The 57,671-nt window shown below is 43.5% G+C and carries 48 protein-coding genes and 1 tRNA gene (1 of these 49 running past the window's edge); 20 read left to right on the top strand and 29 right to left on the bottom strand.

Going from position 1 to position 57,671, the window contains the following annotated elements:
• The 3 genes in view from CXF65_RS06870 to CXF65_RS06860 are tightly spaced (at most 10 nt apart) and all read right to left on the bottom strand, a layout consistent with a single transcriptional unit that may run on beyond the window.
• A protein-coding gene (locus CXF65_RS06870) for a TRAP transporter permease (protein WP_413772497.1) crosses the window boundary here: on the bottom strand, nucleotides 1-496 show its 5' portion. The gene continues 1,562 nt to the left of window position 1, outside the view; 496 of the gene's 2,058 nt are visible here — the first part of the coding sequence; the start codon lies at nucleotides 494-496; its stop codon lies off the left edge, out of view.
• Nucleotides 497-506: 10 nt separating this feature from the next.
• Complete coding sequence (locus tag CXF65_RS06865; protein WP_101211506.1) at nucleotides 507-1,064, bottom strand: DUF1850 domain-containing protein; 558 nt, start codon at nucleotides 1,062-1,064, stop codon at nucleotides 507-509.
• Nucleotides 1,065-1,070: 6 nt separating this feature from the next.
• Nucleotides 1,071-2,090 (bottom strand): TAXI family TRAP transporter solute-binding subunit, encoded by a 1,020-nt coding sequence (locus tag CXF65_RS06860; protein ID WP_025650975.1) that lies wholly within the window; start codon nucleotides 2,088-2,090, stop codon nucleotides 1,071-1,073.
• A gap of 826 nt (nucleotides 2,091-2,916) precedes the next feature.
• Between CXF65_RS06860 and CXF65_RS06855 the strand changes: the two genes are divergently transcribed.
• Together CXF65_RS06855 and mtnP are read left to right on the top strand one after the other, a co-directional pair.
• Entirely contained in the window at nucleotides 2,917-3,390 is a 474-nt protein-coding gene (locus tag CXF65_RS06855; RefSeq protein WP_101211505.1) for a GFA family protein, read from the top strand.
• 83 nt (nucleotides 3,391-3,473) lie between these two features.
• Entirely contained in the window at nucleotides 3,474-4,367 is an 894-nt protein-coding gene (gene mtnP, locus CXF65_RS06850) for an S-methyl-5'-thioadenosine phosphorylase (protein ID WP_101211504.1), read from the top strand.
• Between the two features lie 114 nt (nucleotides 4,368-4,481).
• Here the strand turns inward: mtnP and CXF65_RS06845 are convergent, their stop codons facing one another.
• The 5 genes from CXF65_RS06845 to CXF65_RS06825 all read right to left on the bottom strand — a co-directional run bounded on the left by CXF65_RS06845 (nucleotide 4,482) and on the right by CXF65_RS06825 (nucleotide 9,270).
• Nucleotides 4,482-5,120, bottom strand: a complete 639-nt coding sequence (locus CXF65_RS06845) for a TIGR04282 family arsenosugar biosynthesis glycosyltransferase (RefSeq protein ID WP_101211503.1) — start codon at nucleotides 5,118-5,120, stop codon at nucleotides 4,482-4,484.
• 66 nt (nucleotides 5,121-5,186) lie between these two features.
• Nucleotides 5,187-5,906 carry a TIGR04283 family arsenosugar biosynthesis glycosyltransferase gene (locus tag CXF65_RS06840; RefSeq protein ID WP_101211502.1) on the bottom strand — a complete coding sequence of 240 codons (720 nt, stop codon included), beginning with the start codon at nucleotides 5,904-5,906 and terminating at the stop codon, nucleotides 5,187-5,189.
• Nucleotides 5,907-5,940: 34 nt separating this feature from the next.
• Nucleotides 5,941-6,786, bottom strand: a complete 846-nt coding sequence (locus tag CXF65_RS06835) for a DUF547 domain-containing protein (RefSeq protein ID WP_101211501.1) — start codon at nucleotides 6,784-6,786, stop codon at nucleotides 5,941-5,943.
• Nucleotides 6,787-6,798: 12 nt separating this feature from the next.
• Nucleotides 6,799-7,797 (bottom strand): arsenosugar biosynthesis radical SAM (seleno)protein ArsS, encoded by a 999-nt coding sequence (gene arsS, locus CXF65_RS06830; protein ID WP_101211500.1) that lies wholly within the window; start codon nucleotides 7,795-7,797, stop codon nucleotides 6,799-6,801.
• A 324-nt stretch (nucleotides 7,798-8,121) separates the two neighbouring features.
• A complete protein-coding gene (locus CXF65_RS06825) occupies nucleotides 8,122-9,270 on the bottom strand; it encodes an FAD-dependent oxidoreductase (protein WP_101211499.1) in 1,149 nt (382 codons plus the stop codon).
• A 352-nt stretch (nucleotides 9,271-9,622) separates the two neighbouring features.
• Between CXF65_RS06825 and CXF65_RS06820 the strand changes: the two genes are divergently transcribed.
• The 6 genes from CXF65_RS06820 (at nucleotide 9,623) to CXF65_RS06795 (ending at nucleotide 15,452) form a co-directional block, all read left to right on the top strand.
• Nucleotides 9,623-10,564, top strand: a complete 942-nt coding sequence (locus tag CXF65_RS06820) for an alpha/beta fold hydrolase (protein WP_101211498.1) — start codon at nucleotides 9,623-9,625, stop codon at nucleotides 10,562-10,564.
• A gap of 165 nt (nucleotides 10,565-10,729) precedes the next feature.
• The gene (gene dapD / locus CXF65_RS06815) at nucleotides 10,730-11,551 is read left to right on the top strand and encodes a 2,3,4,5-tetrahydropyridine-2,6-dicarboxylate N-succinyltransferase (RefSeq protein ID WP_101211497.1); all 822 of its coding nucleotides are present in this window, start codon (nucleotides 10,730-10,732) and stop codon (nucleotides 11,549-11,551) included.
• Nucleotides 11,552-11,780: 229 nt separating this feature from the next.
• Nucleotides 11,781-12,512, top strand: coding sequence for a 7-carboxy-7-deazaguanine synthase QueE (gene queE, locus CXF65_RS06810; protein ID WP_101211496.1), 732 nt, complete (start codon nucleotides 11,781-11,783; stop codon nucleotides 12,510-12,512).
• Nucleotides 12,513-12,582: 70 nt separating this feature from the next.
• Complete coding sequence (locus CXF65_RS06805) at nucleotides 12,583-13,767, top strand: multidrug resistance efflux transporter family protein (RefSeq protein WP_101211495.1); 1,185 nt, start codon at nucleotides 12,583-12,585, stop codon at nucleotides 13,765-13,767.
• Nucleotides 13,768-13,782: 15 nt separating this feature from the next.
• A complete protein-coding gene (locus CXF65_RS06800; protein WP_101211494.1) occupies nucleotides 13,783-14,418 on the top strand; it encodes a trimeric intracellular cation channel family protein in 636 nt (211 codons plus the stop codon).
• A gap of 368 nt (nucleotides 14,419-14,786) precedes the next feature.
• Nucleotides 14,787-15,452 (top strand): trimeric intracellular cation channel family protein, encoded by a 666-nt coding sequence (locus CXF65_RS06795; RefSeq protein WP_025650963.1) that lies wholly within the window; start codon nucleotides 14,787-14,789, stop codon nucleotides 15,450-15,452.
• A gap of 255 nt (nucleotides 15,453-15,707) precedes the next feature.
• Here the strand turns inward: CXF65_RS06795 and recJ are convergent, their stop codons facing one another.
• Nucleotides 15,708-17,531 (bottom strand): single-stranded-DNA-specific exonuclease RecJ, encoded by a 1,824-nt coding sequence (recJ, locus tag CXF65_RS06790; protein ID WP_101211493.1) that lies wholly within the window; start codon nucleotides 17,529-17,531, stop codon nucleotides 15,708-15,710.
• Between the two features lie 320 nt (nucleotides 17,532-17,851).
• On the opposite strand from recJ, the gene CXF65_RS06785 reads away from it, so the two are divergent.
• Nucleotides 17,852-18,367, top strand: coding sequence for a hypothetical protein (locus CXF65_RS06785; protein ID WP_101211492.1), 516 nt, complete (start codon nucleotides 17,852-17,854; stop codon nucleotides 18,365-18,367).
• Between the two features lie 130 nt (nucleotides 18,368-18,497).
• On the opposite strand, the gene CXF65_RS06780 is transcribed toward CXF65_RS06785, so the two are convergent.
• Nucleotides 18,498-19,502, bottom strand: coding sequence for a hypothetical protein (locus CXF65_RS06780; protein ID WP_157824058.1), 1,005 nt, complete (start codon nucleotides 19,500-19,502; stop codon nucleotides 18,498-18,500).
• 334 nt (nucleotides 19,503-19,836) lie between these two features.
• Here CXF65_RS06780 and CXF65_RS06775 point away from each other — a divergent pair, with 334 nt between their 5' ends.
• Together CXF65_RS06775 and CXF65_RS06770 are read left to right on the top strand one after the other, a co-directional pair.
• On the top strand, nucleotides 19,837-20,226 hold the full coding sequence (locus CXF65_RS06775; RefSeq protein WP_025652103.1) for a hypothetical protein: 390 nt from the start codon (nucleotides 19,837-19,839) through the stop codon (nucleotides 20,224-20,226).
• 224 nt (nucleotides 20,227-20,450) lie between these two features.
• The gene (locus tag CXF65_RS06770) at nucleotides 20,451-22,109 is read left to right on the top strand and encodes an alkaline phosphatase D family protein (RefSeq protein ID WP_101211490.1); all 1,659 of its coding nucleotides are present in this window, start codon (nucleotides 20,451-20,453) and stop codon (nucleotides 22,107-22,109) included.
• 146 nt (nucleotides 22,110-22,255) lie between these two features.
• Here the strand turns inward: CXF65_RS06770 and CXF65_RS06765 are convergent, their stop codons facing one another.
• The 4 genes from CXF65_RS06765 to uvrB form a co-directional block, all read right to left on the bottom strand.
• Nucleotides 22,256-22,633 carry a hypothetical protein gene (locus CXF65_RS06765; RefSeq protein WP_025652101.1) on the bottom strand — a complete coding sequence of 126 codons (378 nt, stop codon included), beginning with the start codon at nucleotides 22,631-22,633 and terminating at the stop codon, nucleotides 22,256-22,258.
• Nucleotides 22,634-22,910: 277 nt separating this feature from the next.
• On the bottom strand, nucleotides 22,911-23,963 hold the full coding sequence (locus CXF65_RS06760) for a pyridoxal phosphate-dependent aminotransferase (protein ID WP_025652100.1): 1,053 nt from the start codon (nucleotides 23,961-23,963) through the stop codon (nucleotides 22,911-22,913).
• Between the two features lie 182 nt (nucleotides 23,964-24,145).
• A complete protein-coding gene (locus CXF65_RS06755; RefSeq protein WP_025652099.1) occupies nucleotides 24,146-25,198 on the bottom strand; it encodes a pyridoxal phosphate-dependent aminotransferase in 1,053 nt (350 codons plus the stop codon).
• Nucleotides 25,199-25,437: 239 nt separating this feature from the next.
• Nucleotides 25,438-27,549: an excinuclease ABC subunit UvrB gene (gene uvrB, locus CXF65_RS06750; protein WP_101211489.1), complete on the bottom strand. Its 2,112-nt coding sequence runs from the start codon at nucleotides 27,547-27,549 to the stop codon at nucleotides 25,438-25,440.
• A 513-nt stretch (nucleotides 27,550-28,062) separates the two neighbouring features.
• Between uvrB and dps the strand changes: the two genes are divergently transcribed.
• Complete coding sequence (dps, locus tag CXF65_RS06745; RefSeq protein WP_025652096.1) at nucleotides 28,063-28,545, top strand: DNA starvation/stationary phase protection protein Dps; 483 nt, start codon at nucleotides 28,063-28,065, stop codon at nucleotides 28,543-28,545.
• A 142-nt stretch (nucleotides 28,546-28,687) separates the two neighbouring features.
• On the opposite strand, the gene CXF65_RS06740 is transcribed toward dps, so the two are convergent.
• The 11 genes from CXF65_RS06740 to CXF65_RS06690 all read right to left on the bottom strand — a co-directional run bounded on the left by CXF65_RS06740 (nucleotide 28,688) and on the right by CXF65_RS06690 (nucleotide 39,288).
• Nucleotides 28,688-29,377 (bottom strand): DUF2059 domain-containing protein, encoded by a 690-nt coding sequence (locus CXF65_RS06740; protein WP_157824056.1) that lies wholly within the window; start codon nucleotides 29,375-29,377, stop codon nucleotides 28,688-28,690.
• 11 nt (nucleotides 29,378-29,388) lie between these two features.
• On the bottom strand, nucleotides 29,389-30,513 hold the full coding sequence (locus CXF65_RS06735) for a cation diffusion facilitator family transporter (protein ID WP_101211488.1): 1,125 nt from the start codon (nucleotides 30,511-30,513) through the stop codon (nucleotides 29,389-29,391).
• A 231-nt stretch (nucleotides 30,514-30,744) separates the two neighbouring features.
• The gene (locus tag CXF65_RS06730) at nucleotides 30,745-31,290 is read right to left on the bottom strand and encodes an acyl-CoA thioesterase (RefSeq protein ID WP_101211487.1); all 546 of its coding nucleotides are present in this window, start codon (nucleotides 31,288-31,290) and stop codon (nucleotides 30,745-30,747) included.
• A gap of 203 nt (nucleotides 31,291-31,493) precedes the next feature.
• On the bottom strand, nucleotides 31,494-31,928 hold the full coding sequence (locus CXF65_RS06725; protein WP_101211486.1) for a hypothetical protein: 435 nt from the start codon (nucleotides 31,926-31,928) through the stop codon (nucleotides 31,494-31,496).
• Nucleotides 31,929-31,992: 64 nt separating this feature from the next.
• Nucleotides 31,993-32,421 carry a hypothetical protein gene (locus CXF65_RS06720; protein ID WP_157824054.1) on the bottom strand — a complete coding sequence of 143 codons (429 nt, stop codon included), beginning with the start codon at nucleotides 32,419-32,421 and terminating at the stop codon, nucleotides 31,993-31,995.
• A gap of 171 nt (nucleotides 32,422-32,592) precedes the next feature.
• Complete coding sequence (gene truC, locus CXF65_RS06715; protein ID WP_101211484.1) at nucleotides 32,593-33,387, bottom strand: tRNA pseudouridine(65) synthase TruC; 795 nt, start codon at nucleotides 33,385-33,387, stop codon at nucleotides 32,593-32,595.
• A gap of 135 nt (nucleotides 33,388-33,522) precedes the next feature.
• Nucleotides 33,523-33,933, bottom strand: a complete 411-nt coding sequence (locus tag CXF65_RS06710; protein WP_101211483.1) for a DUF2177 family protein — start codon at nucleotides 33,931-33,933, stop codon at nucleotides 33,523-33,525.
• A 76-nt stretch (nucleotides 33,934-34,009) separates the two neighbouring features.
• Entirely contained in the window at nucleotides 34,010-35,404 is a 1,395-nt protein-coding gene (locus CXF65_RS06705) for an SAM-dependent methyltransferase (protein ID WP_101211482.1), read from the bottom strand.
• Nucleotides 35,405-35,536: 132 nt separating this feature from the next.
• On the bottom strand, nucleotides 35,537-36,595 hold the full coding sequence (locus CXF65_RS06700; RefSeq protein ID WP_025652088.1) for a DUF1365 domain-containing protein: 1,059 nt from the start codon (nucleotides 36,593-36,595) through the stop codon (nucleotides 35,537-35,539).
• 16 nt (nucleotides 36,596-36,611) lie between these two features.
• The gene (locus CXF65_RS06695) at nucleotides 36,612-38,393 is read right to left on the bottom strand and encodes an NAD(P)/FAD-dependent oxidoreductase (RefSeq protein ID WP_101211481.1); all 1,782 of its coding nucleotides are present in this window, start codon (nucleotides 38,391-38,393) and stop codon (nucleotides 36,612-36,614) included.
• A gap of 157 nt (nucleotides 38,394-38,550) precedes the next feature.
• Nucleotides 38,551-39,288 (bottom strand): SDR family NAD(P)-dependent oxidoreductase, encoded by a 738-nt coding sequence (locus CXF65_RS06690; RefSeq protein WP_025652086.1) that lies wholly within the window; start codon nucleotides 39,286-39,288, stop codon nucleotides 38,551-38,553.
• A gap of 520 nt (nucleotides 39,289-39,808) precedes the next feature.
• On the opposite strand from CXF65_RS06690, the gene CXF65_RS06685 reads away from it, so the two are divergent.
• Together CXF65_RS06685 and CXF65_RS06680 are read left to right on the top strand one after the other, a co-directional pair.
• Nucleotides 39,809-41,011 carry a pyridoxal phosphate-dependent aminotransferase gene (locus CXF65_RS06685; RefSeq protein WP_025652085.1) on the top strand — a complete coding sequence of 401 codons (1,203 nt, stop codon included), beginning with the start codon at nucleotides 39,809-39,811 and terminating at the stop codon, nucleotides 41,009-41,011.
• Nucleotides 41,012-41,297: 286 nt separating this feature from the next.
• Nucleotides 41,298-41,373 (top strand) — tRNA-Asn (locus CXF65_RS06680).
• A gap of 249 nt (nucleotides 41,374-41,622) precedes the next feature.
• Here CXF65_RS06680 and icmH read toward each other — a convergent pair.
• The 4 genes from icmH to CXF65_RS06660 form a co-directional block, all read right to left on the bottom strand.
• A complete protein-coding gene (icmH, locus tag CXF65_RS06675; protein WP_025652084.1) occupies nucleotides 41,623-42,435 on the bottom strand; it encodes a type IVB secretion system protein IcmH/DotU in 813 nt (270 codons plus the stop codon).
• Between the two features lie 145 nt (nucleotides 42,436-42,580).
• A complete protein-coding gene (gene tssK, locus CXF65_RS06670; RefSeq protein ID WP_025652083.1) occupies nucleotides 42,581-43,927 on the bottom strand; it encodes a type VI secretion system baseplate subunit TssK in 1,347 nt (448 codons plus the stop codon).
• Nucleotides 43,928-43,936: 9 nt separating this feature from the next.
• Complete coding sequence (locus CXF65_RS06665) at nucleotides 43,937-44,635, bottom strand: hypothetical protein (RefSeq protein ID WP_101211480.1); 699 nt, start codon at nucleotides 44,633-44,635, stop codon at nucleotides 43,937-43,939.
• 43 nt (nucleotides 44,636-44,678) lie between these two features.
• Nucleotides 44,679-45,635, bottom strand: a complete 957-nt coding sequence (locus tag CXF65_RS06660; RefSeq protein ID WP_227523212.1) for a M15 family metallopeptidase — start codon at nucleotides 45,633-45,635, stop codon at nucleotides 44,679-44,681.
• A 451-nt stretch (nucleotides 45,636-46,086) separates the two neighbouring features.
• Between CXF65_RS06660 and CXF65_RS06655 the strand changes: the two genes are divergently transcribed.
• The 6 genes from CXF65_RS06655 (at nucleotide 46,087) to CXF65_RS06630 (ending at nucleotide 57,572) form a co-directional block, all read left to right on the top strand.
• The gene (locus tag CXF65_RS06655) at nucleotides 46,087-47,685 is read left to right on the top strand and encodes a hypothetical protein (protein WP_157824052.1); all 1,599 of its coding nucleotides are present in this window, start codon (nucleotides 46,087-46,089) and stop codon (nucleotides 47,683-47,685) included.
• Nucleotides 47,686-47,800: 115 nt separating this feature from the next.
• A complete protein-coding gene (tssM, locus tag CXF65_RS06650) occupies nucleotides 47,801-51,871 on the top strand; it encodes a type VI secretion system membrane subunit TssM (RefSeq protein ID WP_101211478.1) in 4,071 nt (1,356 codons plus the stop codon).
• The gene (gene tagF, locus CXF65_RS06645) at nucleotides 51,868-52,857 is read left to right on the top strand and encodes a type VI secretion system-associated protein TagF (RefSeq protein ID WP_025652078.1); all 990 of its coding nucleotides are present in this window, start codon (nucleotides 51,868-51,870) and stop codon (nucleotides 52,855-52,857) included. The genes tssM and tagF overlap by 4 nt, the downstream gene beginning before the upstream one ends.
• A 65-nt stretch (nucleotides 52,858-52,922) precedes the next feature.
• Nucleotides 52,923-53,756 carry an OmpA family protein gene (locus CXF65_RS06640; protein ID WP_101211477.1) on the top strand — a complete coding sequence of 278 codons (834 nt, stop codon included), beginning with the start codon at nucleotides 52,923-52,925 and terminating at the stop codon, nucleotides 53,754-53,756.
• A 78-nt stretch (nucleotides 53,757-53,834) separates the two neighbouring features.
• Nucleotides 53,835-56,504, top strand: a complete 2,670-nt coding sequence (locus CXF65_RS06635; protein WP_101211476.1) for a DUF2345 domain-containing protein — start codon at nucleotides 53,835-53,837, stop codon at nucleotides 56,502-56,504.
• 9 nt (nucleotides 56,505-56,513) lie between these two features.
• Nucleotides 56,514-57,572, top strand: a complete 1,059-nt coding sequence (locus CXF65_RS06630; protein WP_101211475.1) for a DUF2515 family protein — start codon at nucleotides 56,514-56,516, stop codon at nucleotides 57,570-57,572.
• Nucleotides 57,573-57,671 lie beyond the last annotated feature (99 nt).

Below are 57,671 nucleotides of genomic sequence, written 5' to 3'. Positions count from 1 at the left end.
TGATACGGCGACTACCTTCTAATACGCAGACCACGGTAATCAACGAGAAAATCACATCCGTCTGATTGGCCATGCCACCACGCGAGGTCACAATGTCTTGGTACTCGTATATGAGATAGGCCATCCCAGATAAGGACAGCGCAAACCAAATCCAGTCATACCAAGCCACCCGCTGGCGGCTGCTTTTTTTACTGGCTGGAAAAATCAGAAATATTAAAGCAAATCCAACACCAACATGCACAGAGCGTTGTAACAGCGCAGGCATGGGATTAAAAGTGATATACAAATGAAATAAAGAATATAAAATGCAAATCCCAGCGATAAAATACTTGACTGGTCCTTGAGTGATATGGCGCGTGATGGACTCTCGGTCGTACTTTTCTAATATGGCTTTATTATGGGCTTGCGCTTCAAGCTCAGCGTCGACATTAGTCTCAACGTCAGGATGAGAATGTATAGGCGAGTCGCTATCGTTATTGATATGGTTATCTGACATCGTTGTCAAATTATCGTGATCCGTCACTTGGGAGTTCATGACACAAGTCCTTGTTAAATCTATCAATGAAACCATACGCTGTCGGCATGATCGTTACTTCAGAATAGTCTGGCACCCAGCGATGAATGCGTATCCCATAGTTACCATAGTCAATCTCACCTTTGGTAAGCCGTGAGACCACCCAATTAAGCTTGGGCAGTTTCTCATTGATTTGATAACCCAGATAGCCAGGTTTTTGTATGGGAGCAAGCGCCTCAGTAGAGGGTGTACCTGCGCCAAAAGCTTCAAAATAAGTGGTGGTCAGCAGCAGTTCAGCGTCTTCTGTACTGCTGCCGTCTATACGCTGATACTGTTCTTCCCACCATTGTTTTTCTACAGAATGTATCCAGCGCAATTGAAAGTCAGGCTCAACGAAATAGCAAACCTTGTCATTAGCACCGTCAACACCTGCGACGCGAACTTCCACCACAGGCTGACGGACAAAGAGATGCCACAGCATAAAAAAAACCAGCGCAGCAATGAGCACTGCGCCAGCTATTAACCATAATGTCTTATTTTTAGTAACCATAACTGCTTATTTAGCGGCTTGTTCATCATAGTATTTTTTGGCGCCAGGATGGATAGGTGCAACCATGCCTTCACGAGCCGTCTCTAAGCTAATATCATTGGCCGCTTGGTGTGCTGTTTTTAGGCCGTCTAAATTATCAAACAACGCTTTGGTCAACTTGTAACCATCTGCTTCAGACAACTCAGAGCTTACCAATAGAGCATTCATAATCGCTGCGGTTGGAATCGCGGCGTCATTGCCATAAGTGCCAGCAGGAATCTCAAAGGTTTTAAAGTAAGGCTTACTTGCAATGATTTCTTTTAGCTTGTCTTGATTAATGGTGATTAACTGTAAGTCCAAGCCCTGCTCTAGCTCCATCAATGAAGAGTTCGGTAGACCACTACTAAAGAAAGCTGCTTCAATTTTACCCGCTTTCATGCCATCCGCCGCTTCAGAAAAACCCAAATAATCGACAGTGATATCATCGTACGTGATACCGAAACCTTCTAATAACGTTCGAGCATTGACTTCTGTGCCAGAGCCTTGATCGCCCACAGCGATACGCTTACCACGTAAGTCTTCAATATTTTTGATGCCAGATTTTTTGGTGGTGACGATTTGCACCACATTAGGGTACAAGACCGCAATTTGTTGGATGTTGGTAATTGGCTTATCAAAGTTGTTTTTGCCTTCGACCGCGTCGGTGACCACATCACTGAGCGCCAATACCATGTCGACTTTACCTTGGGTCAATAGATTGACGTTTTCGACTGAAGCGCCGGTGGTTTGCGTCTTTGAGTTCACCCCAAAGGTTTTGACATAGACTTCTGATAATGAAGTACCAATGATGTTGTAAGGGCCAGATGCTCCGCCAGTAGCGATGGTAAGAAACTTGGTATCCAGCTTGTCGGCGGCAGTGTCAGTAGCAGCGCTATCTGTTGCCGTACTGTCAGTATTTTCTGAACTTGGTGATGAGCATGCGGTTAGGCCTAAAGTGGCGCTTAGCATCGCTGATAAAAATAACGGAGATTTTAGAGAGTTGAACATTGCATTCATCCTTGAAATAATCGATTTAATACCTCTAACGGCATCACTATATAAATATTAATGCGTTACAGACCTGTAATAGTATAGCAATTCCCACCATAAATAAACCAAAGCCTTTTATGTCTCAAAACCTTGTAGATAAAGCAACTTGAGTTAAAAATAGCGATTCGGAGTATTGATATTTGTTTAGTAAAGTTCTGCTATGCGAAACAAAGTTTCATTATTCAAGCTATTTAAACAAAAATTAAGCACAGTGTAAACCTTTATCATCGTCTTAATAGCATCAAGGTTATTTATTACGGAGTCAAAAAATGCTTACCAAGAATGAATAGGGCGTGTCTTCAGTTCACTCGATAGTCATCTAAATGGGTTAAAAATGGCTAAATCTTGCCAAACATCGTCAAATAGCTAGTTAGTATCCCGATATTGTCTGCATTATTTTGCTTGTTTGACGGCAATTTATCTCATTTTTACTACCATTTTTGAAATGAAGACACGCTTTAAACTATATTTCTGCATTTATTTTGTGTCTGTAATAGATAGTCTCTTAGGATTAACTGTACCTTAGAAAAACATTCTAAATAACTGAAAATCAACGAATAATAATTACTACCCTTATCGAAAGCGGCTACACTAGCAAGCTAGGATATGGTCAATACCATATAAGTTATATAAGCTGTCAGGCTCGATTAATCTACTATTGCGAGTACTTTCACTCGTCTTAATAGTCTCCAAGTTATATAGAACTGACTATCGTGCTATATTTTGAAACCATAGTTTAGAATCGAAAATAATGATATCTCTCTTATAAAAAAAGGATTGACCGATGAGCACCGAATTTACGCCGCAAGAAGGCTCTTGCTCTTGTTATAGCAACACTTATACGATTAACCATACTCCGATAGCTCGCTTTATTTGTCACTGCACTATCTGTCAGGACTATACGGGTAAGGCTTATAACGATGTCACGGTTTTGTTTAAGTCAGATCTCAGCGAAATGGACATCAATAAAACGCGTTTTCGTCGTTGGAAAATGCCACCGAATATCAGCCGTGGACTGTGTAAGCGCTGTCATAAGCCCAGTATAGAGATGGCTGTGGGCGGTGCTCTGGTCTTCATTCCTACCGATAACTATCCTAATGCAGCCGCTCTACCTGAACCGACGATGCATCTGTTTTACAATCGCCGTGTTAAAGATGTGGATGATAATCTGCCTAAATATAACGGTGTTGTGCAAAGTCAGACAATGGCGGTTAAGGAGCTGGCTCAAGGAATGTATAAGAGAGTCACTAAGCGCTAGCAGTATCCGTTCAAAAGACTAGTTATCTTCCTTATTAAGTTTTTTTAGTTAAATACCTATTGTCAAACATCTGGAAACGTCCTATGACTTTAAAAGAAGAAGACACTGTAAAACACTCTGCTGACATCGCTATCATTGGCGGTAGCGGTCTGTATCAAATGGCAGACTTGACTAACCAGCGTAGCGTCAGCATCTCAACACCTTATGGCAAGCCGTCCGATGATATTATCTTAGGGGAATTGAATGGTGTGACCGTTGCTTTTTTGACCCGTCATGGTCAAGGGCATAAATTTACACCTTCTAAAGTACCTTATCGCGCCAATATTTATGCGCTAAAAACTCTAGGCGTGCGCTATATCATTTCAGTATCAGCGGTGGGTTCATTGCAAGAAGAGCTTAAACCGTTAGACATGGTCGTCCCTGATCAAATGATCGACATGACTAAACATCGTGCCAGCACATTTTTTGGTAAAGGTGCAGTTGCGCATGTCTCGATGGCGGATCCTTTATGCCCGAAAGTCGCTGATATTCTGAATCGCGCTTACACTCAAGCGAATATCAATGAAGGGCAATGTCATGCACAAGCGACTTATGTGTGTATCGAAGGCCCGCAATTCTCGACTCGTGCAGAGTCACACTGGTATCGCCAAATGAACGCTGACATCATCGGCATGACAAATATGCCAGAAGCCAAGCTGGCGCGGGAAGCTAGCATCGCTTACGCGACTTTAGCTTTGGTCACAGATTTTGATAGCTGGCATCCTACTGAAGAAGACGTCAGCGCCGATTATGCGATTCAAAACCTCATGAAAAATGCCGATAATGCTCAATCAGTCATTAAAGAAGCGGTTGCTTTGTTAGCCGTTGAACAACCTAAATCAATTGCTCATCATGCGCTTGCTCAAGCGTTAGTGACGCCTGTTGAATCCATGAGTATTGAGGTTAAAACTAAACTTGCAGCGCTGTTGCCCGAGTAAAATTAAAGGTAATATCAAAAATAATATAAAAAGTAGTATTAATTCTATTCGCATAAAAAAGCCATCAAACTGTTTGATGGCTTTTTTGGTTTAAGTAAGAGAAGGAAAAATAAGTCAAAAATTAGCAATTTCGTCACCATCAAGCCAGCCTTTAGGCAAATACTGCAAATCTTCAGGCTCATCAATATCAGGCAAAGAGTCTAAAAAGGCCAATGACCAGTTTAATTCTGCCAAGCGCTGTTGAGTAATCTTTGCTACGCTCGGCGTGCTCCATTGGATATCATTAAATAAACGAGCAGCAACTTGTTTAAAGCCAAACAGCACATAACCGCCATCAAAGGCTGGTATCATCACGCTATCCTTTGTAATTAACTGCTGTGCGGCCTGTTGGATTTTAATAGAGATGAGACTAGGGCAATCTGTTCCTATCAAAATCACTTGCTTAAAACGTGCTAATGCTTGTTGACTAGCCTTAAACATACGTGTGCCCAAATCGCCATCTATTTGCTTTGACCATGTCAATGAATTAGGCAGATTTAGTGTTTGCCAACACGGATCACTTGGCGCTGGACTGACACACAGCTCAACGTTAAGGCCAGTAGCCACAGCTTGCTCGATACTGTGTAGAAGTAATTGCCGTGCCATTTTTGCTGCACCGTCAATGCCAAGCGCAGGCTGCAAACGAGTTTTTGCCATACCTTGTGCAGGGAATTTGGCGAAAAGAATAATACAAGTTTGTGATTTTTGAGTCATAGAGTATCTATGTTCTTTTTTAAAATTAAAGTTTATCTATGAGATAACGTAGGTGGCAAACCACGGTCATTTATAATAACGCTGCCTAATATTGTCCGCAGAAACCCCACGCCAATAATCAAAACGTAGCTGCCACATTAAGACAATCGTCCGCCATGTGCCATACTGCTGCCAACGCCTTGCTGATGTGATGACTTTACTTTTTAAGCAAGCAGGTTTAGTAATACCTTTTATTTGCTTGCATAATTCAACATCTTCCATCAACGCTTGATTAGGATAGCCGCCCATTTGCGCAAATAAAGATTGACTGATAAAAATAGCTTGGTCGCCTGTAGCGATATGAGTTAAACGTGAGCGCCAATTAATCAGGGCACTGACCACCCAAAGCATCGGCTGACGACTATTTAGCTGCACATCAAAACGTCCCCAGTTTGCTAGTGTCATCGCCCTAGAAATACTATCGATAGCGTCAATTGGCAACCGCGTATCGGCATGTAAAAATAGCAAAACATCGCCAGTGGCTAATGCTGCACCCGCATTCATTTGCCGCGCACGCCCTGCTTTGGACGTAATAACTTGCCAATCAATTTTACACTCACTGCCAAGCACTAACTCATTAATAAAACTTCGAACGATGCCAATAGAATCATCGTTTGAGCCCCCATCGACCAAGATAACTTGCTGTGGCATTGGCTTTAGACTGTTAATATTGGCAAACAAATGAGGCAAATTATTCGCCTCATTTATTACTGGAATAATAATAGAAACCGTAGCTATAGCGGTCATAATTGGCAGTGCTCGCTGTTATGTTTTATCAGTATTATTTCTTATTCAGATTCCAATTATAGCTAGTATAGTCGATCTTAGTTTTGCCACTTTTTAAATCAGCGCTTTGCGATTTATTAAGCCCTAAAGATGAGCTATAACGAGCTAAGAATCCTTCCAAATCTTTGGTACCGCGCCAATTCGACTCAAAGTCTTCTTTATACCATTTAAAAATGGGAGAAACCTCAAGCGTGCCGCCTTTAAGACGGTTACGACTACTATCTGCGAGGAATTTACTTGTGACTTGCTCTAATTGCTTATCCAGTTTGCTACCGGTAAAAGCATCATTTAATAGCGCAGGACAGCCGATGCTAGCACAATTCACCGCAAAGTGAATGCGCGGTTCATTATAGCGTTTAGAGCCACGGATTAGATTGTGCTCGATGTCATCAAGTGAACGCTTTTTGCCTAATAGCGTGACAAAATCTTGTTTCCATGGCGAGCCAAATATCCCACCGATATCTTTGATCGATTTGAGATTCGGATACTTAGTCAGTATCAACTCTACCGTGCCAGCATTGTAGACGTTAATCAAAAATGCCAACTGCTCATCTTTGCTCCAACCATTGAACTCTGATTGACTGACTTTGCTAGTTGCTGCCATGTAGCTATCAAGCTTGCTTTGATCCGCTTTCATACCGTTATAATTAACGACTGAGGCTTTGCCACCATTGGTCATAGTGACGTTTTTACTCAGCAAGCTATCCCAAGTACTATGATTGAAATCAGCATAACTTGCCATACTAGCCAGTAGTACAGAAGTGGCTACTGCTGTCTTAATAAATAAACAATGGCTTGAAAAACTACCTGTGCTCTTACTTATGTTATCAAAGATGTTCATCATTAACTCCGTTTAGATCGAGGATGTTTTTTCCATTGTCTGTTCTGCTGTCTCTTCTTCTAACGCACCACCGCAGCTACTTCCCTGTCCTGCTGTACAGCCGTAGCAGTGATCTGCAATGGCAATGTCATCGCCACTAGGATTTTGCGTTAATAAATCGCTTAGATGCCGACGGGACTTGTTGGGTACTGGAATCTCTAACTGCTGGTTAAAGTCACAATCAAACAACTCTCCTAGCCAATTGACGCTAATAGTCGAACGGCACATGACTTCGGCTAAATTGGCAGCCACATAATTGGCCTTGAGCAAGTCCATATAGGGATGGAATTGATTTTTAGCTAATAGCACCGCACCAAAGCGCTGAATCGGCATATTGGTCAAGGCAAATAGCTGATGAAATTCGATATCGAAATGTTCTTTTAACTCGCGTTTATAGTCCGCCTCTAGCTGTTGCTGATTGGGCGGTAACGTAGCGCCTTGCGGGTTATAAACGAGGTTCAGCGTTAAGTTTGAGCCAGCTTTGCCATAACCTAAGGCATTGAGCTTATGCAGTCCCAGTATACTGTCATCAAACGCACCCTTGCCGCGCTGCTTATCGACGTTTTCTAATGAATAACAAGGCATTGATGCCACTACATCGACTTCATTGTCTGCCAAAAACTGCGCCATATCCTCATAGCCTTCTGCCATCAGAATGGTTAAATTACAGCGATCAATCACTTTGACACCCAAAGCGCGCGCGGCTGTAACCAGATACTTAAAGTCTTCATGCATCTCAGGCGCACCGCCAGTCAAATCCAGCGTATCGATATCTTGTACTTTTAATACGTCCAGTATCAGCTCGACCAGCTCACGCGACATCATCTCCGTACGATAAGGACTGGCTGCCACGTGGCAATGTACGCAGGACATATTGCACAAATAGCCCATGTTCACTTGTAGCGTAGTTAACTCACGACGTTTGATGGCTGGAAAGTCAGTAAATTCGAGTAGTTCAATGGTAGATTTCATAAAATTATAGAATCCGTGTTGTGATATTTACTCAACTGCTTAGGGTCTGTTTACTATTCTTCTAATCGATTTGCAGTTAAGATCAAGTTTATCTAATCAATGATACCCTATTATGTCACTAGCATTTTTAATCATTGTGTATTCAATAAATATATTCAATCTTTATAAGCTATCGAAAATATGTTGAGAGAATAGCTCGCAGTATTAGTGCCAGTCATAGTTGAATTCAAATTATTACGATACAAGAAAGCTGGGTGTAAGCGATACATGAGCACGCTTAGCGAGGATAACGGTGTGGCGGATTTATATGGATTTGACTATAGCTTAATTTGCATTGACGAAACGCTTATCAATATAGCGTTTAAGATACCAAACCCAGCGACCTTGCAAACTCACACTGCCCCAACTGGCAATGGCATACTTATCGCCACAAGATAATAAATACAAAGTGCGATTTTTGGGCTGATAGCTTTGTAAGGGTTTATTTTGATCTACCATAAAAGTTAATAAATTATCTGCTGCGACTGCACCGCCATGTACGGCATGAACCCCTGAGTGCGCGACATCTTTATCCACGCGCGTTGCCACATCACCGACGGCGAATACATTATTATGAGAGACACTTTGCTGCAGCGCATTTACTGCGATAAAGCCGTTGTCAACTGTGGCAATATCCGTACTGGCTGTCCACGCTGCACCAGTCACGCCAGTGGCAGCGATAACCGCATCCATTAAAAAGGATTGCTGCAATGACGCTCTCTCAGTAATCAATGTCCCATTCTGATAGGCGATGGCGCGCTCGTAGATAACTTCAATACTCAGACGATTAAGCTGCTTAATAACACGATGTCTAAACTTTTGATTAAAACCAGCCAATAGCACATCACCGCAGATTAAAAACACTTGATGATTCGGGTGAATACGCTGCAAGGCGACTTGGGCAGCCATAACCAGCTCGATTGCCGCTGCGCCAGCCCCGATAATAGCCAATTGATAATGTGCTGAGCGCTGAGCGGTAGCAAGCACTTGCGACCACTGATTCACAAAGCTATGTAACGGACGAATCGCAATGACACTATTAGTGTCAGCATTATTTAACCAGTGCATATCCGTATCCGCGCCAGTGTTTAACGACACTACCTCATAGCTATGATCATAGTCGTCAGCGGTCATGACTCGCTGTGATTTGGCGTCTATCTTTACGATTGGCTGCTGAATGAAATGCACGCCAGCCTGCTTGCATTGTGCCGCAATATCTATACGGATATCATCTAGTATATAGTGCCCCGCCATCCAGCCAGGCAACATACCTGAATAGATCGACTGCGGTTGCTCGCTGATTAATGTGATATCCGCATTTATTAGAGGCGTCCCACGGATTCGACGCAACAGACCAATATGCGCATGACCAGCACCTACCAAGAGCAACTTTTTTAAGGGCATTATTTTTATAGGTATATTTTTTATGGGCATTTTATCGCTCAATGTTTTTGATACTTTTAAATAGTTTTGACTGGTTTACTAGGGTGTACCAACGCTGGAAACTTAGGAAAGATAAAAACGCTATCGAAATTAAAACATAAGTTAAAAGCATTTAAAGCAAGACTATTGTACGATAACGACGCCGCAGTAAATAATATTGACCTGATAAGGCTTTATGATTAAATTGATGGTAGCAATCATTCATCCCAATTATAAAACCTGACTGGCTGCTTAATTTGTAAATAAGTCATATTGACCATGCATTTAGCACCCATCGCTCAATGCTTAAAAAATTTAGAAACAGTCTGTTTTCATTCTCTAACCATGCAAGGATTCTACGCTTATGAGTACCTCTGACCAGATCACCTCTTCTGACAATACCCACTATCTGAATCATACATTTTTTGAGCCGCGTGATAGTGATAAAAAAATTAAGGCCACCTTACTAATCGTCCACGGCATGTCAGAACACAGCGGTCGCTATGCGGACTTTGCTCAGTTTTTGGCTGATAATGGTATTGCAGTAGCAACCTACGATCAGCTCGGTCATGGTCAAACGGTAAAAACAAAGGCTGATTTGGGATTTTTTGGCAGTGAGCATCCAGTGCAGTCTTTATTACAAGACGTCATCGTTATGGCTGATAGCCTAAAATCGCGTCATCCTCATGTGCCGCACTTTGTTATGGGTCACTCTATGGGCTCGTTTATCGTCCGTAATGTACTTAAACATCACGCCCAAGACTTTGCTGGGGCCATCTTAATGGGCACTGCAGACGCCAACCCATTGACCAAAGTACTATTACCTATTAATAAACTATTGGCCAAAGCGGCACCAAAAAAACCAAATACTGTATTTGCTAAAGTAATGAACAAAGTACTGAATAGCAAACTTGATAACCGTATTTCTGACTCGCAGTTTGCGTGGATAAGTGAAAATCCCGCCAATATCGCCGCTTATGAAGCCGATCCACTCACCGGTTTTGACTTTACTAACAATGGTTTTATGACGCTATTCACCTTGATGACAACAGGTCTCCATAAAGGCTGGGCTGCAACGATTGCAAGAGACTTTCCCCTGTTCTTTGTCAGTGGCAAAAGTGATCCCATCGGTGATATGGGCAGCGGCATTCGCAACATTGTCAGTCGCCTAAAGAAACAAAACTTCAATAATGTGGAAGTAAAGCTCTACCCAAACATGCGCCATGAGCCCCTTCACGAGCAGGCGAACAAGGTGGTGTATCACGATATCTTAGAATGGATAGAACGCAATAGCTCATCGTTCTAAATGGCATTACTTATTATCAATACAGACCTTTGCGCCCAACTTATTTGCTAAAAGTCGTCAAATTAGCGACAATGTAGCAGGCAATATTTTTAGTCGATTTTTGACGCTATCTTTAACTATAAGATTCATTTATTTACTTTTCATTTATCTTAGGAATTTTTATCCATGTCATTACAACAAACCATCGAACAAGCCTTTGAAAACCGCAACGAATACAGCCCATCTACTATGCCACAAGATGTGCGTGATGCTATCGAGCAAGTGCTTGAGCAGTTAGATAACGGTACACTGCGAGTTGCAGAAAAAAAGGATGGCGAGTGGATCGTCAATCAGTGGGCAAAAAAAGCCGTCTTACTATCGTTCCGCTTAAACGATAATTACGTGCAAGCCGCTGGTGAGCACATACAGTTTTATGACAAGGTGCCAACTAAGTTTGCCAACTGGACCGAAGCACAGTTCAAAGAAGCTGGCGTACGCGTAGTGCCACCAGCCGTGGCACGTAAAGGCTCATACATCGCAGCCGGTGCGGTATTGATGCCGTCGTATGTTAATATTGGCGCGTATGTCGATCAAGGCGCGATGGTAGATACGTGGGCGACCGTAGGTTCATGTGCTCAAATCGGCAAAAACGTGCATCTGTCAGGTGGTGTTGGTATCGGTGGTGTATTAGAGCCATTACAAGCCAATCCAACGATTATTGAGGACAACTGCTTTATCGGTGCGCGTTCTGAAATCGTTGAAGGCGTTATCGTTGAAGAAGGCTCAGTCATCTCGATGGGTGTATTTATCGGTCAGTCAACGCGTATTTATGATCGCGAAACGGGCGAGATTCATCGTGGCCGTGTACCAGCAGGCTCAGTTGTCGTACCAGGTAGCCTACCATCAGAAGATGGCACACACAGCTTATATGCTGCTATCATCGTCAAAAAAGTCGATGCACAAACCCGTGCTAAAACATCAGTAAATGAGTTATTACGTTTAGCCTAAATATGTACAGCGTATAATCATTTAGCACGTACAATCATTGTTTTACATAAAGATGCTGGAGTCATCCTCCAGCATCTTTTTTGCAGCTTAATATAGGCTGTTGCGTTATAATCCATTTTTTTGGTTTGGCTTTATCCAAACGCAAAACTCCCATACCAGAACCTGCCTTTTTATTACGATTGATAAATGCTTAATCTCATTATCAATCTTTAACTGTATTTGACATATTATGAGTGAATCACTATTACGCACCGCCGCCATTCCTGTCACTGATCCTGAAGCAGGTCTACGTTTGACAGAAATCTTTTATTCTTTGCAAGGTGAAGCACTGACCTCAGGCTTGCCGACGATATTCGTACGCTTGACCGGCTGCCCGCTGCGCTGTGTTTATTGTGATACCGAATATGCCTTTACGGGCGGCGAACGTCAGTCGCTAGAAGCCATTATAGAGACCATCAAAAGCTATCCTTGCAAGCGTATTTGTCTGACGGGTGGCGAACCATTAGCACAGCCGAATGCCATTGAACTGATGAAGCGCTTACTGAGTGATGATTATGAAATCTCGCTTGAAACCGCAGGCGCACTCACGGTAGAAAACGTACCGCCAGCAGTCAGTAAAGTGATGGATCTCAAAACGCCAAGCTCAGGCGAAGTCGATAAAAACCTATGGTCAAATCTGGACTATCTGACTCAGCATGATCAGCTTAAGTTCGTCATCATGAACCATGCCGATTATGAGTGGGCAAAAGCCATGTTGATCGAGCATAAGCTAAATGAATTGGTCAGCACCGTTTGGTTTTCTCCAATGTTTAATGTCGCAGACGATATTGACGAAGAGGCCATCCCCGATGTGCCAGTATTGGCGCGCGAGTTGGCTGAATGGATATTGGCCGATGCCCTGCCCGTGCGCTTTCAATTACAACTGCACAAAATTATCTGGGCAGATGCCAAAGGCAAATAGAAAAGCACATAAAAAAGCAGGTAAAAACCGCTAAACGAACCGACATATAGCCGACGGTAAGGATTCAGGGATGGTCAAACTCATTTTACTCGGCTTGTTGGCGGGTGCGTTCTTTAGTTCCACTTTTATTTTAAACGAGCTGATGAGTGATGCAGGTGGTCACTGGTTTTGGTCAGCCAGTCTCCGCTATGTCTTTATGTGGCTGATTATCACCGCTATTATCGTTATGCAGCATGGTTTTAGTCGTATCAAAGAATTGGCGATTATCTTTCGTCAGCATTGGCGTTTTTGGTGTATCACTGGCAGTATTGGTTTTGGTATCTTTTACACGGGCATCTGTTATGCCGGTGATCATGTCGCCGGTTGGGTGGTGGCGGCGACATTTATGTTTACCGTGGTGACTAGCCTCCTCGTCCTACTGGCATTTGGGCAACGCTTTGACAAAAAATTCATTTTTTACGCCATGCTGGTATTCATCGGAGTGATACTGGTCAATGTCAGCGAAGGTCTGCGCGCTGCTGCGCTCGGAGGTATAAATGCCACCCCAATGGCAGAGATGCTACTGTATGGTGCGCTGCCTGCACTGATAGCCGCTTTTAGCTATCCAATCGGCAATCAGTTGGTCTGGCAGGTGTCTCACAACGCTCGCAAGCATAGCGCTGCGCAGCGCAAGGTCAGAGAAAACAGCCTTCTGCAAAGTACTATTGACACTCATAACCAACCACTCGTCACAGAAGCCTACGCTTTACCTGTCGATAGCACTCACTCAGCGGATGCTGATAGTTCTAGTATCAAAACCGACACTGATATTGACCCTGAAAAGCTAAAAGCCAAAACGGCGGCTGAAACGCACTCACCCTTACAAACCTTGATTGCTCGTATCCCCGCTATCGAAACGGTGCTGCTGCAAAATGCCTTTAATAAAGTATGGCTAATGACTCTAGGTAGTTTGCCATTTTGGCTGGTTTTAGGCATTATAGTGCGTCCTGAGTTACCCGAAAGCACACAGCTGTTCAATACTTTGCTCGTGGCTCTGTTAGCAGGGGTAGCAGCAACCAGTATTTTTTTATATGCGCGCGAACAAGCCGTCACCTCCAGTGAAGTGGCGGGCGTTGATTCTACCCAAGCCAGCGAGGTGATATTTGCCTTGATTGGCGGTATATTATTACTCAATAACGAGATACCTTCGGCACTGGGGTTGGTAGGTATTGGATTGATTATGTTGGGATTGGTACTATTTGCCAAAGATGGGTGAGACCGAAATAACGCTATGATGAATAATTTTATTTTTCCTGATATTCTGCTGTATTTGCTCGATATGGTTGGCGTGATTGCTTGTGCTATCGCCGGTACTTTGCTCGCTCAGCATAAAGGCTTTGATATTGCTGGCTGTATCTTAGTTTCAATGGTCAATGCCATTGGCGGTGGTACGCTACGTGATATGGCGCTAGATCGCCATCCGCTATTTTGGATGTCCGATCTCAACTATGTGATTGTCATCACTATCACCTCCCTTGTCCTGCAAATCTTTTTTCATCTCTATCATAAGATTGATAACGCCCTCAAACTCTTCGATGCCATTGGGCTAGCAGCCTTTAGCGTCATTGGTTTTAAGATAGCATTGACCCAAGGTATGTCACCAGTGATTGCCATTATGATGGGCGTTTGGACAGCCATTATTGGCGGTATGCTGCGTGATATTATTTGTAATGAGATACCGTTGGTGCTGCAGCGCGAGATTTATATCTCTGCCAGTATCGCAGGCTCGGTCACTTATCTGCTGCTTGACAGTTTGGGCATGGATGCTGGATTAAATGAATTCGTGATGCTAGGCGTTATCTTTGCGGTGCGTATGTTAGCGCTGCGCTTTGATTGGCATCTTCCTTCTATTCGCTTGGTTAAATAAGACCAGTTTATAGGGTTTAAAAAGTAAGCGCTGTTGTATTGGGGTCTGTTGAACATTCAAATGTGGCACTGGCAGTGGCTATTTTTTAGACAATACGCAGTGAAATTTTTGACGCCTAGTCATTCTAGGTTAGATAATTTCGCCATGTATTGGCAAAAAATAGCCCTGCCCTGAAAGGCTGATACTAAAATCACCCCAAACGTTGTTGTAAACCTAGCTAAGGTCTCGACATTATCGTCGGTTTACGCCTGATTTGATAAAAGGTTTGGGACGATTTTAGCAATCAGCAGTCCTAATATTTGAATGTTCAACAGACCCTGATTTACAATGATTATATAATTATCATAAAAACTTACTGAGACTGGCTCATGTTGACTATCGCATTGGATCCTACGGAACTGATCACGACGTTCGACCCGCGTTCTTTGCTCTACTTGTTTGACATGATTGGCATTGTGGCCTGTAGTATTTCAGGGACGATACTGGCAAAACATAAAAAGTTCGACGTCTTTGGCTGTTTATTGGTGTCGATCGTCACTGCTATCGGCGGCGGCACCGTCCGTGATGTGATTTTGGATCGTCATCCGCTGTTTTGGATGGTAGATATGAGCTATCTGACCGTCATTACCTTCTGCTCATTAGCAACGCAAATATTTTTTCATCCCAACTCAAGGCGCGTTGATAAGTTCCTCAAGCTCTCCGATACCATCGGTCTGTCTGCCTTTACCCTAATTGGTATCAAGGTTGCTGATAGCATGGGCACCAATGTACCCGTGGCATTATTACTTGGGGTGATTACGATTATTGTCGGCGGTATCATCCGCGATATGATCTGCAACGAGATTCCGCTGGTATTGCAGCAAGAGATTTATATCACGGCGGCTTTGACGGGCGGCATTCTCTACTTTGCCCTGCACAACCTAGGCGTGACTGATTGGGTTGCTGACATCTCTGCCATGATGACGATTTTTACGATAAGAATGCTCGCCATTCGCTACGATTGGCAATTTCCTGCTCTTGAATGGAAATACTAAACCCTAGGGTGTGTCTTCAATTCATTCGATAGTCATCTAAATGGGCTAAAAATGGCCAAATATCGTCGAATAGCTTGTTAATATCCCGATATTATCTACGCTATTTTTCTTGTTTGACGGCAATTTATCTCATTTTTATCGCCATTTCTGAAATGAAGACACGCCCTAGAATGCAAATATTAAAAAAGCGTCAACTTTAAACTCAGTTGACGCCTTATTATTGTCTGTTCGTGGTCTTATAATAAAGCAATATGCTTATTCACTGACCACAGCTAAATCCCTTACCATCAGCTGTAAGCTTTGTTTGCCGTTCCACTCGTTGATGTCTAGCTGAAACAATACGTGCACTTTTTCGGCACGATAATCCCATACCTCGCTATCGAAGTTAAAATAAATCGCTTCAATCGGATACTGCACATCAGGATAACGCAGTGATAATTTAAGGTGCTTGTCCTTTAGTATCTTAAAGCTCAATACTTCGAACACCCCATCAAATATCGGCGGTGCAAAGCCATGACCCCAAATACTGGCATTGGCCAAATGCTCAGCAAACCATAAGCTAAAGTCGCCTGCTTGCAAGGGGCCATCGGTGAATTTTTGCTCGGCAAAAACCTCATCCTCCATCTCTGCCATAACAGCATCGAAAGCCGTCACGAAGGCGTCAAAGTTGCGACGCTTCAAGGTTAGCCCAGCAGCCATCGCATGACCACCGAAATGGCTGATTAGATCAGGATAGCGTTCAGCAACTTGCTCAATCGCATCACGAATATGCACGCCAGCGATAGACCGCGCCGAACCTTTAATGGCATCGTCGTCACCTGTACGCTCTGTATCTGCTGGCGCAAAAACGATACTGGGCAAATAATGACTTTCTTTCAAACGACCAGCGACGATACCGATAACGCCTTGATGCCAGTCATCTCGATATAAAATAATGCTGCGATTTCGATTATTCACAGTCTCTTTATCAGTTTTAGACTGAATAAGGATTTCATCGCTCTCGTCAGTAGCAGTATTCTCATCGTTTTCATTTGCAACAGTAGCTAATGCTTGCACAATATTATCTGCTTGCGCGCGCATCTCGCCTTCTACGTGACGACGGGTACGGTTTAGCTGCTCAAGCTCTTGCGCCAAGCGCTGCGCCGTACTCCAGTCTTCGGTCAATAAACACTCGATACCAATGCGCATATTGTCCATACGTCCGGCAGCATTGATACGAGGTCCTAACACAAAACCAAAATCTTGCGCCTGCATTTTTTTGGGATCACGGCCCGCTTGCTCAAGCAGTGCCAAGATACCCAGACAACAGCGCCCTTGCCGAATAGCTGCCAGTCCGTGATGCACCAAGATGCGATTGTTCTTATCAAGTACACCAACGTCCGCAATCGTCCCTAGCGCTACCAAATCCAAATATTGACTGACTTGCACGGTAGACTTATTGGCTTCACGGCGCAGCTTGGCTAAACGTCCGAGCACATAAAAAGCCACGCCGACCCCTACGAGCGCTTTACTAGTAAAATTGCAATCGAGTTGATTGGGATTGACCACCGCTTCTGCAGGTGGTGTCTCTTTGGTCGTCAGATGATGATCCGTAATGATGACAGTGATGCCGTCGGCCTGCGCACGCGCCACGCCTTCATGACTTGAGATACCATTATCTACCGTGACGATCAACTCTGGCTGATACGTCTTAATGCCTAATTCGACAATTTCTGGCGTCAAACCATAGCCGTACTTAAAGCGATCAGGTACTAAAAAATCGACGACTGCACCCATTTTCGTGAGTGCACGCATCATCAGCGCGGTACTGGTCGCGCCATCACAATCAAAATCACCAACGATTAGGATACGCTGACCCCTATCAATAGCGACATCTAATAGCCGCACCGCCTCAGTGACGCCGTGTAGCATCTCAGCGGGCAAAAGACCAGATAGTCCAGTCTCAAGCTCGTCGGGCTGAGTAATACCGCGAGCTGCATACAAGCGAGCGAGCGTTAATGATTGGGCGGCAAGTGGTTGCAACGCGGTGGGCAGCTCGTCAGTGCGAGTGCTGGTATAACGGGGGGTTAAATTTAGCATGAGGCTATTCTACTGGCTTTGGCAGAGGGTCACAATGATAAACTTTAGCGACTTGGTTTATCATTCTTTATTGCATTACATTGCAATAAATCATACTTTACTGCCTGCATAAATCAAGTTATCCATGCTTACCTGTCTAGCGCACATAACTGCGCATTTACAAAAACGATGCATAGTGACCGTATTTTTCTGCATTTTGCTACAAAGCAATGATTGTATGCCGCTTATAAATCCATAAAATAGTAACCAACTGAGAGACTTGCTATCTATTGAGACTTTTAATCTGATTTTTTTATTTTAACTATTTATAAGGATGCGTTATGAAAACCACACCACTGGCTGAAAAACTACCAAATACCATCGATCCTAGCTTAGACTTGGAAAAAGTAAAGAAAGACTGCCAAAAGCTGGTCAAAAAACGTGCCAAATATTCTGCTGGTGTCGCCATCGTTCCTGTACCCTTCTTTGATGTCGCTGTGGATGCAGGCATGCTTACTCAGCTATTGCCAGAAATCAGTGAACGCTTTGGTTTGATTGAAGGCCGTCAATCAGCAGTTGATCTAGAGTCGCGCGCGATTCACTGGGGCACGCTGAAAGATCGTACTGTCGATTTTGCAGGCTTAATGGCGACACGCGGTATCGTCAAAAAGACGGTACAAGGTTTCGGTGGTCGTATCGCTGCCAAGCAAGTGACGAAGTTCATCCCGCTGGGTGGTCAAATGGTTGCAGCCACCATGGGCTATATGATTTTCAAAAAAATCGCCAATGACCATATCAATGAGTGCTACAAGCTTGCAAAAGACATTCAGCAAAAGCAACACGGTAAGAATGTCTAACGCTATTAAACAATAGAAAATAGCTTTATAAAATAAACCCGCTAAGACTTATTGCCTTAGCGGGTTTTTTGTATTTGTTGATACTGTTATAAATGCATTCGGTATTTTTTCACTTTAAACGACGATATCCCTAATCTTGTTCCGCTATGTTGATTATCACACTGGCATTCTCAAAACCGCGCTCGATATGTACCTGCCCCGACCAATTGTCTGACAAGCTCATTACCTCGCCAAATACAATTTGCGATTGTTGATCCATTTTTAATAATTCTCTAAGTGGCTTATGCTGAGACGTCACTGGAATCAAGGTTTGCAAAATATCTGCTAAAACTGGCAAGTTGTGTCCTGCACTCGGCTGAATGCTAAAGCGCACACTTTTGGTATCGCAGCCACCCAGTTCGGCGGACACTTGCATATTATTTATATGCAGTTTTTCTTCGACCAGCTGTGTATAGTCATGAATATCAATGGTAGCAATGCGCTTCACACTAGGTGCATTGGCAAATATCCGCTTATCCGTTTCTTCTGACAATTGGCAGTTGTCCCGATAATACGTGCTTATTGGAACGCCTTTTATCCAATTAATATCGAAACTTATCGTTGGCTCTATCAGCTCACCATTGTCATAAGCCTCAGGATGTGAGCGATAGTTAGGCGCGGCGGTATAATGTATGCGATTGCCCTTCACCTCGTACTCGACGATATGTTCACTAAACGGCGCGTACAGTAGCACTTCATGTTCGTTAATAACGCGATTACTCTTATCTAAGAGCAGATAATGCACCGCACTATTGGTCGTCACACTGCCACCCAAAGGCCCAGAAGATTCAATCTCTAATACGATGTCCTTAATTCCATCACGATTAAAATCTTGCGTCATCAAAGGCAATAAACGCAGACTATAATCCATACTTTGCTCAGTGCCATCAGCATCGTCATACTTATCGGAGCAATCATACTCAAGGTCAAGACTTGCCTTAGTTGCCTTATTTACCTCAGAATTTGGTTGTGGGGACGAGCAATGCTGCTCTACTAAGTCCACAATCAATGAATCCGGCAATACCACATCAGCGGCATGAGTAAACGAAACCGCACTTATAGAGAGCATATATAATACAGATAGGCGTAATAACATAGGATTACCCGTAGCAGCCAATTATTGTTAATCATACCCAAAACTTCAGGACAAGATATAGTAATGAACGGTTATTTAAAAATAAAACCTATCCAGATTAGCTATTTAAACCATTTATTATTTTAAAGAATTGGTGAATATTTATAAAAACCACGCAAGTCAGAGGTAAGGTGAGGTTTAAGATAATGGTTGATGGTGTCATTGATAAGTTTTGCTGATAATATACGACCTGCTTGGACAAAACACGTTTCGCCTAGCGATTATTCCTTGCTACCAATGTCAGTTTTATCAAACAGACACTTTAAAATCAATCAAGACCTTAAAGGACTAACCCATGAAAAAAATCTTAATTTCAACGGCTATGCTTGCTACCTTCGCTCTAGCGGGTTGCACGGCGACTGACGGCATGAATACCAATACCGGTAATGCGATTGGTACAGCAAATAATATCGGTATGAACGTATTTAAAGCAGCAGTTGATAATCAGTGCCGTAGTCAGATCGAAAAACAAAGTGCCTGGCGCATTGCCAGTGTAGCCATGACTGAAACACAAGAAGAAGCGATAAAAAGCAATGTCTGTGGCTGTGTCAGTGAGCAAGCACCGCAGCAAGTGACCCTTGTTGAATTGGGTAATGCAGCGATAGACACCCAATACCGCACACAGTTGGTGACCAGAGTCGTCGCCAAATCTCTACAAACCTGTTATGCAAATTTCACCAAATAAATTAAAACGCTTTGTATTTTTGGAGCTAACATAAGCTGGGTTATCGATTGCTTAACTCAGCTTATCTATATAGATTATTAAAATATAGCCAGCCTTATATAAATCGGATAAATTGTCAAAATCAGTCGACTATTAGCAGTACTTTTAGCTGAATTGCTGTTATCCTAGTTATTTTAAGCTGACTTTAAATGGTCATTACTTTTAACAGATATCAAGGATGATAGATGAAAAGACGTGCGTTTATAAAACTAGGTAGTCAAGTAACGGTGGCGGGTACTTTGTTGACCCAGCTAAGTGCTTGCTCATCAGACCATGACTCCACCAACTCGAATACCTTAGATAAGGTAGACGACTTGGGCTATCAAGGCGCATCACCCTTTGTACATGGCATCGCCAGCGGTGACCCTTTACAAGATAGAGTAATACTCTGGACGCGCATCACCAATGACGGTAGCATCAATGCTACCAGTATTCCTGTCAGCTATACGGTGGCTACCGATCCTGAGCTAAAAAACATCGTCACTCAAGGCCGAGCGTTGGCTACTTCAGAGTCTGATTTTACCGTCAAAGTCGATGCCAAGTCCCTAAAATCCGACACCACCTACTATTATATTTTTGAAGCCTTAGGCTACCTCTCTCCTACTGGTCGCACACGCACTATTCCACAGCCAGACTTGCCTGCGAGCGCAATAGACCGCGTGCGCTTGGCAGTGGTATCCTGCTCCAATTATGGCTTTGGCTACTTTAATGGCTATGCAGATATCGCTAAGCAAGCAGATATATCAGCTGTCCTGCATTTGGGTGATTATATTTACGAGTATCCAGAGGGCTTTTATCGTGACCAGTCACTGATCGAAGAGCGTCCGATAGAGCCCAAAAACGAAATTATTAGCTTAGAAGATTATCGTCGTCGCTATGCCTGCTATCGTACTGATATTGACTTGCAAGAATGCCACCGTCAACACCCCTTTATCGCCGTTTGGGACGATCATGAGATTGCAGACAACTCATGGAAAGGTGGTGCTGGATTCCATACTGAAAGCAAAGGCAGCTATATAGAACGTAAAATGTCAGCGGTTCGCGCCTATCACGAGTGGATGCCCATTCGTGACGATAGCAGCAATGAACTGGATAGCCAGCTGAGGATTTATCGACGCTTTGAGTTTGGTAAGTTGTTTGATCTAAATATGCTAGACACGCGTATATTTGGTCGAGAAAAGCTCGATGCGAAAGCCAGCAATGAGCCTGAACGTCAACTGTTGGGACTTGAGCAAGAAAACTGGCTCTATCTAAATATGAAAGAAGGCAAACGCCGCAAAGCGACATGGCAGATACTGGGACAACAAGTCATTCTAGCGCCCTTTAGAGGCACTTTTGCGACCAACTCTGGCGATATCTGGAATGGCTATGCGAGCGCACGTACTCGCTTGCTCGACTTTATCGAAGACAATCGTATCGACAATACCGTCGTATTAACTGGCGATTATCACGCCTCTTTTGCCTTTGATATATGCAAAGATCCGTTTGATGCAAGCCGTTATAATCCAACGACAGGCGAGGGCTCAATAGCGGTAGAGTTCGTCTGTCCGGCGCTGACCTCGTTACCTTTCCCTGAGACAGCAGGCATTGAGCTAAATCCACATCAGAAGTTCAACAATCAGACCGATCGTGGCTATATGCTACTCGATATCACTGAAGAGGCTTGTCAGTGTGAATGGTACTATACCGACACGCTGACTGAGCGTGATGACGGTACGCGCTTTGCCAAAGGGCTGTATACCCAGACGAAGACCAATCATTTGGTTGAGGGCAGTCAATCTCGTCCTATCGCCAATGTCGCGGCTTTAGCTGCTGTAAATAAAGCCTTCGGAGTGAAAATATAAGTATCGTTAAGTACTACAGATATTTAAAGCGTTAAAGTAATGTTCGTTGAGAATACAAAATAATAAAAAGGGTGCGTTATAAATAACGCACCCTTTTTGTTGCTGAGTCTTTGTATCGTTCACTCCTCTCAGCGTATTAGCTTGGCTTAGAACTTGTTTTTATCAACTGGACTCTGTGACAGCGCTGCTGTAAAGGGCAGTATTTTGCTGCGACTAAAATACTTAGAAGAGCCATCGATAATCTTGTCTACTTCTTTGATCAAATCATTAATAACGTCATCATAAACACCATGATATAGCTCAGTTTCGAATGCCGTAAAGGGGTGCTTACGTGATGCCGAGCTAACCTCTGTCACTCCTTGCTTACTATAAAAAATATCGACTCGACCATCACTGTTGAGTACACAATTTAATAATCCGCCCTCTAGCTCCATCTCTACTCGCTCAGGCATAAAAATATAATCGTCTACATTGATGAGTTTTTTTTCTACTTCTCTTTTAAAAAATGATTTGATATCAAACATGGATATATCCCTGACCTTAAAATTATAATATACGTTAGCACGCCTGATTTTATTGCCACTGTCCAGCATGTAATCTGCTGCTTGTTCGTTCGTGCTTTATGAGTCAATACTATAAGATGACGTGATATTTTTTAAGACAGGATATGTAAAACTGCGTTTGATGTTGGTAAAAATGAAATATTAGCTCTGGCTCCTCTATCCTATTGCAATAAAAAAGGGAGGCTGTACGTTAGGCAACTCCCCTTTTCTAATTATGAAACTATTCTATCTGGCTTAATCACACCCAACCCTTTTGACGAAACGACTTTAGTACTTTAATGAAGACAGCCATCTCATCAGGCGTGCCAAGCGTTAGCCGACTGAAACCCTCAATCGGTGGGAACTTGCGACCGACCACAATGCCATACTCGCGCATTCTGTCCATATAAATCTTCACCTCACCGTTGACCTCATGAAAAATAAAGTTAGCTTGTGAGGGCAGATAGCTCAGCCCCAACTCATCTAAAGTCGCTTCAACCATCTGCCGTGATTGATTGGTATTGTGCAAACTGCGGGCTAAAAAACCCTCATCGTCGAGGGTTGCTAGCACGGCAACGGCACCTGAAAGGTTGGTATTATCGATAGAAGTAAAGGCCTCGATAGCCGCAATCATAGATGGATTGGCAATGGCATAACCGACGCGCATGCCAGCCAGAGCACATAACTTCGAAAAGGTACGAACGACAATTAGATTGGCTGTTAGCTGCTGCTTTACCCACTCGACGCCACTCTCAAAGCTTTGGTCGTTGACGTACTCTGAGTAGGCTTCGTCTAATAAGAAATAGTGGTTTGCAGGAGCGTTTGCTACCCAATGTTTAAAAGGCGCGGTTGAGGTAATGGTGGCAGTTGGATTGTTAGGGTTGCAAAGATAAAACAGGCTGATGCCATCAAAATCGTCGGCAGCTTTTTGCAAACCTTGAAAGTCAAAATCGTAGCTTTCGGGCTTCAACGGTACTTTGATGACGGGCACGTCAAGCGAGCTGGCATACAACTCAGCGTAAGCAAAAGTAGGATCAGGCACAATCACTTGGAAGCGCTTGCCGGTCTTAAATGCAAGATTTAATAGCATCTGCACCACGGTTCGGATGTTTTCGCTAGAGCCGTTGCCAAGTGACACTTCGCTTTCGATCACGCCATTTATCTTGGCAATTCGACTAATAAGCGCAGCGCGTTGATCATCTGGATAACGAAAACCGATGCGCAAAGAGTCGAGGATAGCTTGTTTGGCAGAGTCTGCCATGCCCAGTGAGTTTTCGTTAGAGTTCAGCTCTAATAATTGCTTGGTAAGCACTATAGTAATACGCCTAATTTATATCAACACCAAAATTACGATGTGCAGTATCAAACTTACTGCTCTACTATTTTGCATTGGTATGTCAGATGAATGGTAAGCTTTATACCGATAAGTATTAATATGGTAAGGCGCATTCAAGGTGAATACAAGTGCCCTACGCGCATCTTGCACGCCATGCATTAGACCCAGCCTTTTTCACGGAACAGCTTTAATACTTTAATAAATGCTGCCATCTCATCAGGCGTGCCAAGCGTTAGGCGGTTGAATCCGGTAACAGGGGGAAATTCACGCCCAACCTTTATGCCATTGTCTCGCATTCTATCGATGTATGTTTTTAAGTCACCCTTTATTTCATGAAAAATAAAATTGGTCTGTGAGGGTAAATAACGCAATCCCAGATCGTCTAACACGGTCTCAATCATCCGGCGCGATTGATTGGTATTGCGCAAGCTGAGTGCTAAAAATTCTGCATCATTTAACGTCGTAATGGCGGCGACCGCACCCGACAAGTTGGTATTGTCCATAGACATAAAGGCTTCGACAGTCTCAATAGCTTGCGGGTTAGAAACCGCGTAGCCCACTCGCATACCAGCTAAAGCACATAACTTTGAAAAAGTATGGATAACAATAAGATTGTCTGATAGCCCTTGTTTCACCCACTCAATCCCACTCTCAAAGCTTGGGTCTGACACATACTCCAAGTAAGCTTGATCTAATAAAAAGTAATGGTTATCTGGTGCATTACTTACCCAGGTTTTAAGCCTTGAAGTTGATGTAATGATGCCAGTTGGATTATTTGGATTGCAAATATAGAGCAGACTAATACCATCAAAATCGTCAGCTACTTTTTGTAATTCATCAAAATCATAATCATAGTTTTCAGTGGTTAACGGTATCTTGACCACAGGCACGCCAATGGAATTTGCATACATCTCTGCACAATCAAACGTTGGCACAGGAATCACCATTTGAAACTGCTTGCCCTCTTTTAGTGCTTTGTTTTGCAGCATCTGTAAGGTCGCTCGAATATTTTCAGTCGAGCCATTGCCTAAGGAGATTTGGTCTTTTGCCACACCATGGATGGTGGAAATTTTGCTAATGAGCGCCGCGCGTGGATTATCTGGATAACGAAAGCCCTCACCTAAAGACTCTATAATGGCTTGTTTGGCAGAATCTGCCATACCTAGTGAGTTTTCATTCGCATTTAATTCTAAGAATTTATTATTTTTCATGATGGATTATGTGCCTTAACGTCCGTTGTTATAAGTTCATATTGCTCATTGATATCATATTAAGTGGCATTTGGTATAAACACAAGTTTTGATATAACCAATTATTAGTTATAATTATATCGAAAAAAAATCGAGTTTGTTTTGCTGATAAGAAAACCATAAAAAAGGTGAGCTGCACCGTTGGCAACTCACCTTTTTGTTAGATACAAACTGATATTAAAGACAGTTCAAATAACCTATTAGATCAAATGCGCTTTTAACTCTAGCACTTTATCACGCGTTTTCGCGGCATCCTCAAATTTCAAGTCACGTGACATCTGCTTCATAAGCTTTTCAAGACGGTTGATTTCTTTCGCCAGCAAATCAGGACTGCGTAAAATGCTGATATCGACATCAGGCAGATTGCTCTTGATAGGAATCACTTGATTGTCATTGGCATTCTGATCGTCACCCGTATCGATTTTATCGGTGATACTACGGCGCGCACCTTTCGGTGTGATGTTATGCTCAAGGTTAAAGGCCACTTGTTTTTCACGGCGACGGTCGGTCTCGTCTATCGCCTTTTGCATACTGTTGGTAATGCGATCAGCATAAAGGATAGCCTTACCATTGATATGACGCGCAGCACGACCAATGGTCTGAATCAAGGCACGCTCAGAACGCAAGAAGCCTTCTTTGTCCGCATCAAATATTGCGACCAATGACACTTCTGGCATATCTAAACCTTCACGCAATAGGTTAATACCGACCAGTACATCATGCACGCCAGTCCGCAACTCATGAATGATTTGCATACGCTCGACAGTATCAATATCCGAATGCAGATAAGCAACTTTGACGTCGTATTCTTTTAGATAACTGGTCAAATCTTCTGACATGCGCTTGGTCAAGGTAGTTATCAGCACGCGCTCATCTTTTTCTCGACGCTTAGTAATCTCTGATAACACATCATCGACCTGCGTCAATACAGGGCGAATCTCAATCTCAGGATCAATCAAACCCGTTGGACGGACGACTTGTTCAACGACTTGCTCGCTGTGTTCAAGCTCATACAATGCAGGCGTAGCACTGACATAAATAGTCTTAGGCTTGATACGCTCCCACTCTTCAAACTTCATCGGGCGGTTGTTCATCGCACTTGGCAGACGGAAACCATAATTGACCAAGTTTTCTTTACGTGATCTATCGCCTTTATACATTGCACCGATTTGCGAAACGGTGACGTGCGATTCATCAAGGAACAGCAGTGCGTCTTCTGGAATATAGTCAAACAACGTCGGCGGCGCTTCCCCTGATGGACGACCAGAGAGATGCTGCGAATAGTTTTCGATACCGTTGCAATAGCCGAGCTGTTGAATCATCTCAAGATCATACTGGGTACGCTCTTTGAGACGCTGTGCTTCAATCAGCTTGTTATTTTCACGGAAATATTCTAAACGTGGCTCAAGCTCAGCGCGAATGGTATGACTGGCAGCTTCTAACTTGTTGCGCGGCGTCACATAATGCGATTTTGGATAGATAGTAATACGTGGCACGCTACGTACCGTCTTACCCGTCAAGGGATCAAACCACGTGATTTTCTCCACTTCATTGTCAAATAAATGCACACGTACCGCCAGCTGCTCAGACTCAGCAGGATAAATATCTAGCAGCTCGCCACGCAAGCGATACGTACCACGGCCAAAGTCTAACTCATTGCGCGTATATTGCATTTCAACGAGGCGTTTAATGGTAGCAGTACGATCGATTTTGTCACCGACGACGACGTGCAGCAGCATTTTTAGATAACTTTCTGGATCACCCAAACCATAAATGCACGATACTGAGGCGACGATAATCGCATCACGGCGCTCTAGGAGTGCTCGTGTCGCTGACAGGCGCATCTGATCGATGTGATCGTTAATGGCACTGTCTTTTTCAATGAAAGTATCACTGGCAGCGACATAAGCTTCCGGCTGGTAATAATCATAATAGCTGACAAAGTACTCAACGGCATTGTTGGGGAAAAATGACTTGAACTCACCATATAACTGCGCGGCAAGCGTCTTGTTATGTGCCATGATAATGGTTGGGCGCTGCGTCTCAGAGATGACCTTGGCCATGGTATAGGTCTTGCCAGAACCCGTCACCCCCAGCAGTAACTGCTCATCCATACCAGAATTGATACCCTTGACCAGCTTTTCAATCGCTTGCGGTTGATCCCCTGCTGGCTCAAACTCTGTGACCATCTCAAAAGCACGACTTGATATTTGCGTCCCAGACGCATTAACACCACTAATTTCAGCTTCGCCTTGGAGCTGAGTGGCCAATTGGTTTAACTGACGCGATGAGCGCGGTTCGGGCATACGCATAATGGCTTTCTTCTTCTTTAGGTTTATAACAATATGGGGTCTGACGAGCAGTTTTTAAAGGACAATCGTGAGTCTAGTCATTAGGCTAGGCTCGTATAGCCCGTCATAGAACAGCGCTGATAGAGATAGAATTTATGATGAGAAAAATTGCAAATTGTCATAAAAACCGCACACAGACTCTGATAAATTTACAAAGCTTTTCATGGTTAACAAAGTCATTACACGACCACCTAACAAAGCCTAACGCTTGAGGGTACCAACAGTGCCATGAGCTGCTATTATCGTTTATGAAATAACTCGTTAAGAACAAGCACTGTTGAAAATAAGTACAGCCCATAGACAAATTTTATTTATAGCAATCTGTCTTTTTTAACAATATGTCTTTTATAGTAATTGGCCTATGGTTACTTTGAATCAACCAATCTAAACAGATGAATTAAACGGTGCTTGGATACCTTTCTAATAAAAAGAAAAGTAAACCCAATAAAATAAATCTAAATAATGGAGTAAAATATGAGAGAACGTTACGCAAGTGGAATAGACGACGCAACCGCAAAGAAAATGATCGACTTATTGAATGCTAATTTAGCAAATCTCATTGATTTGAGTATGGACAGTAAGCAATGTCACTGGAATCTTCAAGGTACTGGCTTTATCGGCGTGCATCAGCTACTTGATGATACCTATAGCCGCTTGACTGAAGCTTATGATACGGTCGCTGAACGTATTGTTATCCTAGGCGGTAAGGCCAATGGTATCTCTAAGCGTGTGGTTGAAGACTCTATCTTAGAGACTTACCCTACTGATATCAGCGAAGTTGATCAGCATGTACGTGAGCTGACCAATCGTTATAAAACCATTGCAGCATCATTACGTGAAGGCATCGATACTGCAGGTGATGCAGGCGATGAAGATACTGCCGATCTACTAACAGAAGTTAGCCGTACTGTTGATAAAGATGCATGGTTCATTGGCGCTAATGCACCAAAAAAATAAATATTTTATAGTTTTGATTAATCTCAATACCGATTAGTCGAATCGCTATAGATAAAGTAAAAAAGAAAAGGTCACTCCATTGGGTGACCTTTTTTTATGCGTGACAAAATTAAGATTGGCGCTAAAATAGCTAAACTATCAATTAAAATACACCTTTGATAATCTCTTGCATTTGCGGTAATAACTCACCCAATTGCGCTTCTGTCTCACTGGTATCATCAGGCAAAGATTGCTTTAAAAAGGCTGCTGTAATTTGTGGCTGTTTAGCCAAGATACTTTGACCAATTACTGTGTCATAAAAGCCAATTTGAGCATCAACTTCCACTTGCGTATAGTAATTTTTTGCTGCGTTAATATACGCTTGGGTCAACGTCTGCTTGTCAGTGGCGTTGCCTATACCATTGGTCATTATCTTGGCATATTGACCCAATACACTTTGAATTTGCTCTTGTAGCCCACGTTGGCGTTTGTTCAGTTTGCCATTGTCTCTTTGTTGAGTGCGCGTCTGTTGCGTATTAATAGCATCGATAGCCGCTTGTTGCCCGTTAACGATAGATTCTATTTGCTCATCAATATGCATCACTTGCATCAACTTAACAATAGACGTATCTGTTGGGAAGATATCATTATTCATAAAAGCGGTATTGTTAATAGAATCGCTATTGGCACTTACTATCTGCTGTTGAGCAGGCTCATTGTGAATAACTAACTCAGCGTTGGCCTGAGTCAGACTGACTACTGTAGTAATCATCATAACCGCCACACTTAATGAACGAACCATGATGGAACAGCCGACTTTACTTTCTACAATAGATTGCAGACTTAGTTTCATATTACTTCTCATTATGAGGCAACTTTATCGTTACTTTTGGGCAAATTGAGCACCTCAGCATTAGGCACTGACAATGTCAAAATGGCTTCTTGGAATAAGGGATCGGCACGGAACTGGCTTTCAATGTCTTCAAATTTTTGCGCGATTTCTTTTTCTTTTTGATTACCAGCGATATCTACTGCCGCCACCATAAATATTTTTTTTGGCCCTACCCACTCTAGATGCAAGTAAGACACACTATCAATATCTGGATGATTGAGCAGCTCGCTCAACGCATAGGAATGCATCCTATCGGATACTTTATAGCCGACCAAAAAGTCGCGGTTACGGCTGATTAAAAAGATAGCAACCACACCCAATAATAGGCCGACGACGATAGAACCTAGCGCATCCCAAAAGGGCTGTCCGGTATAAGCATGCATACCCATCGCAGCCGCAGCGACAAGCAAGCCAATCACAGCCGCTAAATCTTCAAAAAACACACCGCGCAAAGTGGGGTTAGACGTATCGACCACATAGCCGATGGCGCTGACATTGATCGCTTCACCATGCTTTTTGCTTTGCAAGTAAGCCTGTCCTAACGAAAAGCCTTCGAGTACAAAAGCTACTGCTAATATAATAAACCCAATCGTATAGTCGGTCTCACTCTCAGCCGCGTTCCACTCGGTAATACCGGTATAAATGGAGACAATAGAGCCTGCCATAAAAACACCAAAAGCGGCAATCATCGACCAGACATACGACTCTTTACCGTAGCCAAGCGGATGGCTTTTATCAGCAGGTTTGATGGCCTTTTTTTCGGCGACAATTAATAAAGTCCCATTACCTGCATCTGCCCAAGAATGCGCAGACTCTGCGATCATAGAGGCAGAACCCGTCATAAAGGCGGCTATGGTTTTGGCAATCGCAATGATGAGGTTGGCCCCAACAGCAATCAATACCGTCGTCAATGAGGCAGAATGTTGCTCATCTTTATCGGCTGCTGGCTTAGACACATCATCGAAGCCAGAACGAGAACTACCATCAGAATGGGTCTTATTAATGAGCGTACCAGTACCGCGAGCACGATTATGATGCGGTGCTGGCTGATCAGTAGTAGGACTATGTGAATTGGTTTTTGATGGCTTTAAACTCATAATAGTCTCAGTAAAATAGCGAATGGGTAACCATTGTCTCTATCCTAGTTTTTGCTTACAGTAAATGCTGTTCTAGTAAATACTTATGAAGCAACCGCAATGGCTAGCATAAAAGATAGCGCAGTCTTAGATAAACTATCAGTAACTTTTTAGTGAATCGCTGTTTACTTTAGATGACCAACACTATCTTAGCTCTTAATTTACAACCCTTGGCTAAGCGTTCTATTTGGCTTAATCTTCACGACTACTTGACAGCTCACCAATCATATCCTCTATATCACAGCTAGGACGGTGTGAGCTTTGCATACGTAGATTTTTACGCTCTAAGCCTGCATCAAAACGACACTGCTGCATCACATTTTTGATATCAAGCGGTGGCGCTGGCGTTGGCTTGCCATTGTCATCAATGGCGACCATCGTAAAGTAGCAGCTATTGGTATGACGAACCGTGCGCGCCCGTACATCTTCTGCTTCGACACGTATGCCTACTTCCATCGACGTTCTACCCACGTAGTTGACGCTTGCCGCAAAGGTGACCAACTCACCTACATAGATTGGCTCTCGAAACATGACTTGGTCGACGGACAGTGTCACCACATAATTACCGCTATAGCGACTGGCACAGGCATAAGCGACTTGATCGAGCATTTTAAGCAGGTCACCACCATGCACATTGCCGATAAAATTTGCCATATCAGGGGTCATCAGCACTGACATATATAACTCGTGGTTTAAGGGCGCTTTTTTGGCAGTTGAGGTGGTATTGTATTGCGGCATAACATTCCTTACGGTTTTCTAAAATTTATTGGTTTTGAGCGACTTAGCAGGCTTTGATAATATACGCTAAGACATTTTTTATAAACATAACCATTCACATAGTCTATTATAATTGGCTCCATTATAGCAGTCTATTTTGAGTGATTTATAAATAGGATTAAAGGGTAAAAGAACTGGTTCCGTTGGGGTATAGCCTAAAAGCGTTACTCTCGAAATTTATTATATTTAGAAGAAAATTTACGCAAATCATTCTTCAATTCTTCGTTTAAAGTATCATATAAGTCATTTTTTAAGACATCATAAGCGTTTATAAAAGCGCTTTTATTCTTTTGAGTATATTCTTGCATCATATCTATACAAGAAAATGAACTAAGTATGTTGAATAGAATATAAATATTTTGAGGGTCATATTCTAAAGCTTTTTGGAAATAGATTAATGCAGAGTAGTTTTGTTGATCTTCTGCAAGATATGGAGCAAGATCTACCGTTATTCCTTTTAAAGTTAAAGCCTCCGCTATTTCACTATCTGTTGAATTACTATCAGTAATTACTTCATTTAAGATACTTATAGCAAGTTCTGGCTCATAATTTTGGCAAAAAATCTCTGCTTGGGTCAGTTTTTTTTCTATAGTAGGCATTAGTGTTTTATCCATTCATCTTTGGTTATACGGTCAGCAGTTCGATGCCTGTATAGCGCACCAATCACGAATTGATAATAGCTAAAGCTTTTTCATTTTCAGGTTCTAATGCTAGAAGCTCAGCAGCATAATACTTCTTTTGAGCTTCGGTCAGCACCACTTCAGGTGGTTCACCAAAATCTAAAATAGCATTCAGTATAGAAGTATCCTTTGAATCTAATTCATGAGCTTTGATAAAATAAAACAAGGCAGATAGTCTAGCTCCATCTACGTAATGTAGATAAACCATGCACAAGTCACCTAATTGACCATACCAAAAAGATGTATGTTTTTTCTTTGCAATCTCATCTAAAAGGGTTATCAGATAAACCCCATAATCATCAGCATTGTATATCATGAATGTTGTTAAACCATCTTGATCCTCATCTAATGCCGTAATGTAATCTAGAATTTTATTGTGTGGTAGAGAACGTGATAATTTATACTTTTCCATTTTAATTTCCAGTAACTTAGACAGTCTCTGTAATTCCATTGCGAGCAATAGCACTTATACTAAGTGAAAATCCAAAAGCTCACTGCATGTACACAATGAATTACACTGAAACTGTCTCATTGAGTAAAGCCGTTGATATTATTAGCCTACAACCGTAGATTCAAGTCCTCACTAGGGACTTGAACAGTTATCGCTCTCTACCCAAGAGAACTCTTCCATGATGCGCAGCCATTGATCGTCTAATCCCGCTTTTAGCAACAATGGTTCGCCAGTGACTGGATGGCTAAGCGCTAAAGTCTGGGCATGCAGCAGCATGCGCTCGCAGCCATATTGAGTACGAAAAAATCGATTGTGCCGCCCGTCGCCATGGCTGGTATCCCCTACTATGTGATGGAATAAATGTCTCATGTGCCGACGCAACTGATGCTTGCGACCAGTCTCAGGTGTTAAGCGCACTAGACTGTAGCGGCTCGTATCATGCTTTTTTGATACCGCAAATGGCAGCTCAATTTGAGCCAAACTCTGCCAGTGGGTCACCGCATCTTGAGCGGGTTTGTCCAAATTGGCAAATTTATCGGCAATGGCGTCGGGCTTAAAACTCAACGCATAATCAACAGTACCCTGCTCTGGCATAAAGCCACGCACCACGGCTAAGTATTGCTTAGAAACCTTATGCGCAGTAAAAGCCTCGGTAAGGCTACGCGCCACAGCTGAGCTCTTGGCGAACAACAACACGCCTGATGTCGGCTTGTCTAACCGATGCACCGGAAATACATGGCAACCTACTGCATCACGAGTGAGTTGCATGGCAAAGCGGGTCTCGCCTTTGTCCAGCCAACTGCGATGTACGAGTAAACCCGCCTCTTTATTAATCGCCACCAAAAACTCATCTTCATAGATAATCTCTATTAGATTAGCGGTTTGATTGACTGTGCTACCTTCGATATCTATGTTTTCGATGCTCATACTTTAGTTACTATTATTTTAAATAATGTAATTATATATCTACTGTCTTTTATATATACCCTTTTTATTTTATTGCCCTTGTAGTGACATAATAAATTCGGACTGTGTTTCAGAGAAATAGGCGGTATATGCTGGTTAGCTCAACCAATGAAAACGGTACGCCAGCCAAGCGACGATCGCACTCACTGAGCCAGTTAAAATTCCGCCCCACGCAAAATCTACTAACGCGGTATCTAAGGTAAAGCCTTTATACAAAGCTAAGTTGGTAAAGTCATAAGTTCCATATGCCATCAGTCCTATCAGACCACCCAGTAAGAAGATATGGCCGACCGATGCCTGTGCTTTGATTTGCGGATACAGAACCAATATACAAAGTGCCAATATGTAAAACATATAAAACACGCCAGCGGCCATCATATTGGGCTCATCAGCCAATAGATGACCGATACGCGACTCATAAAAAGCCCCTTTCATGGTCGTAAGCCAAATTGCATCAACACCCAAAAATATGACAACAGCAGCCAGATAGATAAATACGTAAGCCATAATAATATCCTTTTATCAGGGTTGCTCAGCATTAGGCGCTTTTGCACCAATACGCAACCTCATGTCAAACAGTGCGTTAAGCGGATACCTTGTCTGCCGCTGGTAAATCAGAAAAATGTAGCGTGTCGATGTTATTTGGTTTGACCGCTGTTACTTGTACCACACCGATGGTACGCTCCAAAAAGCCGCCTTCACAGTAGCAGAAATAAAACTCCCACAAGCGAATAAAGGCTTCATCATAACCGAGTGCTTTGATTTCATTGCGCTGCGCCATAAAAGCTGTGCGCCAATCGCGTAATGTATAGGCATAATCAAAGCCATAATCATGCAACTGTTTGATGACCATATCGGTCTGCTCAGTAAACTGGGTATTGAGCTCTTGGTTTGAGAGCAGACAGCCACCAGGGAAAATATGGGTCTGGATAAAGTCGACCGAATCGATATAGTCTTGATAGTTCTGATCATTAAAGGTAATCGCTTGCAGCACCATCAACCCTGTTGGCTTAAGCAAGCTATTACACTTGGCAAAAAACGTCGGCAAGAATTCATGTCCGACCGCTTCAATCATCTCAATACTGACCAGCTTGTCATACTGCCCAGTCAGCTCACGATAATCCTGCTTGAGAAGGGTGATTTTATCAGACAGTCCGGCAGCTTCGACCCGCTGCTGTGCCTCGTTATACTGCGCATCTGAGATGGTCGTTGTCGTTATATGACAGCCGTAATGCTTGGCGGCATAAATAGCAAAGCCGCCCCAGCCAGTACCGATTTCAATGACATGATCGTCAGCGCTCAGTTGTAGACGCTGACAGATAAGCGCTAGCTTATGCTGCTGGGCATCGCTCAGTGTCGTATCAGGCGACTGATATACTGCCGATGAGTACATCATGGTATCGTCCAAAAACCGCTCATACATATCATTGCCCAAATCATAATGCGCTAAGATATTGGATTTTGAGCCAGATTTATCATTACTACGCAGTCGGTGCTTGGCTTTTTCAAAAGTTTTGCTGACCGCAGCGAAGCGGTTTTCTAACTGGTTAAGCACGGCTAAGTTGCGCGCTGCCAGTCGAACCAAGCCTGTCAGATCATCCGTATCCCACTCGCCATTGATATAACTATCTGCTAGGGCAATCGAACCACCAAATAACAATTGGCGATAGACGGCACTGTCATGAATCATCAATGTGACGTTTAAGGGATGGCGACCCACTGCTGAGCTGCTCATCTCCTCAGATGACTTGATACCAAAGCTCTGGGTCTTAGGCGCTTGCTCATCGAATGCTTCGATCAATGTGAGGCTGCCAAACTGCACATGCTCCAACGCGCGAAAGATCAACTTTCGTGCCAAATTATTAATACGGTCATTGACTGGTCGCAATACGGCGCTGTCATTGACGGTTTTATTGATACGTGCGGTAAATCTTCCTAATGTCGAAGCTGGATTTCTATTGGTCGGTCGTGCTGACATCGTCTACTTATCCTTATCTAAAGGCCTTATGTTTGGACATTAGGCTCTTGAAGTCGCGTGGCTTAATTCTGAAACTTGATTTCAATTCTGTACTGAGTTTTACATTTATACCGAATGTTAACTTTGCACTGGCTAAATGATGTCTTTTTTATTAGCCGCTTGCTGCTGTTTGCTATCGGCTAGCTTTTCATCATAATTAATATAAGGCACTTTTTTAATCGCATAAAGCTTAAACGCATGCCAATAAATACGCGTTAGCGAGGTCATATTCATCAGCGGATTTTTGCGTAAGCTATCGCGAACCGTTGCCTCGGTCATCGGCACCCCAGACACCTTGATACCAGTCTTTAGCACCTCTCCCCGCTCGTCGCTAATATCGATGGCAATACGCACTTGTAAGCAGTTATCTGGCTGTTTTTTAACTTTAACCTGCCAGCGATAGAGCTGGTCGATAGGATTAAATGGTGAGACATGAAAGTCTTTATCATGGCAGAATTCGGTGTCCGTCCCATCTAATAAAAATCCGTAATAGTGACGTTTATTCCACGGCGTATTAGAGACCTCAGCCAGTAAATGCGTTGGCTGTTGCTGCTCATCAAAACCCAGATAAAAATTCACGGGGCTAAAATATATACCAGCATTGCGGCAGACAACCAAGCCCAGCATGTCACCACTTGGCGCGCTACCAGCATGGTTCATAAAAGCCTGACGCAGTCTTTGCTCAAGTTTTTGATAGCTACTGACGTTAGCTAATTTATTGTTGGCTACTCTATTATTAGCTTCTTCACCGTTTTTAGCATTTATATCAAGCGATTTTCTGGCATCATTTGGATTATTACTTTCACTTAGGCTATTTGGCTCTTGCGACCTTAATCTTTGTGATATGCCTTGTAAATAATCATCAGGATAAAACTGCTGTAATGCCTTTTTTCCTGTGGAAAATAGTGGCAGCCCTTTTAGGCACTGACGTTTGCCATAGCCTGCTGTATCGACTTCAGGGAGCGCCTGCCCTGCTGCTAACGCGCTAATATTGACACCCCAATAGCGATACGGGTACACAAACTTATGCACATTTGGCAGTAGCCGACTGTGCCACGTATTCCCATGAAATAACTGGTGCGGCAAGCTGTCAGAGGTACAAGGTAACTCATGAGTTGACATTGCGTGAGACGGATGCACTGGGGTCATCATAATGCTCTCTTTTATTTCACTCATTACTATGCTGCTTGGTACTATGTTGCTCGGCTTTACGCCGACCAAATAAGCCACGTTTTTTCTTTTGCGGCGAGTCAGTAGCGGCAGACTGTAAACGGTGAACGTAATCAACCAATTCTTGATTGGTCGTTGCCGTCACTACCTGACGCTTTGTCAGTGTGCGCGACTGTTTATCGGCTTTTACTGGCAAGTCTTTATAACGAAACGGCGTGTGTGCGCTATCACTATCCGGCAAGTGACTTGGGTCGACTTCGTCTTTTATGTCAATATCATACCCAAGCGCTTGGCAAACTCTTAGACCACTGCGTACACCATCTTCATGAAAGCCATTGAACCAATACGCACCGCAAAAATGCGTATGCAAACCACTGCCAGAGATGCGTGACCATTGTGTCTGCGCCTCAATCATCGCCTTGTCGAAGATAGGATGGCTATAGTCAATACGCTTAATAACTTGTCTGTCATCAATACCTTTATCAACGGTTGCTGGATTGAGGGTGACCAAATAATTATGCTTTTTGGTCAGCCGCTGCAAGATATTCATATGATAAGTCAGTACTGGCTTTGAGGCAGCCTGCTTGCCATCATCAATCACGTCATTTTTTAAAGCATCCTTTGCATCTGTCTCATTACCAATAAGATAGTTCCAGCTTGCCCATGCTAGAGGCTTGTTGGGCAACACCTGAGTATCAGTATGCAGGACAGCGGTATTTTTGCTAAAGCGGAAATGACTCAACACCTCAGCTTCATCGGTACTGGCATCTGCTAGAATCTTGAGCGCGGTATCTGCATGACAAGCAAAGATAACGTCATCAAACACAAGGTGTTCAACCTTATCATCAGTGCGGCTCTTATCTTGAATGGTCAACGTCACCTTGTCGCCATCATCAGCACCCATACGAGTAACAGACTGCACCGGGCAATTTACCCTTACCTGGCCGCCTGCCTTGACAAAGCGTGGCAGCAATTTATTGACATATTGTTTAGAGCCGCCTTTGATGGTGAACCATTGCGGACGATTGACTACATCGAGCAGTCCATGATTATCAAAAAACTGGGCAAAAAATACCAATGGGAAATCTTGTACGTCATCCAGACTGGCTGACCAAATAGCAGACACCATAGGCAGCAGATAATTATCGGTAAATAGCGACCCATAGCGTTTTTGCGCTAGATAATCGCCCAATGTTTGCGCAGTAAAACCGCTGACATCTTGCCCCTGTGCACGCGCCGCATCATAATCTTGGCGCAGCTGCTTGATATGCTTATTAAACTGTAGGATATCTTTGATAAATTGCCAAAACTTAGGATTGAGGACATTCTTGCGCTGCGATAATAAGGTATTGAGCGTGTGACCGTTATACTCAAAATGACGCGCGATATTTTTTACTGAAAAGCTCATATCCGTTGCTTGAAACGGCACTTGTAACTCATGGAGTAAGCGAAAAAAGTTGGGATAGGTACGCTCATTAAAGACAATAAAACCGGTGTCTATTGCGCTGTTTTCTACTTTACTGCTCTTTGCTTTTTTGCCATCTTGTAGCGCCACATCAATGGTATTTACATGCCCGCCAATATAATCACTGGCTTCAAATATCGTCACCTCATGCTCTGCGACCAAATAATGAGCACAAGTCAGTCCTGAGACCCCCGATCCGATGATAGCGATACGCTTTTTCGCGGGCGCATTAGCTGAATCTTTAAAGGCGTTGGGCTGTTTTTTATTGGTTGACACTGTATTCGTACTGGCACGCTTACGACGGTTAAACAGCATAAAAGCATTCCTTTCTATATTTTTGTTTTTGCTATTATTTGGACGAGCGATATTTTATAAACACAAGGGCATTTCATTCATTTAATCGTTAGAGCATATCCTCTATCCAACTGAAACTCATCTCAAAGGGCTAACAATGAAGACATGCCCTAGGCTGTTATTTTTTACTCAGCTTACTACCCACTTGTTGCCAGACCAAATCTGGCAATGTACCCAGCACTTTTAATGGCAAGGTGAGTTTTTTAGGGAATTCGATAACATCATGGCCGCTGGCAATACCATCGCGTATCGCTTGGCTTGCCTGTTTTGGTGTTTGGATAAATGGCATGGGAAAATCATTTTGTTTGGTCATCGGCGTTTCGACAAAGCCGGGAACGACTAAGCTCACCGAGATATCCTGCGGAGCAAGACTAATCTGTAAGGTTTTCATAAGATAATGGATAGCGGCTTTTGAGCTACCATAGGCTTCGGCACGAGCAAAAGGCACGTAAGCAGAGGCTGAGCCGATACCGACCAAGCGACCTTTTGAAGCAATCAGCTTTGGCAACACCCCTTCGATGGCGTGCGATAACGTGCCCATATTGACTGACATGACTTTCATAAACACACTACTGTCAAAGTTTGGCATGTCTAAATACTCACACATGCCAGCACCGCAAATGGCCACATCAATCTGGCTAACCTTATCAAAGGCGGCAATGACTTTTTCTCGATCCATAAGATCCAAATCAATCGTCTCTGCCCCTAATGCTTTCAGCTCAGCCAGTGCTTCATCATCTCGTCCAACGGCATAGACATGATGACCGTCTAGCAGATAGTCTTTAGCCAGTTGCTTGCCAATACCTGAGGTCGCGCCAGTGATAAGTATGTGTTGTTTTTCGGGAGCGTTTGTCATCGTTAATATCCTTGTTAACCATTTTTATCATATAGAAATTGTGACGGGTATAAAGCACTTATAATTCGTTTTTTGTTTTTATTGAGAGTGAGTATTAGTAACATTTACATTAACTAAGTACATCACTTATTTATCAAATCTAAATAATTATAGTATAAGGCTGCGGCGCTATTGTTGTGACTTCGCAATCAATGACGCACAAGTCATGCTATCAATATGACATATATTTGATCAAATAAAGGCTAAAACCCTCTGCAAAAGCGTCATTTTCTGTTACTGCCTCTATGAGACAGCGTAATAGCAGCATGCTACAATGCCAAAACTGGCAAGCTTTATATTGAGCGCTAACGACTTATTATTCAGTAATAGCCATGTATTATTCGACGATGCCTGATATGAATAATAAAATGATGCTAAAAAACGCTTAAACTACCTTATAACGTGTCCTGATAATGCTTAAAACGTTATATAATTACCAGCAGATTTTCACCAACCCACTCCCATACGAAAAGGAGCTCTCATGAGCGAATTGCAATTGTCTGACCGTGTCAACAACATCAAACCATCCCCTACCTTAGCAATCACCAATAAAGCCAAAGAGCTAAAAGCCTCAGGCAAAGATATCATTGGTCTAGGTGCTGGCGAACCTGATTTTGATACGCCAGAACATGTCAAAAAAGCAGCAATCGATGCCATCAATGACGGCTTCACCAAGTACACTGCTGTCGATGGCACCCCAGAGCTCAAAAAAGCCATCATTGAGAAATTCAAGCGTGATAACGACATCAGCTATGAGCCAAATGAAATCTTGGTATCGGTCGGTGGTAAGCAATCCTTCTTTAACCTTGCCCAAGCTTTTATCAATCCTGGTGATGAAGTCATCATTCCAGCACCGTACTGGGTCAGCTATCCTGACATGGTCATCATCGCAGAAGGCGTGCCAGTCATTGTTAAATGCCCAGCTGAGCAGGACTTCAAAATTACTCCAGAGCAATTAGAAGCTGCCATCACTGACAAAACCAAAATGCTGGTATTGAACAGTCCTTCTAACCCAACGGGCATGATTTATACGCTAGATGAGCTAAAAGCTATCGCTGACGTGCTGAAAAAGCACCCACAAGTCTATGTGGCCTCTGACGACATGTACGAGCACATTCGCTGGACGGGTGATAAGTTCTACAATATCTTGAATGCTGCGCCTGAGCTTAAAGACCGCGCTATCATCCTAAATGGCGTATCAAAAGCTTATGCGATGACCGGCTGGCGTATCGGCTATGCTGGTGGCCCTGCTAAGCTGATTGGTGCGATGAAGAAAGTACAATCGCAATCTACCTCATGCCCGACCTCTATCAGTCAAGTCGCTGCCGAAGCTGCTATCAGTGGTGACCAAAGCGTACTAGAGCCTATGGTCGCGGCATTTGAAAAGCGTTGTGATTTGGTCGTTGATGGTCTAAATGCCATTAAAGGCATTACTTGCCTACGCCCTGATGGCGCATTTTATGTCTATCCTGACATCAAACCACTCATCAAAGCGGCTGGTCTATCGTCATGTACTGAGTTTTCCGCATGGTTGTTAGAGAAAGTTGGCGTTGCGGTCGTTCCTGGCGATGCCTTCGGTCTGGGCGGTTATATGCGTATCTCTTACGCCACTGATGAAGCAACACTAAAAGACGCCTTATCGCGTATCGAAAAAGCGGTTGCTGATTTAGACGTTGCTGAATAACGATTATATTTAATCTACTATAAGTAATAAGCATTAGAAATATGTAAATAAAAAAGACGCTCACATAAAGGATATGTGGGCGTCTTTTTTATTGTGGTTTTAACAACTACCGATAATGAAAAACGTCTTAAAAACCATCATCATCCTATTAAAAACCATTAATGTTGTTAATTATGCAAAAAAAGCTTGACGTATTTTTTATCTTTGCTAGAATACGCCCCACTTAGCAAGAACTCGTTAGAGACTTTCTAAGTTCGTTGTAAGCCATTAAACACTTACAGCTTATTCTCCAATAGCTCAGTTGGTAGAGCAACGGACTGTTAATCCGTGTGTCCCTGGTTCGAGCCCAGGTTGGAGAGCCATATTTTAGTAGTAAATTTTTTGAGTCATCTTTGATTCGATTATGGCATTTGCCAAGACCCTCATCACTTTGATGGGGGTTTTTTTATGGGTGTTATTTATTGCTTTATGTTTTAGATATTACTAAAAATATTTTACTACCGACTCATGAAACGACCGTCAGTGCTTAACTAACGGCCGTATTTTAAATTATTATCGGTAACTATCTCTCGGTAAATATAAGGTAAATATCTCTCGGTAAATACAAGCAGTTACGGTAAGAAAATTGAAATATGCGCTTGCTCTTTATTTTCTTGGATGACATTGTCATAAGCTGAGAGTTGATGATCCGTGAAGCTATTGGTCAGATACCACATAGTTGTAAATATCGCCGTCAATAGCACTGCCATTACGGCAACGATGATCCATAGCGGTGTCTCACTGGTCAGTGTGTGCTTAATCTGATCAGGAATCGCCCAAAATGGCGAAAACTCGTTTTTATTACCACGCAAATGCTCAATCTCATCACCCAAACGCGAGATAAGATAGCGTATCTTTTCTGGCGCCTCTAAACGATACTTTCCTTGAAAGCCAAGCAACATCGCATAATGATAGACCTCCAGAGCAGGCAGACGCCTCTCTCCTTGTTCACGCAGACCATCTAAGCGCTCAAAGAACTCATTGCCAGCGATTTGCGAGCCAAACAAATCTAACTGTAAAGGGTTTAGCTCCCAAGCATCCTTTAACGTTTGAAACTCTGGCTCTTGCGACGTCATGATTGTCTCATCAATCAGCGCACAATAAGCGTACTTGGCTTCGTGAATATCTTCTGACAAAAAGCCCTTTTTACGAGCGTTCATTTCGAACTTATCTAAAAACTCGTATATTTTTTGACGGAACTTACGCGGTTCGGTACTAAAATAATGATTACGCAATAAGAAAACCAAGTAAAAGCCGTCATACATGATATCAACCAGCGACTGGCTGCTGATGCGTCTATCAAGGCCATTCGCTGATACTTTTGATGCCACCTCGCCTGAATCTAGCAATGAAGGCGCAGAACCCGTTGAATTGTTTGCTGACATGATCGTTCCTAATACTAATTATTTGAAATACAACTGAATAAAAGGGTTTGGTTAAAGATTATCCATAAGCAAAAATTGAGTGAGATATTTTAGATATAAACATCAATTTCTCATAAACCCTTATTCATAACATTTCTCAGAAAAACTACTGCACGATGGCCATCAGCTCTATTTTTAAGTCATCAAAGCCGTTCGGTACATAAATACAGATAGACTCAGACTTAATCATCTCATCATACAGCTCACCGACCGGTTCGATAGTGAAGTAGCTAAAGCCTGGTCTTACCGGTATCGCACTAGGTACTTGGGTGACATGCGAGACTGGTGACCCCGGTAGTGCTGATAGTACCCGCTTCTCTACCGCGTCTGGCGTTGCCACTTTAAAGCGTCTTGGCACGATATCAATGAGCTCATGCATCGGTAGCGATGAGCTAACCGACAGATACAGCTGTGAGCTGCGAGTAATCTTGTCACTGCTCAGCTCCCCTGTGTAGTAAGACGGTTTATTTTGACGCAAAGGAATAGAGATAAAGTTGCTAGCAATCACCGTATTGAGCAGTTCGCGAATAATCAAAATGATACTGATAAAAGACTCATTGGCATTGTTATGCTGATAAGACGGCAAATCACCTACTTTATATAATGAGCTAAAGGTCGCCAATTGACTGGCAACATTCAATAGCGCCTCATAAAGCCGTTCCGGATGTAGCTTGGCATTATTGTATAAATGGCTGAGCTGAGAGTATGCGGTATTTAGCGTATGCAAAAGCCAAAAAGACGCAATGTCTGATGAGCGAAACTCTAGCAAATCATTGTTAGATTGACGATGATGGTCATAGAGAGAGGTGGACTTGGTATTAATCATCGTCATCAAGCGATAGACTTGGTTGACCAATGCAGGATTACTGGTGATATGGACGCTAGGTACAATATAATCCTCGTCCACTTGGTAGACACCTTGGGTGGTACGCAGCAACTTAGCAACTAGCAAAGAGACGGTATCTTGACTGGGCGCTTGAGCAGAATGGCTCAGCTGCAAGCTTGGTGACAGTTGAATAACATCGATCATCGCTTCGGCAGCTTGACTGTACAGATCTTGTGCCTCGACCGTATTTCTCACATAGCGTGCTGGGTTATCGCTTTGCTCTGTCTGTATATTGCTACCGCCACTATGAACAATCTCAAGGCTCAAAAACACGAATATCTCATCGTCGTTACGGTGAGTATCAAGCGTGATTGGCTTTGGCAGCGCATCGGTACGTGGCGCTTGATAGATAGTACCGTCTGGTAGCACACCGTAGATGCTTTGGAAGCTTAATAAATTGCTCTCTAGTAATTGTTTATCAATTTGCACGTCTGCTATGCCATAAGCATAAGGGTGCATCAGTGTCATACTTAGTGCACGTTGCGAGTTATGATAGCTGTCTTGAATCTGAAAATGCTGGGGTCTTAAAAACAGTCCCTCTCCCCATAATACTCTATGTTTACTCAAGGCTATCTCCTACAAGCAGCTAACCAGCGGTTGCTGATAATATTTAAGTTTGGTGGTAAAGTCAGGCACTAACTCTGGATTGACGCCTTCTTTGATATTGATATCACAAGCGCCGATATTTAAAACCAGCGCTCGGTCAAAATCGATACTATCAAGTGGTATCAATACCTGCGAGCGTTTCTGCGTATGTCTCAGTCCAACTTTGATGGCAATAAACTGTGCATCCTGTGGAATACTTAGCTTAAGACTGGTGGCACGATTGGGAATGACGCTAACTTCTTTAGCAACCCGCTCCTCTACCTCGGCGAATTGGTTCTCTTCTTCCAAAAATCCAATATAAGCTGTGCTCGCGGTGCCTTGTTTGGCACGTCCAGCATTGGCATTAGCCGCAGGCAGGATTTGCAGAGTAATACTTTGACGTTTTAGCTGTTCTTGCAAGGCTTTTTGCTCGTCATTCATTGACTCAAGCCGCTGTTGCTGTTGCTCTAGTTGCGCTTTTAGGTTTTGTAAATCTTCATTCATTGCCGTGCTTTTATGGCTAATAACGTCTTTCATGCTATCGATGACGGAGGCTTCGTTATTGGTGTCTGACTTGCCAGCCAGTACAGACGCATTACTATCAGACTTACTAGCGCCACTGAGGCTACATCCTGATAGCGTGGTCGTTAATACCCAACCAAGAGCCACTGCCGCTATAGATAATTTCATACATTTGTCCATATTATTTCTGTATTTTGCTTTGTTATTGTCGTTATTGACTGGTCAAAATCTCTGCCATTTGCGGGCGACCGAGTACGCCTTTTTTACGCAGTTCAACATGACCCAAATCCATCATACGCCAGTCGCCACCCCACACTAGTCCAGCTGATTTTGCTACTTTACCATATAACTGGTAGCCCTGCATCGCCCATGGATCCTTTTCAGTAATCACAATTTTACCATTTCTAATAAAGGCGCTATCGCCTGCTAGACCAAACTGATGATAGCTCTTATAAGATCCTGCCTTGGTGACATTTGGGCCTTTTTTGAGCAAGCGTGCTTGCCTTCCCGGACTACGATAGCCCTCTAGCAGCACCATGTCATAACCATATTGATCACTCATCACCTTATAGACAGTCAACAGCCGTTGGACAAACTCAGAGTTCATCTTATTCCAATTACGGTCAGCATTTCTGATGTTAATGTGCCCATTGCTGATATGCGATGCCAAAATATCACCCGAGTAGCCTGTACTGTGGTCTTGGGTATTTAAATCAGACAGGTCAGGTTCAGGGAGCATTAAAGGCCTTTGTACTGGTGACGCGTCCGTCGCCACCTCCGGCCAATAGCCCTCGTCGGTTTGCGTGGCTTGATAGCTGGCAATCTCTGCTTCTAGCTCAGCGAAAAGCTCGGCGGGCGGCGCAGGCGGTGGTCGCAATCGCTCCCCGACCAGTAATTGACTGATTTGCGAGTTGGCAGTATTCAACGAATCATCTTGAGCATGATAAACCTCAAGAGAGTTATGCATAATCAGAAAATAACACCCCACTGTCGTCGTAAGAATGGCTAAAACAGATAAAGCAGGAACAATAGGAATGCTGTTAGGCGAGATACGTGGCAGAACTGGTAGCTTGAGCGTGGGGCGTTGAAGTTTGATCACCGAGACGCCTTGCCAAACAGTGCTCACCTTATCAAACAGTCGCTCATACAGCTGATGATCAAAAAGCATGATAATCACTGTAATGGAAACAAGCGTAAAAAGGATAACGACCAAATAAATCATAAGGAAAACAATGGCACAGTGAGGCATAAAGAAAAACAGCGGGCAAAATATTGGAAAATACTAATGTTCAGCCATCAGCATGTCGTAGCTGGCTATTATATAGACAGATGAGATATTTTTTTATAAAAAACCCAACTTAATTGTATTTTTTATTAACTGGCTATATTGACTAATGATATAGCATGGCGATGAGCAAAAATCGAGAAGAAAAACCATCTTATGCTAATTAACCAAGCAAAGTAATGATACATGGTAGCGAGAAATCTTCAAATACCATAAACTACCTCTAATAAAATTATGTAGATAAGGGGTATAGCAAGTGGGCGGAAAAAAGCTAATAACTTACGGGCGCTATGCTCTTGCACTTTTTTTAGTCATTTATCTGTTATTGGTTTGGATGTACTTTAAAGATAATACGCTGCAACTTACCTCTGCAAGACTGCTGCTATGGTTTGTGATTATTCCAATAATTTTGTTTGGCTTTATCGTGTTTATTAGATGGCGACAAAAAAAATCAGAAGCAGAAGAACTAGCGCCAACTCAGAAAATAAGCAAAAAAATAAAGACGCCACCTATCGATTCCTATCAATTGTTTATAGATAGCAGTATCTGTCTACCCGAAGGGATTGATTGGCCTGAAATCATAGACAATGATAACGATCTCACGGTATTGAGTGAAGCGCTATCAGACTTTGACGGCTTACCAATATTAACCAAGCCGATTGAGGGTGTGATCACCGAACAAACAGCGCTCTACGCTTACGATAATGAGCTAGATAACGAGGCATATCCTGAAGACGCGGCTGAAAGCCTAAATGAGCTAACCTTGCGTCTATGGGCATTGATTGATAATCAACTTACCGCAAGTGATGATGCACTAAGTGTACTGGCTCAGCATTTTGAGCGCATTATGCAACAAAATATCCATGAGCCAAACTCAGCGCTGAATATCCATCCAGAATGGCAGCAACACTACATCGCGAGCACACCAGAAGACTCCTCTGCAGAGGATAGCCTTCCCGTTATCTCATTGTCTACGCTGTCTGTTTATTTGTCTATTCCTGAGCTGGCTGATGCTAATTATCTGGTTGAAAGGCTAAAACAGCAATTGGCAACCTATGGCATTCCCGAGCAGCTACTCACTATTCAAACCATCATCGCTGATGAAGACCCAAATCTTCCTAATAAAAATGCTCGTCATACAGACTCTTTTCATAATAGCCATGACGGTGCTGATAGCGAGTCCTATCAGCCGCTGCAATTTATTCACGGGCAACTTATTGCTCTGACCAAAGCTGCGACCCCCGAGATTTGTCTTTTTATCACCGTCGACTCGCAGATTAATGAGCAATGGCTTGAAGCAAACTTATATGCAGACAACGCCTCCAATCTCTTGCCTACCGAAGCCGGTATATTGCTGATTTTCTATAACAAAGCCGCCAAAGACCTTCTCGATCTAGATCACAAGGTACGTTTTTCCATGACTGAAATTGGCGAGGCGCTACCCAATGATGCCAGTAGTATGGCCGCTGAGGTGCCGCAGCAGGCTTATAGCAATACTCGCCAGCATTATTTAGCAAATTTGAAAACGATAAAACAGCTGTTACTAGATAATTCATTTGCTCTATTAGATCGCCATGACGACAAAACCAAGGCAGAAGAAAAAAAGTCAGCGCAGGCCATTGACAATAAAACAACAATGACAGATGCGTTAAGCGAAAATAGCATCACCCTCTTGTCAGACATTAATCCATCAACACAACCTTACGACTTATCCCTACTTATGACATTTATCGATGAATTTATAGCGCAAGGGGCGCTAGTAAATGACCACCATTTAGGGCATTATATGCCTCTGAACTCATGGTTACAGCCTTTTTTAAGTCTCGCACTGTTGGTCAGCGCTACCAAAGAACAGCCACAGGAGTCTGACATTAAACTCCTTATTACCCAACATAAGCACCGCTGTATGTTGTGGCTTGCAGAGCCCAACTAAACACTTTAGCCACTTTTAGTTCAGTTAATATTGCTCGTTTTATCGCTTATATCAGTCATTGTTTATGATGAAATGATGACTCTCTATTATTTCAAGATCACATTAGGTAGCAGGCATGTTCTCAAGGTTTTTTCATCTCATCTACAATCCAAGAGTGTTATTGGTCTTAGCTATCATAGTCGCTCTGGTCTTACTCTATGATTATGTCGCGCTACAAACCTTCTTCGTCATTATCGGTGTCTCCATAACCTGTCTGCTACTAGCGTGGTTTGGCTACTACTGGTGGAAAAAGCGTAAAAAGGCGGCCGCTGAGCTCGCAGATTTAGTAGAAGACAATAACGATGAAGGCGCTAATAGTGCCAATAGTATTGCTGCTAAAGACGAGAATGCACAAGAAGTACAGGCCTTACGTCAGCAAATGCAAGACGCTATTAAGACCATTCGCAAGTCTAAAATTGGCGATCAAACTGGCAAAGCTGCACTGTACGAGTTGCCATGGTATATGGTCATTGGTAACCCAGCAGCAGGTAAAAGCTCGGCGGTACTTCACTCTGGGCTAAAATTCCCGTTTATGGAAAAAACCAACAAGCTGTCGGTACAAGGTGTCGGCGGTACTCGTAACTGTGATTGGTTTTTTTCTACCGAAGGCATCCTACTCGATACCGCAGGACGCTACTCTGCCTACGAAGATGACCGCTCAGAATGGCTGTCGTTTTTAAACCTATTGAAGAAGAACCGCCCCAAAGCGCCTATCAACGGTATTATTATCGCCGTTAGTATCGCTGAGCTTACCAAAAATGACCCCAGTTACGCACTAGACTTGGCCAAAAACCTGCGTAGCCGTGTGCAAGATTTAACAGAGCAATTAGAAGTTTATGCCCCCGTTTATGTGGTCTTCACAAAAATGGATTTGGTATCAGGCTTCCGTGACTTTTTTAATGATTACGAGCAAGAAGAGCGCGGGCAAGTATGGGGCGCGACGATTCCCTATCCCGAAGACCCTGATAGCATCAATATCAGCGATGTGTTTGAAGAGCATTTTGGCGTGCTGGTCAACGGTCTAAAAGATCTTAGCACCACTAAGTTGTCTTTGCGTCACCAACGTACGGTATCTCCGAGTCTGATGACTTTTCCCATGGAATTCCAATCATTACGGCCGATGATTAGAACGCTGATGCACGCCTTATTCGAAGACAACCCTTTTCAGTTTAAGCCCATACTACGCGGATTTTATTTCACGAGTGCCTTACAAGAAGGGCAAGTCAGCAGTCAAATGACCTTACAAATGGTGCAAAATTACGACTTGCAACCACCTGCAGTGCCTTTAAGTGCTCAGCAAGAAGCCGCCGACAAGCCTTACTTCTTGCATGATTTATTTTCTAAAGTCATCTTAAAAGACAAGCATTTGGTCAAACAACATAAAAACCGCAACAAGCGTAGCCATCGCGCGCTGGCCACCCTAGCCTCTGTGGTGGTGCTGTGTACAGCAGTTGGTTTATGGACTTGGTCTTATGCCAATAACAAGCAATTGACTGAACGTGTAGAGGCTGACTTACAGCAAGTCGCGCTGATGCAAAAAAATGCTAATGGTGATTTGCAGTCGCAACTTGAGTCGCTTACTATCCTGCAAAGCCGAATAGAGCAACTCGAAGGCTACGACGAGGATCGTCCGTTGTCGCTGAGCTTTGGGTTATATCAAGGAGATAAGCTCAAGAAAAAACTGCTATCTGAATATTATAATGGTGTAGGCATTATCGTGTTAGCGCCTACCAAACAGAACATTGAAAGGTTTTTGACCGACGTCAATACGAATGCGGCAGATCTAAAGGTGCAGGAGGCAGCAACCTCAGCAGTCGAATCGGAAACCGTGAGTAACGACGCTTATATACAATCTGACCCTACCGACGTAGAGGATGCTTATAATGCGCTGAAAGCTTATCTGATGCTGGGCAATCATGAGCACTTAGAAACCAGCCATTTGAGCGATCAGATGACACGTTTTTGGCGCACTTGGCTTGAGTCCAACCGTGCTGATATGCCGCGTGACAAGATGATTCGTCAGGCTGAGCGCATCTTAAGCTTTACGCTTGCTCATGTCGACGACCCCGCCTTTCCATTGATTCAAAATGACTTGGGACTGGTGGATAAAACCCGTACGACGTTGTCTAAAGCCAGTAAAGGCCAGCCTGCCCGTGAGCGTGTCTATTCTGAAATTAAAATGCGCTCCTCTGCTCGCTTTCCATCGGTGACTGTCGCACAAATCACCCAAGACAGTGCCAATGAAGTACTGCTAGGCAGTTATGTGATCTCCGGTACCTTTACCAAGCAAGCATGGGAATCGTTCGTGAGTGATGAGATCGATAAAGCTGCTACCAATAGAGTGGTTGCCGACGATTGGGTACTTGCGACCAGTAGCAAAGATGATTTGACACTGACAGGCAGCCCTGAGCAAATCCGTCAATATCTGGTCAATCGCTACAAACAAGAGTACATCATTGAATGGAAGCGCTTTTTATCACAGGTCTACATCCGTGATAGTAAAGGCTTCGACGATCATGCGCTCTTATTAAATCAGCTGTCTAACGCCACCGAATCACCGCTAAAAACACTATTTGAGACGGTAGATCGTCAGACCCAGTGGGACAATAAATCCGCAAACCAACCCGCAGCGAATGGCTCCAACTCTCGGCGCTCATTTGTCAATTGGTTCAAGCAAACGATCCTGCGTCAAAGCCCAGCTGAGCTTCGTCAAGCAGAAGCGGCGATGAATAATGGCAGTAATAACAGTACTAATGAAGCGGCAGCCGTCCCTGCCAGCACCGGCATGGTAGCGCAGGAGTTCTCCTCAATACACAACCTAGTCACCCCAAGAGAAGACAATCAAGACTTATCGCTATTGGATAACTATTTGGCAAGCTTAGGAGATATTAGAACGCGGTTCAATAACATAGCCCGTAGCGATGATATCGGTCCTGATGCCTTGTTATTTGCTTCGCAAACGCTCAGCACTGAAGGTTCAGAGATGACCAAGTCCTTGCAGATCTTAGATGAGCAAATACTTAGCCAAGCCAACTCTGAAATAAAACAGCTGGTACGTCCATTGCTAAGCGAGCCGCTAACTCGCTCATTTACGATGCTCCTCACCCCGACTAAGGCTGAGATTAATAAAGTCTGGCAAGCACAAGTATACAAGCCCTTTTTGGATAACTTGGGCAATAAATATCCATTTACCGCCAATGCTAACTTGGAGGCAACCCCTGCTGAGATTGGACAGTTCTTTGGGGAAGATGGCTATGTCGCCAAGTTTGTTAACGAAACCTTATCGCCTTTTATCATCCGCCGAGGCGATCAAATCTCAAGTAAAATTTGGAATGGTGCAGGCTTAGGTCTGAATCCTAAGTTCGTCGCTGATTTTGGCAGATATTTTGTCAACTATACTGGTGGCAATGCTGGAAGCGCGTCAGGCGCGAGTGGTGGCAGTGCCACTGCCAATCAAACCACATTCCAAATCATGCCTTTACCGGTTAGCGGTTTGACCGAATATACGATCGTCGTTGATGGACAGCAGCTGCGTTATCGTATGGGTACGCAAGCATGGACGACGTTTGTATGGCCAAATCCAAGTAGCCAACCAGGAGCCAGCATCAGAGCCAAAAACTACGATGGCAGGGATTACACCATATTTGAGGAAGCCGGCAGCTTTGGCGTTGAAAGACTGATTAATAGCGCCCGCCGCACTGAGCTTGGCGACAATATCTTTGAGATGGCATGGTCAGGTGATGGCATCACTATTCCGGTACGTTTTAGAATCATCAGTGGTAGCAGTAGCACAGCCAGTCAAGGGCGCTCTAACAACCCCTTTACTGGTATGAAACTCCCTAACGAGGTGATTGCCCTTGGGGTCACACGTACGGCAAGACCTGTTACGGATAATAGCGCAGCGGCTAATACCCCTAATAGCAATAATGCTCGTGAATCAACCGGTCAAAATACTGAGCAAACGAGTACAGCCCCTCCAGTAGCAGGCGTGTTGAACTTGGCTCCTAGTACAGACGCCAATACAGATGCTAATACCAGTGCTACCACGAGTCACGTTCAGAACACCGAGGACAATAGTGGCAATGGCGCACAAACTGCCTCGTCTCCAACTACGGCTACCTCTGAACCGCGGGAGCCAACGCCATGACTCCTGAATCACTACCCCTAGTTTATTTTGGCAAATTACCAGCTCGTGGAGACTTTATCAGGGCGCGCGCTCATATCGCTGAGACCAATGCGATTGATCAATGGGTCAGTCAAGCCTTGGCGATATCAGAAAACTTATTCAGTGACGCGAGTGACTCGTTGATAGACAGCCCACCGACGAACAACATTGCTTTTTTGAACTTTAGTCATGTAGACACGGTATCTAACGAGATTATTACCGGCGTCCTGCTTCCTAGTCATGACAGTAGCCATAGAAACTATCCGCTTATCGGTTTTGGTGTGCTTCATCTCGATAAACCAAAAAGCTGGATGAACTATCTGCCCGTTAAGTCATTAACGCTGTGGAATGAGACTTATGAAGTCCTGAGCGTGGCTAAATCTAAAACCGATAGCGCTGAGGTTATGGCGGGTCTGAACGACGGTCAGCTTACCGTCAATAAAAACGCCAGTACCCACTATTACGATTTTATCAATACCACCACATTGCACGACATCGCGATATTGATGAACATCAGTAAATCACAACTGATACAACAAATCATAGCCACAGGCTTGTTATTCTTACCGACTTATAGCAAAGGCTTTAGCGGTCTGAATAAAGCCATATATTGGACCCTGACCTCTGACAGAGAAAATGCCATACATATGGCGACTTTTTGGCATGATCTTATTAGCGGTTTTTATCAGCCACACCAGCTCTATCTGAATACGTATCTGTACCGAGTTTCAAACTGCTACCGCCTGCTATTGAGCTTTACCAAGCCGGACGGTTGCATGCTTAGCCAGCTGGCAAGTAGTGAGGACAGTCATCCCGATGATTGGGTAATCATTGCTCATAGTGACTGGACACAAAGCTATATCGATGAAGATATCGGCTTGACTCGGTTTAACAAAATATTGTTGCAGGATGACCTTTATCTGTACGATACTAGACAACTGTTTAAAAAAACCTTCTTGGCACAGTAGATATTCGATAATTGATCGTTAACAAGCATGCTCTCAATAACAGTAAGATTAAAAAAGGTATTTTTATGCTAGCCCAAGTCTCAACCACAATACCTAAATTAACACGTCGTAAAAAAAGCCTATTATTCGCAGCTGTTACTTTGTCTATGAGTGCTGCGGTGTTTGCGGCTCATAATGATGCTCATATTAATAATAGCCCTGAAGGTGTGCCTGTGGTCATTAAAGGTGTCGTAGCTACCAGCTCGGATAAGCAGCAACTCCTTGAAAAGCTAAAGGCGCAATACCCTAACAAGCCCGTCAGAGATGAGATCGAAGTGCGTTCTAACATTAGCATACCGACCAACTGGCAACAGGTAGCGACCGCTATTATCGATAGTGATATCTCCAATATCCGTCAGGGTCGTATTGATATTCATGGGACTACCATTAGCCTGCATGGCAAGGTGAGCAGCATTGAGCAAAAGCAAGCCATCCAAAACCGGATACACACGCGCCTCACCGATCTTTACCAATTAGAAAATCAATTGGTCGTCGTAGAAGGTGAGCAGCGACTTATCGATGACACCTTGGGCAACCGTATTGTCGAGTTTGAATCCGGCAGCGCGAAGTTGACCTCAATGGGACTGGGTATTCTAGACGATATGGCAGGCGTCCTGCAGCGTGTTGGCGATAAACCAGTGACCATCATTGGACATACTGATAATGTGGGCAACCCAAGCGCCAATCTGGTCTTATCTAACAAGCGTGCCGAAGCAGTTAAGCAATACCTCATCGGTCGTAACATTGATGCGGCCCGTCTAAGTACCGCTGGTAAAGGTGACGCTGATCCTATCGCGAGTAATGACAATGAAGAAGGACGCACTCGTAACCGCCGGATCGAATTTACCCTTGGTGAATAACGCTGCTATATACGTTGATCATGGCAGCTAAGCACTGATGCTTATGATGCCGTCTCTGACACAAGAGGGACTACCCCTATGTTACGCTTGACCAACACCGTGCTTCCGATGCACCCTGATAGGCTGTATGCGATTGAAAGCAATAGCCAAGCCCCTTACGCCAGTGCTCGACAAGATATGGCGGCTCACCGAGCGTGGCTTCAGAAACTGACTCATGCTCATGAGGAAGCGCACATCATCGCTCAGCTAAACCCGAACGGCTGTCACCAGCAAGAGCAGCACGGTATTGATACCTATCTATTACACGTCTATATCCATGAGCGCCATCATCCCCCTTTCACACCGTTGACGGCTTTAATCGGTAGTGCATTAACCTTGAGCTTTGATACGCCGAGCGGATTGACCTATCGTCATCTCTATATCACAGCCATTCGTCAATTGGATCATGATGGCAGTTATGGCTATTACCGTCTGCTGGCACAGCCGATTACCTATCGCTTGCATCAGCATCTACACAGTCAAATAGACACCAATTTATCTGTTCTCACTATGGTCTCAGAGCGCCTCAGCACACTAGATGTGGACGTGGTCGATGACAGCAGCAACGGTGAAAATGATACGAACTGGATACCCGCTCGTATGACTCAGTGGCAAATGAGTCATTGGTCACATATTTGTGAGCGCCTCGCGCGTCAAGGGCTGACGGCTTATCTACGCCATGAGCAAACGGACGATCACAGCCTGCCAAAGCTCATTATCACCTCCGCCCATCCCAGCGATAGCGATGGCGTCAGCCTAAATATTGGCGCATTACGCTATCAACAAATATTACACGACCGTGTCCATGCGCCTGTCTTGGCCATCAGTGAGCAGGTCATCACCCAACCAAACTCAGTAACGATGCAGCGCTTCAATGCAGCAAATGTCGCACACCCAACCCAGTCAGCCGATATTGCGACGAGCAATAATGGGGATAAAGAAAACAATCAAACGAGTAGTCATTCACTCACTTTAGACAGCCCAGCCGCCTTTGCACCAGTAACCGATACTGAAACTATAGATGAGGCAAGCATAGTCGCTCACAGCCATCAAAGCAGATATAGCGTCTATCACGCCCTCGCCCATGCCACGGATTTGAATGTTGCTGATACTTTTATGCTTGTCGATCACAGTGCGCTCAATCAACACTACCGTGCTACCCATATCGTTCATTTGGCACGCAATAGTCTGGCACATGTGACTGGACTCACCATAAGCCGCCGCCATCATCAGCGCCATGCCTCCTCTTTGGAAGCTGGCATTCACTTAACCCAGCTGAGCCTCATTACCGCTGATACCCCGTGGGTCGGTCCTCTATACAGCAGACAGGCTCTACCGCCGATGACAGGCATTACAGACAGTCAAAGCGATACAGACAGTCGCAACCATATGACCCCGACCAAAAGCTACTTACTGGATAGTCCAGCCCAACCTATCAATCGCCTTGAAGCACAAGCTGGCGCTAACTATGGCACACACTTCACCCATCGAGCGGACGACCAAACCCTGATGCAGTCTATCGGTGATGGTGAACATTTAATTAATATTGGCAGTCTATTGTCATCAAGTCGCCCTAGCCTATTTGCCACGGATAATGAACAAGCGGTCGAAAGTGGTTATCGCAACACGGGTAACGGTTTATCGGAATGGATCACTGATCACCGTACAGAAAAAGCGTACTCTCAGCTAAAAGTAGCCAGTGCTGGGATATCTGCCAGTCTAAAAATGGGGGTTATCAATCCATCAGACACCGCCAAACGTCAAGGTATCAATGCGGCTACTAATGCCCAAATCAATATAAAATCAGGCGAAGCCCTCGTTCTCTCCACCCAAGCACAAACCCACGCTCAATCTGGACAGCATAACTATCAGCAGTATACCCCGACTCTGACCCAAACTGCATTAGGTGGTCAGCACTTAACTGAGCGTTTAACCCAGCTGGCTACAGGACTGGGCAGAAACGTTAAAGACCATGCCAATATTAAGACTCAGTTAGAGAGTATCGCCAAGGAACAAGACACTAAAACCCATCAGCAAACACCTTACACGCTAATCGATAGCGCAGCGGATAGTGCTTATATCAGTGACGATACGCTAATTCAACGGTCAATGGGTGAGATGATCAGCACCACTCAGCAAGATATGATGATTAGTAGTGGTGATAGCCATAACCAAGTCAGCAGCGAGTCACTCAATATAGTAGCCGATGGTCAATTTAGCATGACCAATGCCAAAGATAATATCACCCTCTCAGCGCATACAGGCAAGCTGGAAGCAACTGCCAAGCAAGATGTAAACATCGCCTCTTCTACTAAAGAGGTTGAAGTAGTGGCGACGAATAAAATTACGCTAACGGCTGGTGGAGCTAGTATCACGCTTGATGGTGGTGATATTACGATAGCGGCAAAGCAATTTATGGAGAAGGCAGGTAAGCATAGTAAGGCTGGAGGTGGGATTGATAGTAGTTATTTATCGCGGCTACCTTTTGATAAGTTAGTAGAAAAAGAGTTCTTTGATGAGCAGATTCAGTTGGTTGACCCAATGGGTAATCCATTGCCTGATATGAAATATCTATTAACGGGTAAAAATGTAAATATAAAATCAGAATCAGATATTGAGGGTAAGACGCCTCGTATAGATTCGGGAGATCAGGAAGATGAACTGAAGATGCAACTAGTCTGGTCTACTTTTTTAAATAATAATAAATAGGGTGAAGGCATGGTTACTAAAGCGAAAACCAATACAACTATAAATAGCTGTACACCGAAAGCTTGTACCTGCGAAGAGTTATGGTCTGTCTCTCAGCAGTTTTGCCTAGAGCGTATGAGCGAAAAGGTCTCAAATAACACTTACAACTTCGTGGACAGTTATAGTGTAAGAGCACGACGTATTGCAGGTACATATGCTAGGTTTTATTTAGAAACTGAAAAGAATGGAGATCCACGTAAAAAAGGTCGTTTTTATTGGATGGCTTTAGGTGCGTTCGCTAGTAAAACGGTAGCTTGCACTTTGGAGCATTGGACTCTTACAGTAACTAAACACGGTATTGCAGTCACTGCTAGTGATTGGTTTGGACAAGGTAACTTTTGGCTGTTCCAAGATATTGCGGGATGGCATCATTATTATAGTAGTTATGGGTCTGAAGTTTTCTTTAACTGTATAAGTAAACGACATTCAAACAACCTCGTTCCACAAATAAAAATGGCAATAAATAAAGCCGATTGGGCAGCAAAATCTTTGCCTAAAATTAATTATTTAAAAACCAACGAACATATTCAAGCAGGATTTGCTGAAGTTAAAAAGTTCGAAGAACTTCCTTCAAGTGATAGAGTTAAATCACAAAGAGCTCAAGCTCAATATCAAAATGTACTCATTATCGCTCAACATGAACAAGGAAAAGTCCTTCAACCCTTAATTTATGAACAATGGCGACATAAGCGTGAAATTAATGCAATGGAATTAGCAGGCGGGCTAGCACCTGAGGTTAAGCTATTTTTCTCAAATACTTGTAATGTACCGCAAGTCACGGTGTACCCAACGTATCGTTATCGTGGCAGTCATCCTGAAAATAAAGACGACCCTAAATATGACAAGTATGTCTCTAAACCAGAATCAGATATTTTATTGTATAGTTATGAAAGCCGTATGAATTGGATTAGAAAAGCAGCAGAGAAATTTCATGGGTTAATGCAAACAGAAGAGAGTTACATGTTAAGCCAACTCCAAACGATGGCAGGCTGGTATCATAAACCTGATAAATTTTATCCATTCAACTAAAAGAAAAACACGATGCGATACTATCTACAACTTGCTTACGTTTTGTTTTTAAGCTTCTTTATAACAGCTTGTAATGCCCAAGATAAGGTAACCCCTATA

Source organism: Psychrobacter sp. Sarcosine-3u-12 (genome assembly GCF_002836005.1).
Taxonomy (GTDB): domain Bacteria; phylum Pseudomonadota; class Gammaproteobacteria; order Pseudomonadales; family Moraxellaceae; genus Psychrobacter; species Psychrobacter okhotskensis.
The sequence above is the reverse complement of the archived record's forward strand: the minus strand, read 5'-3'. Positions and strand labels throughout refer to the sequence as shown.

Excerpts from the sequence above, each read along its gene's own strand:
- CXF65_RS06865 (WP_101211506.1), bottom strand. The coding sequence starts at position 1,064 with ATGGTTACTAAAAATAAGACATTATGGTTAATAGCTGGCGCAGTGCTC.
- CXF65_RS06860 (WP_025650975.1), bottom strand. The coding sequence starts at position 2,090 with ATGTTCAACTCTCTAAAATCTCCGTTATTTTTATCAGCGATGCTAAGC.
- CXF65_RS06855 (WP_101211505.1), top strand. The coding sequence starts at position 2,917 with ATGAGCACCGAATTTACGCCGCAAGAAGGCTCTTGCTCTTGTTATAGC.
- mtnP (WP_101211504.1), top strand. The coding sequence starts at position 3,474 with ATGACTTTAAAAGAAGAAGACACTGTAAAACACTCTGCTGACATCGCT.
- CXF65_RS06845 (WP_101211503.1), bottom strand. The coding sequence starts at position 5,120 with ATGACTCAAAAATCACAAACTTGTATTATTCTTTTCGCCAAATTCCCT.
- CXF65_RS06840 (WP_101211502.1), bottom strand. The coding sequence starts at position 5,906 with ATGACCGCTATAGCTACGGTTTCTATTATTATTCCAGTAATAAATGAG.
- CXF65_RS06835 (WP_101211501.1), bottom strand. The coding sequence starts at position 6,786 with ATGAACATCTTTGATAACATAAGTAAGAGCACAGGTAGTTTTTCAAGC.
- arsS (WP_101211500.1), bottom strand. The coding sequence starts at position 7,797 with ATGAAATCTACCATTGAACTACTCGAATTTACTGACTTTCCAGCCATC.
- CXF65_RS06825 (WP_101211499.1), bottom strand. The coding sequence starts at position 9,270 with ATGCCCATAAAAAATATACCTATAAAAATAATGCCCTTAAAAAAGTTG.
- CXF65_RS06820 (WP_101211498.1), top strand. The coding sequence starts at position 9,623 with ATGAGTACCTCTGACCAGATCACCTCTTCTGACAATACCCACTATCTG.
- dapD (WP_101211497.1), top strand. The coding sequence starts at position 10,730 with ATGTCATTACAACAAACCATCGAACAAGCCTTTGAAAACCGCAACGAA.
- queE (WP_101211496.1), top strand. The coding sequence starts at position 11,781 with ATGAGTGAATCACTATTACGCACCGCCGCCATTCCTGTCACTGATCCT.
- CXF65_RS06805 (WP_101211495.1), top strand. The coding sequence starts at position 12,583 with ATGGTCAAACTCATTTTACTCGGCTTGTTGGCGGGTGCGTTCTTTAGT.
- CXF65_RS06800 (WP_101211494.1), top strand. The coding sequence starts at position 13,783 with ATGATGAATAATTTTATTTTTCCTGATATTCTGCTGTATTTGCTCGAT.
- CXF65_RS06795 (WP_025650963.1), top strand. The coding sequence starts at position 14,787 with ATGTTGACTATCGCATTGGATCCTACGGAACTGATCACGACGTTCGAC.
- recJ (WP_101211493.1), bottom strand. The coding sequence starts at position 17,531 with ATGCTAAATTTAACCCCCCGTTATACCAGCACTCGCACTGACGAGCTG.
- CXF65_RS06785 (WP_101211492.1), top strand. The coding sequence starts at position 17,852 with ATGAAAACCACACCACTGGCTGAAAAACTACCAAATACCATCGATCCT.
- CXF65_RS06780 (WP_157824058.1), bottom strand. The coding sequence starts at position 19,502 with ATGTTATTACGCCTATCTGTATTATATATGCTCTCTATAAGTGCGGTT.
- CXF65_RS06775 (WP_025652103.1), top strand. The coding sequence starts at position 19,837 with ATGAAAAAAATCTTAATTTCAACGGCTATGCTTGCTACCTTCGCTCTA.
- CXF65_RS06770 (WP_101211490.1), top strand. The coding sequence starts at position 20,451 with ATGAAAAGACGTGCGTTTATAAAACTAGGTAGTCAAGTAACGGTGGCG.
- CXF65_RS06765 (WP_025652101.1), bottom strand. The coding sequence starts at position 22,633 with ATGTTTGATATCAAATCATTTTTTAAAAGAGAAGTAGAAAAAAAACTC.
- CXF65_RS06755 (WP_025652099.1), bottom strand. The coding sequence starts at position 25,198 with ATGAAAAATAATAAATTCTTAGAATTAAATGCGAATGAAAACTCACTA.
- uvrB (WP_101211489.1), bottom strand. The coding sequence starts at position 27,549 with ATGCGTATGCCCGAACCGCGCTCATCGCGTCAGTTAAACCAATTGGCC.
- dps (WP_025652096.1), top strand. The coding sequence starts at position 28,063 with ATGAGAGAACGTTACGCAAGTGGAATAGACGACGCAACCGCAAAGAAA.
- CXF65_RS06740 (WP_157824056.1), bottom strand. The coding sequence starts at position 29,377 with ATGAAACTAAGTCTGCAATCTATTGTAGAAAGTAAAGTCGGCTGTTCC.
- CXF65_RS06735 (WP_101211488.1), bottom strand. The coding sequence starts at position 30,513 with ATGAGTTTAAAGCCATCAAAAACCAATTCACATAGTCCTACTACTGAT.
- CXF65_RS06730 (WP_101211487.1), bottom strand. The coding sequence starts at position 31,290 with ATGCCGCAATACAATACCACCTCAACTGCCAAAAAAGCGCCCTTAAAC.
- CXF65_RS06725 (WP_101211486.1), bottom strand. The coding sequence starts at position 31,928 with ATGCCTACTATAGAAAAAAAACTGACCCAAGCAGAGATTTTTTGCCAA.
- CXF65_RS06720 (WP_157824054.1), bottom strand. The coding sequence starts at position 32,421 with ATGGAAAAGTATAAATTATCACGTTCTCTACCACACAATAAAATTCTA.
- truC (WP_101211484.1), bottom strand. The coding sequence starts at position 33,387 with ATGAGCATCGAAAACATAGATATCGAAGGTAGCACAGTCAATCAAACC.
- CXF65_RS06710 (WP_101211483.1), bottom strand. The coding sequence starts at position 33,933 with ATGGCTTACGTATTTATCTATCTGGCTGCTGTTGTCATATTTTTGGGT.
- CXF65_RS06705 (WP_101211482.1), bottom strand. The coding sequence starts at position 35,404 with ATGTCAGCACGACCGACCAATAGAAATCCAGCTTCGACATTAGGAAGA.
- CXF65_RS06700 (WP_025652088.1), bottom strand. The coding sequence starts at position 36,595 with ATGATGACCCCAGTGCATCCGTCTCACGCAATGTCAACTCATGAGTTA.
- CXF65_RS06695 (WP_101211481.1), bottom strand. The coding sequence starts at position 38,393 with ATGCTGTTTAACCGTCGTAAGCGTGCCAGTACGAATACAGTGTCAACC.
- CXF65_RS06690 (WP_025652086.1), bottom strand. The coding sequence starts at position 39,288 with ATGACAAACGCTCCCGAAAAACAACACATACTTATCACTGGCGCGACC.
- CXF65_RS06685 (WP_025652085.1), top strand. The coding sequence starts at position 39,809 with ATGAGCGAATTGCAATTGTCTGACCGTGTCAACAACATCAAACCATCC.
- icmH (WP_025652084.1), bottom strand. The coding sequence starts at position 42,435 with ATGTCAGCAAACAATTCAACGGGTTCTGCGCCTTCATTGCTAGATTCA.
- CXF65_RS06665 (WP_101211480.1), bottom strand. The coding sequence starts at position 44,635 with ATGAAATTATCTATAGCGGCAGTGGCTCTTGGTTGGGTATTAACGACC.
- CXF65_RS06660 (WP_227523212.1), bottom strand. The coding sequence starts at position 45,635 with ATGCTTTTTGATCATCAGCTGTATGAGCGACTGTTTGATAAGGTGAGC.
- CXF65_RS06655 (WP_157824052.1), top strand. The coding sequence starts at position 46,087 with ATGTACTTTAAAGATAATACGCTGCAACTTACCTCTGCAAGACTGCTG.
- tssM (WP_101211478.1), top strand. The coding sequence starts at position 47,801 with ATGTTCTCAAGGTTTTTTCATCTCATCTACAATCCAAGAGTGTTATTG.
- tagF (WP_025652078.1), top strand. The coding sequence starts at position 51,868 with ATGACTCCTGAATCACTACCCCTAGTTTATTTTGGCAAATTACCAGCT.
- CXF65_RS06640 (WP_101211477.1), top strand. The coding sequence starts at position 52,923 with ATGCTAGCCCAAGTCTCAACCACAATACCTAAATTAACACGTCGTAAA.
- CXF65_RS06635 (WP_101211476.1), top strand. The coding sequence starts at position 53,835 with ATGTTACGCTTGACCAACACCGTGCTTCCGATGCACCCTGATAGGCTG.
- CXF65_RS06630 (WP_101211475.1), top strand. The coding sequence starts at position 56,514 with ATGGTTACTAAAGCGAAAACCAATACAACTATAAATAGCTGTACACCG.